Raw genomic sequence first — 56,104 nt, 5'->3', positions numbered from 1 at the left:
TTTATGTGTGCCGCTGTCACCACTCTGACTGTACGTACAACTCAATGTGGGGAACCTCGCAGGGCAGCATCTTTTCTACCTTGTGGCTATTTACTGGGCGATAATCGACGTAGCTTCTTCTGGAACTAGTGACCGCGACATGGCACTGACGGGGACAACGATGAGACAGGATGTCGTATGAGATGGATGATGCTGCCCTGGTTACTGATCAGCCTGAGTGTGTCGGCGCAGCCCGGATTAACCCTGCTGAGTCACGATTTACCCCCCTTTACCGAATACCGCGACGGCAAGCTCGACGGATTTGCCATTCGCCTGATCGATGAGGTGCAGGAGGAGCTTGGCACCCGTTATCCGGTGCGGATTTACCCGCTCAAGCGGGCGCTGGCGTTGGCACGGGTCGAGCCCGGCTATGGACTGTTCGTGGTACAGCGGCTCCCGGAGCGGGAGTCCCATTTCAAATGGGTTGGCCCGCTCTTTATCAATCGGGTCTTTATCTATCAGGCGCCAGATAGTCGCCACCCGCTGACCTCGCTGGCACAGTTGCGAGATCTGCCCAGAGTGGGGGTCGTGCTGGGCAATGCCGATGATGTGCGGCTGACCCATGAGGGCTACACCAATCTGGTGCGCTACAAGACGGTCGGGGAGGCGATAGAGCGGCTGATGCTGGGCAAGATCGATGCCTTGCCGATGGCGGAGCTGGTGATGGAGGCCACCCTCGACAAGATGGGGTTATCCCGGCGCAGCATCGTCAGCAGTGGCGTGCTGCTCCATCAGGCCGGTCTCTATATCGTCTTCTCCAAGGGAACGGATGATGCCGAGATCACCCGCTGGCAACATGCCCTGGAGGCCGTCAGAGCCGCCCAGGGGCGGGCCGATGAGCCCACCCGCGAAGAGTAACCGTCACACCAGACCGCGAATCAAGATCCCGCCGATCAGCAAGGGGGCAATCCAGCGCCAGCAGTTCATCAGCAAGTGATGCCAGTGGCTGGCAATCCCCTGCGGCAGCGCCTTGCGTCCCAGCTTCCAGCCCAGCAGCAGCGTCAGCATCAGGCCGAACAGCGGCATCATCAGGTTGGAGGTGACAAAGTCCAGCAACTCGAAAATGGTTTTGCCAAACAGGGTGGCGTGTTGCAGCGAACCAAACGACAGGCTGACCGGAACACCGCTAACTATGACGAATCCAGTGATGGCGCTGCAGGCCGTGCGGCGTGACCAGCCCCAGGTCTCGCACAGGAAGCACTGCAAATGCTCCAGCAGGGAGATGGCCGAGGAGAGCGCCGCAAAGACCAGCAGGGCGAAGAAGATCACCTCAAGCACCTGACCGAAGGGCAGCAGCTGAAACACCGCCGGCATGGTCATAAAGGTGAGGCCGGGGCCGGAGGCCGGGTCGATACCGGTCGAGGCCAGCACCGGGAAAATCATCAAACCCGCCAGTACCGCCACCATGCTGGCCAGCAGCACCACCCAGAGGCTGGAGCGACCAACCCCTTCGCTGGTCGGCAGATAGGCGCCGTAGGTGGTGTGAATGCCCAGACCGATGGAGAGGGAGAAGAAGGCCAGCCCCATGGCATCGAGCACGCCGGACATCCCCAGCTTGCTGAAGTCGGGCATCAGGAAGTGACGTACTCCCGCCATCGCATTGGGCAGGGTGAGGCCAAAGGCGACCAGCATCAGGATCATCAGGAACAGGGCCGGCATCATCCAGCGCAAGGTGCGCTCCACTCCTTTCTGAATGCCGCCTTGCACCACTATCCAGGTGAGGGCGGCAAACAGCAGGTGAGTGAGGATTGGCCAGACGTCGCCGCTGACATAGTCATTGAAGCGGGCGGTGAGAGCAGCCGCATCCCCATGGTTGAGCTGACCGGAGAGGGCCATGCCGGTATAACCGAGCGTCCAGCCGCCCACCACGCTGTAGAAGCAGTAGATGAGCAGGGTAGAGATCACTCCCATTACCCCAACCCAGCGCCACTGTTTGCCGAGCAGATCGGAGAAGGCTCCGACTACCCCGCGGCGACTCATGCTGCCGAGCAGGGTTTCCCCTATCAGTACCGCCACCCCCAGGGTGAAGCTGAACAGCAGAAAGACCAGCAGGAAGGCGCCGCCGCCGTTGACGGCGGTGACATAGGGGAATTTCCAGATTGCGCCGATACCGACCGCGGAACCCGCTGCGGCGAGGATGTAGCCGAGTCGGGATGACCATTGGGACTGCTTCATAAGAACTCCAATCGAGCGCCCCTTGGCAGGGGCAGAATGGCGCTCATGTTACGGAGGTCACTGCGCAATCACTACGACGGTTATCAGGTGTAAATGCGATTTCTTGGCATGATTGGCTAATTTAATTCTGTTTTTAGCCCAATCCTGCCACCAAATAAAAAACCGGAGCGAGATTGCTCCGGTTTGGTCTCTGACAACTGCTCGTCGGCGGACTAGATCACCCCCAGCTCCCGCAGCCGCTCCATCAGGTAGCTGTGGGCGGTATGACGCTCGGAGAGCACCACATCCGGGCGCGGATGGAGGAACAGCGGCAGGGAGATACGCGACTTGGCGGCGCTGCCACCGGTCGGGTTGATGACGCGGTGAGTGGTGGAAGGGTAGTAGCCGCGGGAGGCCTCCTGCAGCATGTCACCGATGTTGATGATGAGGGTGCCAAAGTCGCACGGCACGTCCATCCATTCGCCATCGGAGCCCTTCACCTGCAGCCCCGGCTCGTTGGCGGCGGGCAGAATGGTGAGCAGGTTGATATCCTCGTGGGCGGCGGCGCGGATGGCGCCCGGCTCCTCGGTGCCATCGAACGGCGGATAGTGCAGCACCCGCAGCAGGGTCTTCTGGCTCTCTTCGATCATCGAGGAGAGCGGGCAGCTGTAGTTGGCGGCAATATCGGCCGGGGTGTACTGCTCCACCCAGCTCAGCAGCTCTGCGGCCAGACCGTTGGCGAGGCGATAGTACTCCATCGCCTGCTCTTTCAGCTCTTGTGGCATCTGGCCCCAGGGGTAGATGTGGAAGTACTCCTTGATGTCTTTCTGGCTATGGCCCTTGGCCACCTCGGAGACCGACGGCGGGAAGTAGCCATCCTGAGTCTCGCGGTTGAACAGGAAATCCTGCTTCTGCTCACTCATGAAGAAGCGATACCAGTTGTCGTAGATGGACTGCACCAGCTCTTTCGGAATAGGGTGGTTGGTCAACACGCCAAAGCCGGTGGTTCGCAGGGATTCGGTGAAGCGTTGGGCCGCATCGGGTGAGCGGTAATCGACGGTCAGGACTTTCATTGTTTTTGTTGCGCGCCAGTTAAAAGATGGCGCAGTTTACCTTGCACCTGATAACAAGGAAAGCGGGTTGGCCGCCCCGTCCGGCACGGCGTTGAATAGTGATAAAAACATCAAATAAGCCGCGCCAGACCGCATGGGAGCGCATCCCTTGTTATGGCCTTTTATCCTCTCTAGAATGCCGCTCACTATCTTTTCCGGAGTCTGTCCATGTCCCTCAAAATCCTGTTGCTGACCCTGCCGGTATTGCTGGCGGGATGCAGTGCCCTGTCAGAAGATGAGTGCCGCACCATGAGTTGGTACAACCTGGGTTATCAGGATGGATCGGAAGGCAAAACCCGTCAGGCGACCCGCGACTACGTTTCTTCTTGCAGCGAATATGGCCTCAAAGTGGATGAGGCCGAGTGGAAACGGGGCTACGACAAGGGGCTGGAGCTCTACTGCATTCCCGAGCTGGCTTACAGCAAGGGCAAGGAGGGGCAGGCCTATCTGGGGGTATGCCCCAATGACGCCAGCTTCCTCAAGCAGTATCAGCGTGGCTACGAAGAGTACAAACTGGCTGCCCGCCTGCGGGAGATCAGCGACGAGCTGGAGCGTACCGAGCGGGATATCGATACGCTTGAACGCAGCATCCGCAACGAAACCAACACGGAACAGCGCGACTATTACCGCGCCAAGCGCGATCGGGCCATTCGCCACTACGAATCCCTGCGCCGGGAGTACAACCGTCTGCGTTATCCGGATCGGGTGATCCAGTTCTCCTTCGGCGGTTAATCCCTCTCTTCATGGCCAGCCCGCGTGCTGGCCATGTTGCATCTTGTCAGATCAGGGCAGTACCCAGCGCTGCAACGCCAGTGCGATGCCATCTTCGTTGTGGTCGGCCGTGACCCGATGGGCATGGCTCTGGAGCTGTGGGGCCGCATTGCCCATGGCCACCGCCAGCCCCACCTGCTCGAACATGCTGATGTCGTTGTTGTTGTCACCAAACGCCACCACCTGCTCCATCGCAATCCCTTCGCTGGCTGCCCACTGGGCAAGCCGGTTGCCCTTGCTGCAACCGGGCTGTACCAGCTCCACCGCATAGGGGGCCGCCCAGTCACGGGTAAAGGGCATCTGCTCGACCACCTCGCCCATAAAGGTGTGCAGGCGCGCCGGATCCTGATTGAACAGCTCCAGTTTCCAGACCGGGTTGTCGAGCCAGCCTGCCAGCTCCTCGACCGGGTGGAGGGCGATCTTGAGGTGGTCCGGCTGATTGGCCGACCAGTGGCGGATGCGAGTGACATGCTCTTCACAGCCGATGTAGCCAATGCCCTCGCTCAGGTGGAACAGGGCGCCCATCTGCTGCGCCTCGACCGCGGCCAGCAGCTCGGTAAGCGGGGCGACCGCCAGCGGGTCGCCGCTGAGGATACCGTTTTGCACCGGATCATAGAGATAGGCGCCGTTGCTGCAGATGAGGGGGGTATCGAGGGCCAGCTCGTGGTGGAAGGGACGCGCCGTCATGTAGTGGCGTCCCGTGACCAGCAGCACCTTGATACCGTGGGCGCGGGCCTGCGCCAGGGCTGCCCGGGTGGCCGACGAGATCTTGTGATCCCGGGTCAGCAGGGTGCCATCCATATCGAGCGCGATGGCCTTGTACTCACTCATAGCTCCTCCAGCATCGAACAAATCCGCAAAGAGCTTTACCGTCCCAGACCCGGTGCTCCGATGCAAGTCTTGCGCGTGGCCGAAGCGCCGAACTGTGATCCCTTCGTGGCTCAGGTGCAGCTGGCCAGCTGTTGACGACGGTCGGCACGGCGGCGCAGCAGATAGAAACCGGCAGCACTGGCAAGGGAGCAGAGGGTGGCGAGATAGAAGGGCCACTCGGTACCGGCCAGCAGCACCAGACTGCCGAGCAGCACCGCCAGGATCTCGCTGCCCACGGCGAGGGCGCGGTAGAGCCCCATCGCCTGCCCCTGTTGCTCCGGGTGACTGCGGTTGGAGATCGCCACCGAGGTGGCCAGCTCCCCCAGACTCATGCCGATGCCAGCGGGAACGAAGGTAAGCGCCAGTCCCCACCAGTGCACGGGTAGGATAAAGAGCAGCATGCCGCTCGCCATCACCAGATGGCCGACAATGCCGAGGGAGCTGCCGCGCCAGTGGCGGGCGATGCGAGAGCCGAGCCAGGAGCCCGCCATCATGGGCAGGCTCACCAGCACCGCCGCCTGCGCCAGCTGGGCCGGATCCCAGGCCAGCCTCTCCACCAGCCAGATATTGAAGTAGGTGAAATAGAGCTGCACGGCGCCATAGCTGATCAGGGTGAGTGCGAAGTAGGGGAGCAGGGCCGGTTGCAGCAACAGCTGGCGGCTGGAGAGGGTCGGGGCCTGCCGGGCGGCCGCCACCGGCGGACGATAGGGGATCAACCAGTAGACCAGCAGCAGGTTGAGCAGGGTCATTCCTACCGCCAGCCAGGCGGCCAGACTGTAATCCCCCGAGATCACCGCGGCGTAGCCCCCGATCATCGGCCCTACGACCCAGCCCAGATTCATACCGATGTTGATCCAGGCGAAGCTGCGGGTCTTGTGCTCCTTGCCGGCGAGATCCGCCGCCATCGCCTGCACGATGGCGATGTTGCCGTTGCACAGCCCCTCCACCACCCGGCTGAGCAGCAACAGGGGGAGGGAGCGCCAGGCGATACCGAGTGCCATCAGGGCATAGCCTGCCAGTACCCCCGCCAGCGAGAGCAACAGCAGTGGCTTGCGGCCATAGCGGTCGGAGAGGCGACCGAGCCAGGGACTGCCCACCAGCTGGAACAGGGGATAGAGCCCCATGATGACCCCCAGCCACACCTTGCGGCTCCAGTCGGAGGCATCCGGCGTCAGCATGCCGTGGGCCGGATCCAGCAGCAAGGGTGCCAACACCGGGGAGGGGAGACTGAAACCTGCAACTGCCAGCGTGACCGTCATGACCAGCACCCAGAGGGGATTTTTGTGCCCGTGTTTCTCCATGTCGCACCCATTAAGTAAAGTTATTGGTTTATTTATGCTGATTCATAGATGGGATTAAGTAAAGTGAATTGTTGATTTAATAAAGGGCGATCCCCATAATGAGACCATGAACGCAAGCACCGACAAGATCCTGTTTCTGCTCAAGAGCCATGGCCCGCAGAGCGCCGCCGCGCTGGGGGAGCAGTTACAGATGACCTCCATGGGCGCCCGCCAGCACCTGCTCACGCTCGAGCAGGAGGGGTGGGTCACATTCAGCGACGAGGCCCGCGGGCGCGGTCGTCCCGTGCGGCTGTGGCAGCTCACCGAGCAGGCCTGGCAGCGCTTCCCCGATAGCCATAGCGACCTGACCGTGCAGCTGATCGACAACGTGCGCGAGCTGTTTGGCGAGGAGGGGATGGAACGGCTGATCCAGCAGCGGGAGCAGCAGATGCTTGTTCGCTATCAGGAGGCGCTGGGGTCCCATGGCCTCTCTGGCCGGTTGGCGGCGCTCAAGGAGCTGCGTACTCGCGAGGGCTACATGGCGGAGATCCGCCGCGAAGAGGATGGCAGCTGGCTGCTGTGGGAGAGCCACTGCCCCATCTGTGCGGCGGCGCGCACCTGCCGCGGTTTCTGTCGCAGCGAACTGGCGCTGTTTCGCCAGCTGCTGGCGCCAGCAACGGTGGAGCGGGAGCAATATCTGCTGGAGGGGGCGCATCGCTGCCTCTATCGCATCACGCCGCCCGCGCTCTGATTTCGTCAAACGCCCAAAAACAACAAAGCAGGCGCCGGGATGCCTGCTTTGTTGCCTTCGGGGAGGGGGTTCTCTCGTTCCAGCCCGTCGTTTCCCGATAAGGTAAGACGGCTGATGGGGCTCTTGACCCGGTAAGGTCCTTCACCGCAGAGACCCGGTCAGGTATCTGCTTTGCCACCGGAAGATGTAACCATAGTATCCCTCCCGTGCCGGTGAGTGGTTGCAAAGTAACCACTTATTTCGGTTGTTTTTGCAATAGCTCACCCTTAATCTAGGAAAAGTGGATTAGTCATTGCAACGAGGAAGGGTAGATGCTGAAACTTGATCGCATAGACAGACATATTCTCGAGCTGATGCAGGAGAATGGCCGCATCAGCAATCTCGAACTGGCCGAGTTGGTCGGGCTCTCGCCGTCCCCCTGCTCCCGCCGGGTCAAGGCGCTGGAGGATGCCGGTCTCATCGACACCCACGTTACTCTGCTCAACGCCCGCCAGCTTGGTCTCACCCTCACCGCCTACATTCATATCTCCATGGACAGACACACGCCCGAGCGGTTCGAAAACTTCGATCGCGCCATCAGCGAACTGCCCGAAGTGCTGGAGTGTGATCTCATCACCGGTAATGATGCCGACTACCAGCTCAAGGTGGTGGTGCGCGACATGGAGCACTATCAGCACTTCCTGCTGGACAAGCTGACCCATATTCCGGGGGTGACCGGAGTGCGCTCCAGCTTCGTGCTGCGTCGCATCAAGCACAAGACGGCACTACCGCTCAACCATCTGGGGTGAGCCCGCGCAAGCCGCTTATATAAACAGAAAGAGGAGGCCACTGGCCTCCTCTTTTGCTATTCGCTCTTGGTTATTCGGTAGTGGTTATCGGGTCTGGATTAGCTGTCGCGGTGACGGGGCGACTGCCGCTGTCAGACGCTGACCTGGCTGATGTCTGCCACCTGCAGCAGCCAGCCGCTCTGCTCCTGCAGCGGTTCGCCGCTGACCCGCAGCCGCTCGCCGGTCGGCACCCATTGCCCCTCGGGCAGTGAGACCAGCAGGCTCTCGCTGCCGTTGTCGAACAGCCAGCGATCTTCGCCAAGCGATTCAATCAGATAACCTTCCATCTCCACTCTGGACTCGGCTTGCCAGGATGGCGCAACGGAATCACGGCTCTCGATGAAATCCCCCTGAACACCAAAACTGGCTAGCCCCCACAGAATGGAGAGCCCGACGATGGATGTTTGCATCTTGTCTCTCCTCTATTGGAACTGTAGGGCCAGTATGGGAACAGAAAACTGAGCGCACCATGAACAAGGTGGCAAAGTGCTGGCGAGATCGCGAAAAAATCCGGCCAATTGGCCGGCAGTGTCATTTTATGGTGTCTAGATCACACTATTTGGCGGCTTCTTCTGCCATCCGTTCCTCTCTTGGCTTATTCGTCCACATGGCTACCCCACGATGATCCCCACAGATCCCCTCTGCCACCACGGCGCGAACCCGGGTGCCATCTTTGCAAATGGCCTGCCAGGCGTCGGCATCATCGATGGCGAGCGAGTTGGGGGGCGGCGTGGTTTGGCAAGCCGTGAGCAGCAGGGCGCACAGGGGGAGCAATTTTTTCATGGCGGACTCCTCGGGGTAATGGGGGACTGAGAGGATGGGGATGACCTCTCCATCCGGGCTTCACTCCCCAGCATCAGTGATAACCGGTTAAGGGGCAAGGGGGGGGACCACTGACGGCCGCAGGTGCCGTGCAGCCGGGGCTTGCCCTGTGCCCTCCTTGGGCCTAAGGTGAGGCCGTTTTATTGCCTGATTGAAGGAGCGTTTTCATGTCCACTCTCTATCCCCGCGTCGGGGTCGGCGTCATCCTGACCAACGCCCAAGGCCAGGTGCTGCTTGGCAAACGCAAAGGGAGCCATGCCCCCTACTGGTCGATCCCGGGTGGTCATCTGGAGTTGGGGGAGAGCTTCGAGTCGGCGGCGATCCGCGAGGTGGCCGAGGAGACGGGACTTGAGATCCACGGGCCCGAGGTGGTGGCGGTGACCAACAATCTGGAGACATGGCGCGAGAGCGGGCTGCACTATATCTCGGTGACGCTGCACGCTAAGGCCGATGGTGAGCCGCAACTGCTGGAGCCGGAGAAGTGCGAAGGCTGGGTCTGGTGCGATCCGCGCGCGTTGCCCGAGCCCCATTTCGACGCCAGCCGTCAGTCCATCGCCTGCTGGCTGGCGGGACGCTGCTATTTGCCGGGTGATATGCCCATGGTGTCGGCCTAATCAGTCTGATTGTCATAAAACGATCATCGCGCTGTCATAATATCCCCTCTCCATCGGGAGAAGAGGGATGAGGGAGAAGAGCGTGGGACAGGTATTTATTCAGTTTTTATGGCTGGGCTGCATCAGCTTTGGTGGTCCGGCCGCTCATATCGGCTATTTCCAGCGCACCTTCGTCCAGCGGCTTGGCTGGCTGACACAGGCCGAATTTGCCCGCTTGCTGGCGCTGTGCCAACTGCTGCCGGGGCCCGCCTCCAGCCAGCTTGGTTTCGCCATCGGTCGTCATCGCGCCGGTCTGGGCGGGGCGCTCTCAGCTTTTCTTGGCTTCACGCTGCCCTCATTTCTGCTGCTACTGGCGGCCGCGATCGGCATCGGCCAGCTGGGCAGCAATCTGTGGCTCGATGCGGCTTTGCACGGCCTCAAGCTGCTGGCGCTTATCGTGGTGGCCGATGCGGTGTTCACCATGAGTCGTCAGTTCTGTGCCACTGGAATGACCCAAGGGATTATGGTGGTGACCGCTGCCGCACTCTGGTGGCAGCCCGGTCTGCTGACTCAACTGTTGATGCTGGCGGGAGCGGCGTTGATCTGCGCCCGCAGCCAGAGCGGGGCGGGTAGTGTGCCAGCCTCCGCCGAGCTACCTTCTGCCGCCAGCAGTCAGCCCCATTGGCCGACCCTGCTGCTGTTTGGCATCCTTTTTATCGGTCTGCCGCTGCTCAGCAGCCCGCTTGGCCAGCTGGTTGCCGACTTCTATCGCGCCGGTAGTCTGGTGTTTGGCGGTGGTCATGTGGTGCTGCCGCTACTGCAAGAGAGCGTGGGACACACTCTCAACGAGCAGCAGTTTCTGACCGGTTACAGCCTGGCGCAGTTGGTGCCGGGCCCCATGTTTACCCTTGCCACCTATCTTGGCGCCCAGTTGCAGCCAGAAATGCCGATGAGCGGGGCCCTGTTGGCGACCCTGGCGCTCTTTGCACCCGGCTTTCTGCTGCTCTGGGCGGTGGGCCCCTGCTGGCAACAGTGGCTGGCCCAGCCCCGTCTGGCGGGGGCCGTCACCGGCATCAATGCTGCCGTGGTGGGCTTGTTGCTGGCGGCGCTCTATCAGCCGGTGTGGCAGAGCGCGGTGCTGGCGCCGACCGATCTGGCGCTGGCGGCCATCGGCTTTTATCTGCTGCGTGTGTTGAAGCTGCCGATACCGGCCATTGCGGCCCTGCTGGTGATGGCTGCTATCCTGCTGGCGTGAAGCCGGTGAAATCCCGATAAAAACGACGCCTCCGTGATGGAGGCGCCGGTTTTATTGCAATGGGTCAGCCGCTTAAGCGTCGGGATCGAAATCCAGACTCAGGCTGTTGACGCAGTAGCGCTGGCCGGTCTCGGTCGGTCCGTCGGGGAAGACATGACCGAGATGAGAGCCGCACTGGCGGCAGGTGATCTCCACTCGCTTCATGCCGTGGCTGTTGTCCTCGGTGTACTCCACCGTCCCCTCGATGGCCTTGTCGAACGAGGGCCAGCCGCAGCCGGAATCAAACTTGGCTCCTGAGTGAAACAGCACGCTCTTGCAGCAGACACAGAGGTAGTCGCCGCTCTTGCGATTGTGGAGCAGGGCGCCGCTGTAGGGGCGCTCGGTGCCCTTCTCCCAGCAGACGTGAAACTGCTCGGCGGTCAGTTTGCTGCGCCACTGTTCCGGATTGTTACTGCTCATACCGACTCCTTGCCATCCATACCGGAGCCCAGCATAGCGGCTCCGTAAAGCTGACTCCAGCATGCCTCTTATGCTTTGCCTGTATCTGTGATCGAGGTGGCAACCATCTCCTCACCGGATGCAGGGAGAATTTCCTGCTGCGGTGGCTGGGCATCCTCCGCCGTGCTGGCCAGCGCCACCCGCTCCAGCAGTTTGAGGGAGTGGGCCCGGCCGACCGCTACCTGCCGTTTGATGTCATCGGGCAGGAAGGGCAGCCCATCGTTGGTGGCGGTGTCGATGGTCTGGATCCACTCCAGCCCTTCTCCCGGAGGCGGCAGGCGGAACTGGATGTCGTAATCGCTGGCGTTGAACAGCACGTACCAGCGCTCGCCGACACAGTTGATCATGCCGATATCCATGGCGAACGCCTGCCCCATGGGGGCGTGCCAATCCTGATCGGTGAGCTGGTGGCCGTCCGGGTGATACCAGTTGACCTGATGGCAGCTGGACGGGGTGCCATTCCAACTGTCGTCGCTCAGTTGCAGGTTGGAGAAGACGCTGGACTCCGCCCGCAGCGCCATCATCTGCTGGGTGAAGGCGAACAGCCGTTCATCCTCCGGTCGCCACTGCCAGTTGACCCAGCTGATCTGGTTGTCCTGACAGTAGGCGTTGTTGTTGCCAAGCTGGCTGCGTCCCATCTCGTCGCCGGCAAGGAAGTGCGGTGTCCCTTGCGACAGCAGCAGGGTGGCAATCAGATTGCGTTTCTGCTGCTGGCGCAGGCTGTTGACCCGCGGATCCAGGGTCGGCCCCTCTACCCCGTGGTTATAGGAGAGGTTGTTGCCGTGACCATCCCGATTGTCTTCACCGTTGGCCTGATTGTGGCGCTGGTTGTAGGAGACCAGATCCTCCAGGGTGAAACCGTCGTGATAGCAGAGGTAGTTGACGCTGGTGTGGGGCGATCGCCAGTTCTTCGGGAAGATATCCCGCGAGCCTACCAAGCGGGTGGCAAAGTCCCCCATCTTGCCCGCATCACCGCGCCAGAAGGCACGCACAGTATCGCGATAGCGGTCATTGATCTCCTGCCACTGGCTCGGGAATTGACCCAGCCGGTAGCCGAAGGGACCGATATCCCAGGGTTCGGCGATGAGCTTGACCTGTGACAGCACAGGGTCGGCCATCACGGCCTTGAAGAAGGCGCCCATGGGCTCGAACTCCCCTGCTTCCCGCGCCAGCGTCACCGCCAGATCGAAACGGAAGCCATCCACCTGCATCTCGGTGACCCAGTAGCGCAGGGCATCGAGCACCAGTCGCAGGGTGTTTGGGTGATCCAGATTGACGCTGTTGCCGCAGCCGGTCACGTTGGCATGACGGGTGTAGTCCGGGCCGTGGGGACCCGCTTCGAAGGCGTAGTAACCGGCGTTGTCAAAGCCCTTGAACGAGAGGGTGGGGCCGTCGAAGCCCGAGGCGGCAGTGTGGTTGTAGACCACATCCAGAATCACCTCGAGCCCGGCCCGGTGCAGCTCGCGCACCATGGTCTTGAACTCGGTCACCGCCTCGTCGGCCCTGGTGCTGTAGCGCGGCTCCGGGGCGAAGAAGGCGATGGGGTTGTAGCCCCAGTAGTTGGTCAGTCCCAGCTGTTCCAGTCGCGGTTCCGACATGAAGGCGGCCACCGGCATCAGCTGCACCGAGGTGATGCCGAGACTCTTCATGTGCTCGATGACCAGCGGGTGACAGATGCCAAGGTAGGTGCCCTGCAGCGCTTTGGGGATCCCTGGATGCTGCTTGGTAAAGCCCTTGACGTGGGTCTCGTAGATAATGGTGCGGGCTGGACTGATCCCGGGTTTGCCAACCCCTTGCCAGTCAAAGCTGTCATCCACTACCACCGACTTGGCAATCATACCGGCGCTGTCACCCTGATAGAGGGCTTCATCCCAGTAGGTGGGACGACTGAGCGCCTTGGCGTAGGGGTCGATGAGCAGTTTTTGCGGATCGAACAGCATCCCCTCCTGCGGGGTGCCATAGACCCGATAGCCGTAGCGCTGACCGGCCTTTACGCCGCGCACGTAGCCAAAGCGATACTGGCCACGGCGGCCGGGCAGCTCCAGCCGCATCAGCTCCTGCTCCTGCTCGTCGTACAGGCAGATCTCCACCTTGTCCGACTGGGGGGCCCAGACGCAGAAGTGGCAACCGTTCTCGTCAAGGCGGGCCCCCAGCGGGTGGCCCACCCCTTTTTCCATTACAAGCATCAAGACTCCTGTTTGATAAACAAGGTCGCCAGCGGCGGCAGATCCAGCACTATGCTGTGTGCCATCCCCTGCCAGGGGGTCGGCTCGGCAGCGAACACCAGACCTACATCATAGTTACTGCCCCAGTAATACTCGCTGTCGGTGTTGAGCACCACCCGATAGTGGCCCGCAGCTGGGACGCCGATCCGATATTCGAGACGGGGCACCGGGGTGAAGTTGCAAGCCACCACAATAGCCTGCTTGCCCTCTTTGTCCGCCCGCAGCCAGGCAAAGATGCTGTTGTCGGCATCGTTATGATCCAGCCAGCGGAAGCCGGTCTGCTCATAATCGGCCTGATACAAGGCAGGCTCATGACGGTAGAGGTGGTTGAGATCGTGGATCAGCCGCTGCTGACCGGCATGCTTGGGATATTGCAGCAGGTGCCACGGCAGCTGGGCATCGTGGTTCCACTCGTTGCTTTGGGCGATCTCGGTGCCCATGAAATTGAGCTTCTTGCCGGGATGGGCGTACATGAAGCCCATGTAGGCCCGCAGGTTGGCAGCCTGCTGCCACTCGTCACCGGGCATCTTGTAGAGCATGGAGTGCTTGCCGTGTACCACCTCGTCGTGGGAGAGCGACAGGATGAAGTTCTCGTCATAGTGGTAAACCATGGAGAAGGTCATGTCGTTGTGGTGGTAGCGGCGGTGGATCGGCTCTTTCTGCATGTAGGTGAGGGTGTCGTGCATCCAGCCCATATTCCACTTGAAGCCAAAGCCGAGGCCGCCGAGGAAGGTGGGGCGGGAGACACCGGCAAAGGCGGTGGACTCTTCGGCGATGGTCATGGCGTGGGGATACTTGCCGTAGACCTCCTCGTTGGTCCACTTGAGCAGACTGATCGCCTCGTAGTTGTGGTTGCCGCCATCGACGTTCGGTACCCACTCACCGGCGTTGCGGGAGTAGTCCAGATAGAGCATGGAGGCGACCGCATCCACCCGCAGGCCGTCGATGTGGAACTTGTCGAGCCAGAACAGGGCGCTCGCCACCAGGAACTGGCGCACTGTGTCGCGGCCAAAGTCGTAGATGTAGGAGTTCCAGTCCGGGTGCCAGCCACGGCGCGGATCTTCATATTCATAGAGCGGGGTACCGTCGAAACGGGCCAGGCCGTGGGCATCGGACGGGAAGTGGGCGGGTACCCAGTCCAGAATGATGCCGATCCCGGCCTGGTGGCACTGGTCGACGAAGTATTTGAAATCATCAGCGGTGCCGTAGCGGCTGGTGGGGGAGAACATACCCACCGGCTGGTAGCCCCAGGAGCCGCTGAAGGGGTGCTCGGAGACTGGCAGCAGCTCGATGTGGGTGTACTCCATCTCCTTGACGTAGGCGACCAGCTCCACTGCCAGTTCGCGCCAGCTCAGGCTGTCGCCGTTGGGGTGGCGTTTCCAGGAGCCGACATGCAGCTCATAGATGGAGAGCGGCTGCTCGCGTTTGTCGTTGTGCTGGCTGGCAATCCACTCGGCATCCTGCCACTGGTACTGGGCGTGGTCATAGACCACGGAGGCGAACGACGGATACTGCTCGCAGTAGAAGCCGACCGGATCGCTCTTGTGGGGCAGCCGGTTGCCCATGGGATCCTTGAGCTCGAACTTGTAGCGATCCCCGGCCTTGAGGCCCGGCACAAACAGCACCCAGTGACCGCAGAGGCTGCGCTGCATCGGGTGGCGGCGGCCATCCCAGAAGTTGAAATCGCCGATCAGGCTCACCGAGGTGGCGCTCGGCGCATAGACCGCAAAACGCACCCCTTCCACCTGCTGACCAAGGTGCTCCACGGTGCGCAGCTGGGCGCCAAGGGTGTGGTAGAGGTTTTCCGGCTGGGCGGTCAGTTCGGCAAGACCCGACCAAGCGGCATCCTGAAATTGATAGGGGTCGATGACCTCGGTGGTGGCATCTTGGTAGCTGGCGATCAGCTGATAGGGGAAGGAGTTTTTGCGGCGGGTGAAAACAGTTTCAAAAAGACCCGATTCATCGGTGGGCGCCAGGGTGGCAACGACTTTGCCCGACTTGAGATCCTTGACGCGGACTTCGAGGGCATCAGGCAACCAGGCGGTCAGTTTGAGGCCGGGCCCATCCGGATTGGCCTGCAGGCCTAAGTGAGAGAAGGGATCGGAACAGCGGGCAGCAACCAAACGTTCAACGAGCATCGAGATTTCCTTTCATGACAGAGCATCCACTCCGGCCGAAGCCGGAGTGGATTTAGGTGAGAGCGCTGTGGGAGACAGCGTCTCAACGACTGGCCTCATCACGGGCTTGGCTCATCTTGCCAGCCAGTGCCTTGAGTGCCTCATTGGCAAAAATATCTTCCAGATCAGCGGAAAGCTTGCGGCGCCAGTTGGGGTATTCGTAACTGGTGCCCGGTACGTTGACCGGCTTGTCCATCTCTAGCCAATCTTCCAGCTGGGTACTGAACAGGGCGCAGCTGCCGCGGGACATGTGGATCTGCAGACCGTGGTTGAGTTCGGTGTTCATGCCGACCCAGTTCACGTCATGACTGATGTTGTCAGAGATGACCTTGTGGGCATGCAAGCTGTCGAGGATCCGCTGTTTGGCCTGGTGGCGATCAGCATACAGAGTCTTCAAAACATCTTCATCCGGATACAGACCCAGTTGACGGCCGAGCGCCAGATCATCGCAGTGCCAGAAGCCCTTGAGGGTCGGCATGTCGTGGGTGGTCAGGGCCGACATCGCCTGCTCGGTGTAGTGCGCAGGAGAGATAAAGCCGCCATCTTCCTTGGAGCGCTCGAAGAAGAACACCTTGTAGGAGTGGACGCCGTTCTCTTTCAGGGTCACGTCGATCCCCTCCGGCACGGTGCCCAGATCCTCGCCGATCAGCAGGCACTGATTACGGTGGGATTCGAGGGCCAGAATGCCCAGCAGATCGTTGACCGGATAGTAGATGTAGGCGCCCTTGGCGGCGGACGCTCCGGGCGGTACCCACCACAGGCGCAGCAAGGCCATCACGTGGTCGATACGCAGTGCGCCACAGGAGCGCATGTTGGCACGGAACAAGTCCACCATCGGCTGATAGGCCGCTTCAAACAGCTTGTTCGGGTTCATCGGGGGCAGGCCCCAGTTCTGACCAAGCGGGCCGAGAATATCGGGCGGCGCACCGACCGAGGCTTTCGGGCAGTAGAGATCCTGGTTGGCCCAGATCTCGGTGGAGCCTTCGGAGACACCCACTGCCAGATCCCGGTAGATCCCCATCACCATGCCGGCAGCCTTGGCACGGGCATCGGCTTGCGCCAGCTGCTCGTCGGCCAGGAACTGCAGATAGAGGTAGAAGTTGACATCTTGCGGGTGCGCGGCCATCCAGGCGGCAACGGCAGGATTGTGGTAATCGCGCAGCTCCTGCGGCCATACCGGCCAGCCCCAGGCATTTTCGCCTTTGGCATAGAAGTGGGCCTGCAGGGCATCAAATGCTGCCTGCTGTTGCAGGCTGTCGCCACCGGCGGCCACGAAGGCATCAAAGGCGGCCTGACGCTCGGCGCTCAGGGTGGCTTCATCGAACACCTGACGCAGCATGCCGAGTTTGGTCTGGATCACGCCGGTGTAATCGACGTTCTCTTTGGCGCGCAGATCGGCCAGATGTTGCTGGAAGGCAGGGCTCGCCACTTCCGCTTTCAGGCGATCGCTCTGCTGGAATTCGGGCACCGCTTCCACATTGATATAGGCCACGTTGAGCCAGCGACGGGAAGAGGGGCTGTAGGGACTGGCGCTCTCCGGATTGGCCGGATAGAGGGCGTGGATAGGGTTGAGGCCGACGAAGTGGGCACCCCAGGCTGCGGCTTTCTCAACCAGCTGGCCCAGATCGCTGAAGTCACCGATACCCCAGTTATGGCGGCTGCGCAGGCAGTAAAGCTGCACGCTCGGACCCCATACCTTGCGGCCATCGGCAATCGGCGCCTGCTTGTAGCAGGCCTTGGGGGCAACGATGAGGCGCATGGTGGCCAGCGGCTCGTCATTGCCCTCTTCCAGCAACACCAGCTGGTGATAACCCAGCTCCGGGGCCATATCCAGCGTGACGCGATAGGCCTGGCACTCCATCTCTTCAAATTCGGCCACGCCGACCAGCTCACCCTCGATGGGGGTGAATTGACCGGACAGCACTGCACCCTGCTCCTGCTGGAGCTGCCAGGTGAGGGCGTCGTTGACGAATTCGATGGGGAGGCGAACCTCAAGGGTAACGGCGTCGCCGGTGCGAACCACCATCACAGGATCCAGCGCCCGCAGCCAGTGCTGGCGATGCTCCTCTTCCAGCTGCTGCACCAGTGCGGCCTCGTCATCGACGCGGTAGCCCATGGCGCCCAGCATGGCGGCCTTGCTCTCTTCTGATACCTGGGCCGGGTGGCCCCAGGCATCGACATACTCGCTGGCGATACCTTTTGCGGCAGCCAGCTGTTCAATCAGGGTGGTCATAGTTTGAGAATTCCCGCTGTGGATTCTATCTATACTATTTTGTTTGATTTTTATGGGGTGGTACTTGAACAGTGGCTCTTTGGCCATGCTAAACCGCGCACATTTTTACATATCTCTGTGAATGGTTGTGTGACCGAGTAGGCACTATTGTTGATATCTGCGCGATGCCACGATCTGGCACTTTTTTCGTCAAAACGTGGTAATCAGTTACATAAACAGAAAATTAATTTCACAGTTTTTCATGATATAGCGCAATTTCAGACAGAATGTTGGTTGACTCACCGGAGAGTTCTAGTAAATTTACAAGCGGAATTTTCTTTGACTACTGAACAGTTAGGTAACTAAATATGACTATCAAAGTAGGTATTAACGGTTTTGGCCGTATCGGTCGTTTCGTATTCCGTCTGGCTTGCGAGCGTGCAGACATCGAAGTTGTTGGTATCAACGACCTGATCGATGTTGACTACATGGCTTACATGCTGAAGTACGATTCAACTCACGGTCGTTTCAACGGTACCGTTGAAGTTAAAGACGGCAACCTGGTTGTAAACGGCAAAACCGTACGTGTTACCGCTGAGCGTGACCCGGCCAACCTGAAGTGGGGCGAAATCGGTGTTGACGTTGTTGCTGAAGCTACCGGTCTGTTCCTGACCGACGAGACTGCTCGTAAGCACATCGCTGCTGGTGCCAAGAAAGTTGTTCTGACTGGCCCGTCCAAAGACGCTACCCCGATGTTCGTAATGGGTGTTAACGACTCTACCTACGCTGGCCAGGACATCGTTTCCAACGCTTCCTGCACCACCAACTGCCTGGCACCGATCGCCAAGGTTCTGAACGATACCTTCGGTATCGAGTCTGGCCTGATGACCACCGTTCACGCTACCACTGCTACCCAGAAGACCGTTGATGGTCCGTCTGCCAAAGACTGGCGCGGTGGCCGCGGTGCGGCTCAGAACATCATCCCGTCCTCTACCGGTGCTGCCAAAGCTGTTGGCGTAGTTATCCCGGAACTGAAAGGCCTGCTGACCGGTATGGCTTTCCGTGTTCCGACTCCGGACGTGTCTGTTGTTGACCTGACCGTTAACCTGAAGAAAGCTGCCACCTACGCAGAAATCTGCGAAGCGATGAAAGCTGCTTCCGAAGGCGCTATGAAAGGCGTTCTGGGCTACACCGAAGACGAAGTTGTATCTACCGACTTCCTGGGTGAGCGTCAGACCTCCGTATTCGACGCCAAGGCTGGTATCCAGCTGAACGACAAATTCGTTAAAGTTGTATCCTGGTACGACAACGAAATGGGCTACTCCAGCAAAGTTCTGGACCTGATCGCTCACATCTCCAAGTAATTTGGGATGCGCAATCGCGTAGCTTGAAAAAGGCGGCCATTGGCCGCCTTTTTGTTTTTCGGTTTCCCCTGATGACAGGAGTCCACATGCAATCCATTCGTCCCCTGACAGCCAATTGCAAGCTTGCCAACAATGCGGCCGGTCTGCCGGTTCTCACCATCAACAACGACTATGCCAAGGCCGAGATCAGCCTGTTTGGCGCCCATGTGCTGAGCTATCAGCGTCATGGTGAGCCAGCCTCCATCTGGTTGAGCGACAAGGCGGTGCTGGATGGCAGCAAGCCTGTTCGCGGTGGTATCCCGATCTGCTGGCCCTGGTTTGGCCCGGCGCCCGCCCGCGTTGGTAGCGGCAAGCCCTCCCACGGTTTTGCACGCACCACCCTCTGGATGCTGGACGGGGTCTCAGATCACGCTGATGGCACGCTTGTTCATCTCTCCCTGCGTGACAGCGATGCGACCCGTGCCCTGTGGGATCACGCCTTCGAGCTGGAACTGGACGTGCTGGTGGGCAAAGAGCTTTCGCTGGTGCTGACCACTCGCAACACAGGTGCTCAGCCATTGACCTATAGCGGTGCGCTGCACACCTATTTGCAGATCAGCTCACCAGAGGTGGTAAGCGTCACCGGCCTGGGCGAGCCCTATGCCGACAAGCTGACCGGACAGGATGCCAAGCAGCAGGGTGCATTGACCCTGAGCGGGCCGCTGGATCGGGTCTACTGGCAGCCAGAGGCGCTGGTGAGCGTGCAGGATGGTGAGCGCAAGACCCGGGTTGTCAGTGGCAACCACGACAGCGTGGTGGTCTGGACCCCATGGCTGGAAGGGGCCACCGCCATGGCCGACATGAGCGACGATGGCTATCGCACCATGCTCTGCGTCGAAGCTGCCATCGCTGGCGAGGCGGGGGTGACCGTTGCGCCGGATGATGAGCACAGCCTCTCCACCGTGATCATCTGATCAGGATGAGGTTCAGATAAATAAAGAGGGCTCCCGCGGGAGCCCTCTTTGCATCTCGTGACGGCGGCAATCAGGCGTTGCCCTGGGTCTTGAGCTTGAGTTCGGCGGCGAAATTGAGCATGCGGTCGAGGGGGATCAAGGCTTTGACCCGCAGATCTTCGTCGACATGGATCTCGTGGCGCTCGGCACCGTCGGTGAGGGCCTCCTTGATCGCCACCAGACCATTCATCGCCATCCAGGGGCAGTGGGCGCAACTGCGGCAGGTAGCGCCATCGCCACCGGTCGGTGCTTCCACCATCTCTTTCTCCGGACAAGCTTGCTGCATCTTGTAGAAGATGCCCCGATCGGTCGCCACGATCAGCTTCTGCTGGGGCAGCTCTTTGGCCGCCTTGATCAGCTGACTGGTGGAGCCCACCGCATCGGCCAGCTCGATCACCGAGGCGGGGGATTCCGGATGAACCAGCACGGCGGCGTCAGGATTCTGCTCTTTCAGCTCGCGTAGGGCGCGGGCCTTGAACTCATCGTGGACGATGCAGTGGCCCTGCCAGCGCAGCATCTGCGCCCCGGTCTTCTTCTCAATATAGGCACCCAGATGGCGATCCGGGCCCCAGATGATCTTGTGACCCAGACTGTCGAGGTGTTCGACGATCTCCAGCGCGATGCTGGAGGTCACCACCCAGTCAGCCCGTGCTTTGACCGCAGCCGAGGTATTGGCGTAGACCACCACGGTATGATCCGGGTTGGCATCGCAGAAGGCGGAAAACTGCTCGATGGGGCAGCCCAGATCGAGGGAGCATTCGGCCTCCAGAGTCGGCATCAGCACCCGTTTGTGGGGGCTCAGGATCTTGGAGGTCTCCCCCATGAAGCGCACCCCGGCGACGATCAGGGTCTGCGCCTCGTGATCGCGGCCAAAGCGGGCCATCTCCAGCGAGTCACCGACGAAACCGCCGGTGGCTTCGGCTAGCGCCTGGATCTCGGGATCCGTGTAGTAGTGGGCGACCAGTACCGCTTTGCGCTCCTTGAGTAGCGCCTTGATTTCTGTGGTCAAGGTCGTTCTCTGCTCGGCACTCAGGGGAAGAGGTTTGGCCGGAAAGGGGTAGTCCATCGCGACTACCGGCGGGACACTGCTCAGTGCATTGCTCATTGCGACTGTTCCATCAACGCTCGGGAAGGCCAAAATTATAACCAGAAGCCGGTGACAAACCCATCACAAATCCGGTGTGCTGCAAGTGGACGAATATACTCAACTTATTCGTTGTCATATTGCCATAAGGAGTTGTCGTATGAAGCAACGTTCCCTCAAGTTCAAGTTGTTGTCTCTGACCATGGGGCTGTTTCTGTTGACCGGGCTGGCCATGACCCTGTTGCAATCGGCTTCTTTCAGTTCCCTTCGCAATATGGTGATGACCCAGACCAGCGATGCACTGGAAGAGGAGGTCTCCCGCAGTCTGCAGTATCAGGCAGAGCGCTATGCCATCCAGATTGCTTCGCTGATGCAGAACTCCTACCAAATCCCCCTGACCGTGACCGCCCAGATTGAAGCAGCCATGGCCAAACCGGAACTGCGCTTGTCGCGGCCTCAAGTGGAGTCGTTGCTCGGCAGCAGCCTGCAGCAGGCGAGCGGGATCAGCTCCATCTATGCCCAGTTTGAACCGAACGGCTACGATGGCGAGGATGCCAACTGGGTTGCCGGAGCCAGCCACTCGGTGGCGGGCAAGGGGAGTCTGGAGGTCTATTTCACCAAGGATCAGGGAGGGGCCGTCGCCCAGCAAGCGGTGGACGCCGCCGCCAGCGAGGCCAAGTTTGATACCTCCCTCAACGAGTTCGGCATTCGCAACAGCGAGTGGTATCTCTGTGGTCGCGATACCCGTCAGCCCTGCCTGATGGAGCCTTACCTTTACGAAATCAGTCCGGGAAACAAGATGCTGATGACCAGTCTCACGGTGCCCGTGCTGCGTGACGGCAAGTTTGTCGGGCTGGCCGGGGTGGATATGAACCTGCCCATCTTCCAGCAACTGGCTGAAAACCTTGGCAAGAGCCTCTATGACAACAAGGCGGATGTGACCCTGGTCAGCAAGATGGGGCTGATTGTGGGCAGCAACCGCTATGCCGACAAGCTGGGCCGTCCACTCAAGGAGGTGGGCCTGACCCTGCCTGACGGTCGGCCGGTCAGCAGCGACAGTGACTTCATTCTTCATCAGCTCATTCGGGTTGAAGCAGCCAATACCCAGTGGTGGTTGATGATCAAGGTGCCCAAGGCGCTGGCGCTCGGCAAGGCGCACGCCATCAGCAATGAACTGGGCGCCCTGCTGGTGGATGGCCAGCGGCAGCAGATCATCGCCATGGGCGGGATTACCCTGCTGGTGCTGGGGCTGCTGGTCTGGTTTATCCAGACCATTACTGCGCCACTTTCTCTTATCAGCCGCCATGTGGGTCATCTCTCCAGCAACGAGGGTGACCTGACCCAGCAGATGGAGATCGACACCCATCAGGAGCTGATCGATCTGGGTTCTCAGCTCAATGCCTTCCTCGGCAAGCTGCGGGGCATGGTGCAAATGAGCAAGGGGATTGGCCAGCAGGTCTACCAGCAGGCGCGGGAGATGAAACATACCGCCGACACCATGCGCAACAGTCTGGACGAGCAGAATCTGGAGCTGGAGAGCGTGGTAAGCGCCATGCATCAGATGAGCACCACGGCAGTCAGCGTGGCGGGTTATGCCGAGCAGGCGGCGCAGGAGTCGGAAGCGGCGACCCACCACATCAATACCGCCCAGCAGACCCTCAGCAATGCCCGCAACGAGATCCATACTCTGGTCGGCGATATGCATGAGGCGGACAAGGCGGTGGCGCTGGTGGCCCAGCGCAGCACCAATATCAGCCGGATCCTCGATGTGATCCGCGCCATTGCCGAGCAGACCAATCTGCTGGCCCTCAACGCCGCCATCGAGGCAGCACGGGCAGGGGACATGGGCCGCGGCTTTGCAGTGGTGGCAGACGAGGTGCGGGCGCTGGCCAACAAGACCCGTGAATCGACCGACGAGATTGGCCAGCTGATTGGTAGCCTGCAAACAGAGGTGAGCAGCAGTCAACGTCTGATGAATACCGGCATCGAGCGCTCCACCACCACGGTGCAGGGCACCGAGCAGGCGTTCGAGGCGCTCAATCGGGTGGTGGCCCAGATCCAGCAGATCCACGACCACATCAGTCAGGTGGCCACCGCCGCCGAGCAGCAGAGCGCCGTCAGTGATGATATAAACAAGAATTTGATGCGGATTGGTGATACCGCCAACGTGATTGGGCAGGAGGCCAGCTCCAGCCATCAACTGAGCGAGGCGCTGGAGCAAGCGGCCACGGCGCTCGCCAGTCAGCTCGATCGGCTGCGTACCTGAGTCGTTGCCAGAGAGACAAAAGCCCGCGAGCGATCGCGGGCTTTTTTATGATTCGATGGCAGAGTTGCGTCATTTGCGGGGTTCAACCAGCAGGATGTGGGAGTCGGCCCCCACCACCCTGACCTTGCTGCCTGCAGGCAGCGACTCGTCGCAGCGCACCGTCCAGACCGTGTCGTCCAGATGTACCCGGCTGGTGCCTTGGGCGACATCATCCAGCAGGGTCAGCTCGCGGCCCATATAGCTCTGCATCCGCTCGTTGATGGTGCTGGCGGCATCCTGACCCGAGTTGTCGCGCTGGTGCTGCCAGCGCCACCAGGCCCAGGTGGTGAGCAGGGATTGCACCGCAAACAGCAGCAGCTGCGCCTGCCAGCCAAAGGGCCAGATCAGCAGCAGCAGGCCCACTTCCAGCGCGGCGATGCCGGTCCAGAGCAAAAAGCCCACCGAGCCGAGCACCTCGATGGCCAGCAGAATGAAGCCGAGCCCCAGCCAGTGCCAGTGGGTCAGCCCCTCTAACAGGGCAGTCATGACTTGCTGCCCTTGCCATCTTTGTTGAACAGCTCGGCCATGCCAGCCACAGAGCCAATCAGGCTGCCCGCTTCCAGCGGCATCATGATGATCTTGCTGTTGGTGCCTTCACCGATGCGGGCCAGTGCCTCGGTATATTTCTGAGCCACGAAGTAGTTGATGGCCTGCAGGTCTCCTTCCGCAATTGCCTGGGAAACCATATGGGTCGCCTTTGCTTCCGCCTCGGCAGCACGCTCCCGCGCTTCGGCGGCGAGGAAGGCGGCCTGACGCTCACCTTCGGCTTTGAGGATCTGGGACTGCTTCTCCCCTTCCGCTTTCAGGATCTTGGACTGGCGCACCCCTTCGGCCTCCAGTACCTCGGCCCGTTTCTGGCGCTCGGCCTTCATCTGGGCGTTCATCGCCTCGACCAGTGCCAGCGGCGGGCGCACATCTTTAATTTCGATGCGGGTCACCTTGATGCCCCAGGGGGCGGTGGCGGCATCCATGGTGCGCAGCAGTTTCTCGTTGATGGTGTCGCGCTGGGAGAGCATCTCGTCCAGCTCCATGGCGCCGAGCACAGTCCGCATATTGGTCATGGTGAGATTGCGGATGGCGCTGGTGAGATCGTTGACCTCGTAGCCCGCTTTGCGGGCATCCACCACCTGCACAAAGCTGATGGCGTCGATGGTGACGTTGGCGTTGTCGCGGGAGATCACCTCTTGTGCCGGGATGTCCAGCACCTGCTCCATCATGATGATCTTGTGGCCGACCCTATCCACATAGGGGATCAACAGGTTGAGGCCCGGGGTCAGGGTGCGGGTGTAGCGGCCGAAGCGCTCTACCGTCCAGTTGTAGCCCTGGGGCACTATCTTGATGCCCGCGCTCAGTGTGGCGAGCACCAGGAACACGAAAATCCCTAGCACAATCAATGATTCATTCATCATTTAGCTCCTTATGAAACACAGTCCCTAGCCTATGGTCTGGCGTCAGGTACCACAAGTGACTTTGTACGCCTTTGTCATGAATCGGCTTTGCTAATTACCAAAACGCATTAAAAAGCATTTTTTATTATTTTGAGGGATAAGCTGCCCTGCCTATAGTCGCCCCATATTAGTCGTGTTCCGAGGGATGGGCCGAAATGGATTATTTACCTATGTTTGCCAAGTTGGAAGGCCGCCCGGTACTGCTGGTGGGTGGGGGCGAGGTTGCCCTCCGCAAGGCGCGCCTGCTGCTGGCGGCCGGTGCCCGGCTGACCCTGGTCTCCCCGGAGCTTGAACCGGAATTTGCGGAATTCACCGGTCGTTTCACCCATCTGGCGGAGCGCTTCACCCCGGCCCATCTGGCTGGTCAGATTTTGGTGGTGGCGGCGACCGACAACCTCGAAGTCAACGCACTGGTTTATCAAAGTGCCAATCAGCTGGGTCTGTTCGTCAACGTGGTGGATGACCCCAAGCGCTCCAGCTTTATCTTTCCCTCGATCATTGATCGCTCGCCGCTGATGGTGGCGGTCTCCAGCGGCGGCAAGGCGCCGGTGCTGGTGCGCCTGTTGCGCGAGCGGCTGGAGAGCCTGCTGCCGCGCCATCTTGGCGGGCTGACCGAGCTCTCAGGCCGGGTGCGTGACAAGGCCAAGCGGGTGCTCTCCTCGATTTCCGATCGCCGCCGCTTCTGGGAGCGCGCTTTTGCCTCCAACACCCTGGCCAGCCTGATTGAAAAAGAGGATTGGCAAGGGGCCGAGCAGTGGCTGAGCGATGGCCTCGATCAGGCGAAAAGCGAAGTGGGCGAGGTGGTGCTGGTGGGGGCGGGCCCCGGTGACCCGGGCCTGCTGACCCTCAAGGCGCTGCAACAGATTCAACAGGCTGAAGTGGTGCTCTACGACCAGCTGGTCTCGCCTGAGATCCTCGATCTGGTGCGCCGCGATGCCACCCTGGTGTCGGTCGGCAAGAAGGCGGGCGCCCACAGCGTGCCGCAGGAGGAGACCAATCGCCTGCTGGTGGAATACGCCAAGGCGGGCAACCGTGTGGTGCGGCTGAAAGGGGGCGATCCCTTTATGTTTGGTCGTGGCGGCGAAGAGCTGGAAGTGCTGGCCGATGAAGGCATCCCCTTCTCGGTGGTGCCCGGCATCACGGCCGCCGCCGGGGCCACCGCCTATGCCGGTATTCCGCTGACTCACCGTGATTACGCCCAGAGCGCCGTCTTTATTACCGGCCATTGCCAGAAAGAGGGCAAGGAGCCCGACTGGCAGCAGCTCGCCGCCACCAGTCAGACCCTGGTCATCTACATGGGGCTGATGCGCTCCGAGCATATCCAGCAGCAATTGGTGGATCACGGCCGAAGCCAAGCCACCCCCATCGCCATCATCGAGCGCGGCACCACATCCCGCCAGCGGGTGCTGACCGGCACGCTGGCCGATTTGGCGGAGCTGGCCAAACAGGCGGTGAGCCCGTCGCTTATCGTCATCGGCGAAGTGGTCGCTCTGCGCGAGCGGCTCGCCTGGTTTGGAGAAAAAAGCGGCGAGCAGCAGCGCGCTAACCCGGATCTCGATGGCTGCGACCTCAAGCTGGTGCAGCTGGCCTGACCGAGAAAGAGATATTTGATGCGGCTGCCGGTGCGGCCGCGCACTGAACCACCCAGCGCCCCGAGCAGGCGCATAAGCAATGACCCGAGGACCAACATGGACCGTGAAAGATTGACGCACTTGCAGCAGCTGGAAGCCGAGAGCATCCATATCATCCGCGAGGTGGCTGCCGAATTTGAAAACCCGGTGATGATGTACTCCATCGGCAAGGACTCCTCCGTCATGCTGCACCTGGCCCGCAAGGCCTTCTATCCGGGCAAGATCCCGTTCCCCTTGCTCCACGTCGACACCGACTGGAAGTTCAAGGAGATGATCAAGTTCCGCGATGAGACCGCCAAAAAGTACGGGCTGGATCTCATCGTCCACAAGAACCCGGAAGGGCTCGCCATGGGCATCAACCCCTTCGTCCACGGCAGCGGCAAGCACACCGACATCATGAAGACCGAGGGGCTCAAGCAGGCGCTCAACAAATACGGCTTCGACGCCGCCTTCGGTGGCGCGCGCCGCGACGAGGAGAAGTCCCGCGCCAAGGAGCGGGTCTACTCCTTCCGTGACAAGTCCCACCGCTGGGATCCGAAGAACCAGCGCCCGGAGCTGTGGCGGGTTTACAACAGCCAGGTCAACAAGGGGGAGAGCATCCGGGTGTTCCCGCTCTCCAACTGGACCGAGCTGGATATCTGGCAATACATCTATCTGGAAAAGATCGACATAGTGCCGCTCTACTTCGCCGCTTACCGTCCGGTGGTGGAGCGCAACGGCATCAAGATCATGGTGGATGACGAGCGTATGCCCATCGGCCCGGAAGACGAAGTGAAGCAGGAGCTGGTGCGCTTCCGCACCCTCGGCTGCTACCCGCTGACCGGGGCCATCGAATCCGATGCCACCACCTTGCCGGAAATTATTGAAGAGATGCTGCTCACCACTTCGAGCGAGCGGCAAGGGCGGCTGATTGACCACGATCAGGCCGGCTCCATGGAGCAGAAGAAGCGTCAGGGATATTTCTAAGGAGTCGTCAGCATGAACAGCCATATTCAGACCGCCATCACCGAACAGGGCATCGAAGCCTACCTGCACGCCCAGCAGCACAAGAGTCTGCTGCGTTTTCTCACCTGCGGCAGCGTGGATGACGGCAAGAGCACCCTTATCGGTCGCCTGCTGCACGACTCCCAGCAGATTTATGAAGATCAGCTCAAAGCGCTGGAGTCCGACAGCCAGAAGCTCGGCACCACAGGCGAGAAGCTGGACTTGGCGCTGCTGGTTGACGGCCTGCAAGCAGAGCGCGAGCAGGGCATCACCATCGACGTGGCCTACCGCTATTTCTCCACCGCCAAGCGCAAATTTATCATCTCGGATACCCCGGGCCATGAGCAGTACACCCGCAACATGGCGACCGGCGCCTCCACCTGTGATCTGGCCATCATTCTGATCGACGCCCGCAAAGGCGTGCTGGATCAGACCCGTCGTCACAGCTTTATTGCGAGCCTGCTCGGCATCAAGCAGTTCGTGGTGGCGGTCAACAAGATGGATCTGGTGGAGTTCAGTCAGGAGGTGTTCGAGCGCATCAGTGCTGATTATCGCGAGTTCGCCAAGAAGCTCAGCGTCGACACCATTCATATCGTGCCGGTCTCGGCGCTGGACGGTGACAACGTGGTCAACCCAAGCGACAAGCTGGCCTGGTATCAGGGCGAAACCCTGCTCTCCCTGCTGGAATCCGCCGAGGTAGAGCGCGAGCTGGAGCGCCATCCGGTGCGCCTGCCGGTGCAGTATGTGAACCGCCCCAATCTCGATTTTCGCGGCTTCGCAGGCACGCTCGCCTCCGGCATCCTGCGGGTGGGCGACAAGCTGGCGGTGCTGCCGTCGGGCAAGGAGAGCACAGTGACCCGCATCGTCACCTTCGACGGCGATCTGGAGTACGCCCTGCCGGGTCAGGCCATCACGGTCACCTTCGCCGACGAGATCGACATCAGCCGCGGCGACCTGCTGGTGGATGCCGCCAAGCAGCCGCAAGTGACCCAGAATCTGCTGGCCCATATCGTCTGGATGGGGGAGGAGTCCCTGCAACCGGGTCGGGTCTACGACGTCAAACTGGCCACCAAGAAGAGTCGCGGTCAGGTGGAGGCCATCCGCCACCGCATCGAGATCAACAAGCTGGATGAGTTGGACGCAAGCGAGCTCAAGCTCAACGAGATCGGCCTGTGCGAGCTGAGCCTCACCGACCCGGTGGCGTTCGACCCGTATCAGGAGATCCGTGATACCGGCAGCTTTATCCTGATCGACCGGCTGACCAACGTCACCGTCGGCGCCGGCATGATAGTGGAAGGCTTGGCGGCCAAAGCGGTAAAAGGGCACTACAGCGAGTTTGAAATCGAGCTCAATGCGCTGGTGCGCAAGCACTTCCCGCACTGGCAAGCCCTTGCCATCGGTAACGACACAAGCAAGGAGTAAGCCCATGACCTGGCAACAATTCCTGGTGCTGGGTCTGCTGGCTGCTCTCGTGGCCCTGCTGATCCAGGGCAAACTCCGCCCGGCGCTGCTCTTCTCGGGCGCCGTGCTCATCACCTACCTGAGCGGGTTGGCGGATATCAACGCCGTGGCGGCGGGCTACACCAACAGTGCCCTGCTGACGCTGGTGCTGTTGCTGCTGGTGTCGCTGGCGGTGGAGAAGACCCGCATCATGAGCTGGTTCGCCAATCTGGTGGGCACGGGTTCATTCAACAAGGTGCTGGTGAAGGTGTGGTTCTCCACCGCCTTCCTGTCTGCCTTCGTCAATAACACCGCCGTGGTGGCCTCCATGCTGGGAGCGGTCAAACGCAACCCCAACCATGCGCCGTCGCGACTGCTGCTGCCCATGTGCTTCGCGGCCACCTTTGGCGGGGTGCTGACCCTGATCGGCACCTCCACCAACCTTATCGTCAACAGCTTCCTCATCAAGATGGGGGCGCCGCCGCTCGGCATGTTCGACTTCTTTATGGTGGGGGCGGGCACTTTGCTGACCGGTCTGGTGGCCGTGCTGCTGTTTGCCCGTCACCTGCCGGTGCAGGATACCGAGATGAGCCGCGAATCCGGCTACTTTCTCGAAGCCAAGGTGGGCGCCGGTTCACCGCTGGCGGGGCGCAGCGTCAAGGAGAACGGCCTGCGCAGCCTGAAAAGCCTCTATCTGGCGGAAATCATTCGCGGCGATCAGGTGATCTGCCCGGTGCAGCCGGAACACGAGCTGCACGAAGGGGATGTGCTGCTGTTTTGCGGCGATGTGGAGAGCGTCGGCGTGTTGCAGGAGATGAAGGGGCTGGATCTCTACGGTCAGCACCGCCTCAACGGCCAGCATCTGGTGGAGGTGATCGTCAGCCACAGCTCGCGGCTGGTGGGTCAGACCATCAAGGATGCCGAATTTCGCACCCACTTCGATGCGGTGGTGCTGGCGGTGCGCCGCGGCGAAACCCAGCTCACCGGTGGCCTCGGCCAGATTGAACTGCACGCCGGCGATACCCTGCTGCTGGCCCCCGGCCCCCAGTTTGCCCGCAACAAGTCGCTGGGGCGGGAGTTTGTGGTGGTGAGCGGGCTGGAAGCCTCTACCCGCCTCGATGGCAAGCGCAGCGCCGCCGTGGTGCTGGGGTTTCTCGGGGTGTTGGCGCTCTCGGTATTCGATCTGGTGCCGCTGTTCAAGGGGTTGCTGCTGATGCTGGTGGCGCTGCTGCTCACCCGCATTCTGACCCTGGACGAGATCCGCCGCCGCTTCCCGCTCGATATTTGGCTGGTGGTGGGTGGGGCGCTGGCCATCGCCGATCAGCTGGAAAAGAGCGGGCTGGCCAAGCTTATCGCCGACTGGCTGATGGGGGAGTTCAACGGTGCCAGCCCCATCATCGCCTTTATCGGTATCTATGTGTTTACGCTGGTGCTGACCGAGCTGATGAGCAACAACGCAGCGGCCGCGCTGGCCTTCCCCATGGGTTACCAGCTGGCGCTCAGCATGGATGTCTCGACCATGCCGTTTATTCTGGCGGTGCTGTTCGGGGCGAGCTCCAGCTTTATCCTGCCCTACGGCTACCAGACCAACCTGATGGTCTATGCCGCGGGCAACTACAAGATGCCGGACTACCTCAAGCTGGCCCTGCCGGTCTCGCTGGCCTATAGCCTCGGGGTGATTGTGATGGTGCCCCTGCTGTTTCCGTTTTAAGGCGTGAGCGCCAATCAAGGCATGTTGGGATGAGTAATGTCATGGCACCAGCACGTTGTCGGCTGATAGTCCGAGGTGGCTCCCCGTGGTGCCGGACAGTTTAAGTTTTGAGGCGCGAGAGCCAATCAAGGAGTGTTGGATGAGCAATGCCATGGCACCAGCACGTTGTCGGCGGATAGTCCGAGGCGGCTCCCCGTGGTTCCGGACAGTTTAAGTTTTGAGGCGTGAGCGCCAATCAAGGAGTGTTGGATGAGTAATATCGTGTGGCACAAGCATGCCGTGGACAAACAGAGCCGGGCCGAATTGAAAGGGCAAAAACCGCTGGTGATCTGGTTTACCGGGCTGTCGGGGGCGGGCAAATCGACCCTGGCGGGGGCGCTGGAGCAGGCGCTGGCGGCACAAGGCAAGCACACCTATCTGCTGGATGGGGACAATGTGCGCCACGGCCTCTGCGGCGATCTCGGTTTCGATGATGCCGCGCGGCAGGAGAATATCCGCCGGGTCGGCGAGGTGGCAAAGCTGATGGTGGATGCGGGCCTGATCGTGCTCACCGCCTTTATCTCGCCGTTCCGAGCCGAACGGGCGCTGGTGCGCAGCCTCTTGGGTGAAGGGGAGTTTGTCGAAGTCTTTGTCGATGCGCCGCTCGCCATCTGTGAAGAGCGCGACCCCAAGGGGCTCTATAAGAAGGCACGGGCGGGGGAGATCACGAATTTTACCGGTATCGACTCCGCCTACGAGGCACCGGAGCAGCCGGAAATCCATCTGCTGAACGCCGGCAAGCCGGTGGAAGCGCTGGTGGATGAGCTGCTGACCGCCCTGCGGCAGGGGAACTATCTGTAATTGGATCGGAAGAACCTATAACAAGCGCCCGGCAGCCGGCCAGTTGGCTACCACGGGCGCTTATGGGCTGCCTAAAGGCTGCCGATAGCAACCCCGCAAGGGGATCTTCCGATCCTTGCTTATATCGCGGCGGGGTTATTCGCGATTGTCCGAATACGCTGCGCTATTCGAACCTACTGGCTACCTATACCATTCAGCCTTTATTGCTGCGATGTCCATATCCTTCCATTCTTCCTTCCAAAGTTCCCAGTACGGAATATCCTTCGACGAAGGCGCTGGGTCACATCGATCGACTTGAACGATTGAAGGTAGCACAACTGATTCGCCAACAAGCAGAGCTTCGCCTTGACGGAGGGAGGTCATTTTTTCGACCAGTGTTCCGAGAGAATCAGGTAACAGTTTCTTGACGTAACTCTGATCGACCGGATTTGTCAGACGCATCGCAATGAAATTGTTGCACTGTGAGAAGATCGTCTCTGAAATTTCGGATGGGCGTTGACTTGCGAGGAGTAAGGTTACCCCATATTTACGGCCTTCTTTTGCAATACGCTCAATGGATGTTTTCGAAGAGCGATATTTCGAGAGTTCGCTGTTTGGTACATATTTGTGTGCTTCTTCATAGACTAGTAGGATCGGTACATCATTGTTGATCTTTTCATTCGAATTTTTAGCGCATCGTAAACGCTTATATATGTAGCCATATTCAAAGATAAGGCGAGAAATAAGCGAGACTGTTATGCTGAGAACTTCAAAAGGCACACCGCTAAGGTCGATAACCGTGACATTTGATTTGCTGGCAGTTGAGTAGCCGAGCAAAATCTCGAGTGTCTGCTCAAATGTAATTGACTTCGACCGTGATCCCAAAAAGAAATCTAGACGACGGTCGTTGATTTTACTCTCCAACCGATTGACAAAGTTGGTTAGTTTACCAAATAAGCTACCTTGTGTCAGTTTCGCTTGCCCCTTCTTTGCACCACTCACATACGTTTCACCAGTGTCAATCATCTCCTCATTTTTATTTTAGCTGTATCTAGTACCGCCTGAATATCGAAAAAAAGTGGAGAGTCTAGATGAATTCTCTGCTTTTCGGTTTCTGGCCCCTGAAATTTTTTCTTCCGGTCTTCTATTATTGCCCTCTTGAAGATGTTGCGCTGATTATGGTCATTGGCTTCTGTATCAAGGAAGAATTCCTCTAGTTCTTCGCTATTTAGCATCCAGTAGGGTAAGGTGAGGCTTGAGACATCAATAAAATTAGCACTGGGAAACGCGGATCTGTATTCTGAATGAATATCAAAGATAATTGTGTGGGAGTTGTTGAGTGTGTAGTCACCAGTTTTCTCGGAGACTGCCTTTTGAATTATTGTCGCGAGTGTATGAGATTTTCCTGAACCGGTTGATCCAACGATGGCGATGTGCTTATTGAAGAACTTATTGCCATTGACCGGCACTCGAACGTCAGGATTCGATGCAAGGCTTGAGAAACTGAAGCTTTGTGCTTTCGTGACCGAATCTGAGTAAATGCGTCGAATATCATCAATTGTTGCTGGCTCTACATTCTTCGGTGGTATTGCAAGAGAATCGCCACCACGTTCGAACTTTCCATCACGTAGCACGCCAAGAGGGAATGCTTCTATAATATGATTTCGAGTTCCATCATCTCTGGCCACAATTTGGAAGTTTTCGATAATGGCGATTAGAATAGCATTTTCATTGTCAGCGATTCGCACATATGATCCAACACGGAGTGATTCCTCTGCTATTTTGAAATCTTCCAATTTATCTACGACAATGCGGACTTTATCTGGGAAAACTGCGACTACTTGGGCATTAAGATTATCTTCTGTAGTTTCTACGGCCATTTTTTCTCCGACTCGGTTAAATAATTGACTTAATATCTGTGAACTTTTTTAGTTGGATTTGAACATGTTTGACGGCTTTGTTATTTAGATCAAAGTAACTACTTCCCAAGTGAAACTGGTAGACCTCTCTGGTTTTAGTTATCCCGCCTACAGTCGCCTCAAGATCAGTGATTGAGTTCAGAATTTTCAGTTTTATCCCATTCTCATGTGTGGCGCGTTTCGCAATCGACTTAATACTGAAGTCTGCACCTTGAAAATCGTATCCGTCAACGAAGCCAAACTCTTCGAGTGCCAGTTCCTTTTTTAGCAAAATTAACTCTTGATTTGGTAGCTGATGAATGTAAACGTAAGGGCAGAACGATGTGTTTCCATCGCGTTTGCTTGTCTTCGACCACTTCTTTGATAGCAGATAAAGTACGTCTTTCAGGTCACTCCGGACAAAATTTTCGGGGTCTAATTCAATGAGGAAAAAACGCTCAAATGGGGATGTATTAAAGCCAGAAAAATAAGCCTTTCTCAATGCTGAAAAGTGAGCAGCCTCGCCCTTTTTTCGCACGAACCATTCGTTAAAAAGCACTCCAGATGTGTCTGTTTTCTCTATGAACGCCTTTTTAGTAATGATGCGGTTGGTAGGCAATGACTGGATCGATAGCTCTCTAGTCAAAGCAAGGGCGTTATTGTAATAGAAGTATTCTGCCTCGAATGGTGTGCAGCTGTAAGCGGTCTGCAGCTCCCGAATAACTTCGGCAAATTGATTTTCGAAGCTTGCTGCATTGATATCGATATTAAGAACCGACAGAAACTCAGCGAGATCAGCATCACTCAGGTTTAGTTCTTCGTGATGACGACGCTCCACTTTTTTTCGCTGTAAGTTAAAAAGTGCTGCTTCAAAAATGTAACATCTAGAGGTAACACCAGTTTGTGCTGGCCAGAGTTGTAGTGTCCGCGGAGTGAGTATTTTATTAGCGGCTTCCCATCATCTCTGATTTTCTTGAAATGAGTCAGCATAAACATAATTGCAGGTTTAATCACCGAGTGGTTGTAATCCGTACCTGCGTAGTACTTACACTGAACCGCTGTAACCTCCGTTGCTGTACAAATGTCGACATCTTCGATGCACTCGAGGGCAATCGAGTCGCAGTGATTGGACAATTGGAGCACTTTCAGTATTGAGTAGTCGAACTGATAGAAGTACCCGCGGATCGTGTCTACGGCGCTACGTTCAGCCATGCATTTATCCTCAAAAATTCTCTGACAGCTATGAAAAGCACCTGCACAAAGCCACTACCCTCCTGAATTCCAGCCCGCAGCTTTTTACCTGCGAGCTGGCACTGGCGTGGCTCATGGCTGACTCCTGCGAGAGGTTGCCAAGCGGCTATGTTACCGAACGGGGCTTGGGTGAAAAGCGCTAGCGGGCCATTTCCTGAGCAAGATCAACAAATTAATCAATTACGGGTGGCGATGCGTTCGTACCAGAACCGCCGCCCATCAGTGCAGGGGAAAATCGGACAGTGAAGCGAGGATGTCGTCCTCTTGTTGGCGGACACTAAAAAACCCTATGGGCCCAAAGGCCCATAGGGTTTTTCTGCGGTGATTGTTTGGGTCGTGGTTATCTGGCTTGGCGTACCGGCACGGCGCGGGTGGTGGCCACTTCGTAGCGGCTCTGGCTTGCCGGAGCGCCCTTCTGGAACTGGCGTACCAGCCGGTCGAGATCGCTTAACTGGTTTACCAGCTGGGTGATGCCGTGCACCGCGTGCTGGCTGCCAACGCTGGAGTCATCGGCCAGGGTCTTGATGCTGAGCACGTTGCGGTTGATCTCGGCGGTAACGTGGGACTGCTCCTGCACCGCCTGGGCAATCTGGCTGCTGCCGGAGGCGACCTGCTGCAACATATTGTTGATCTGCTGGAGTATGGTGCCGGTCGCGGTGGCCTTCTGCTGGCAACTGTCGGCAAGCTGGCAGCCCTTCTCCATCGCTTGCTCAGCCTCGCCAGAGCTGTTTTGCAGCTCGGTGATCATCTTCTGGATCTCGCTGGTCGAGGATTGGGTCTTGATGGCGAGGGTGCGGATCTCGTCGGCCACTACCGAGAAGCCGCGACCCGCTTCGCCAGCCCGGGCCGCTTCGATGGCGGCGTTGAGGGCCAGCAGGTTGGTCTGGTTGGCGATGTTGTTGATCACATCGAGGATGCCGTCGATATCGCGGCAGTGGCCGACCAGCGCACTGATCACGCTCTTGGAGGTGATAAGTTCGCTGTTCATGCCCGCCACGGCAGCCACGGTTTCGGCCACGCTACTGTTGCCGCTCTTGAACAGCACGGCCGTTTCATCCAGCAGGCTGGAGGAGTCAGTCGAGCTTTGTGACACCTCGCGAATGGATTCCGACATTTCGGTCACGGCAGTGGCTACCTGATTGGTTTCGGCCTGCTGCTGTTGCAGGTTGTCGGTGATGGATTCGGCGTTGCGCAGATCCCCCTCGGCGGCCTGCAGGATCTTGCTGCAAGTCTGTTGGGTGCGGGCCAGCACGGCGTTGAACTCGGCCTGATTCATTACCATCGAGAGCTCGATGGCGGCGATGTTGTCCACCTTGTTGGTGTAGAGCAGCTGCATCAGCGGATTGTCAAAGCGGCTGCGAGCCATCTTGTTGAGCTTGCCGAGGCGACGGGAGAGAGCATTCAGGGTGATGGCCGCTATCGCCAGCGGCAGGGCGGCCAGCGCCAGTTGCCAGTTCATGTCGTGGCTGTAGCCCAGCGCAAACATGGCGAGCAGGCTCAGCAGCAGACAGAGGTTGATGGCCAGGGTATGGGAGAAGGTGGGCAACTTGAGCGCCAGCGGCAGCTTGTTGTTGCGAAGGTCGGCATAGACCTTCTCGGCCCGCTGTTTGATCTCCTCGCTCGGGGCGGTGCGCACCGACTGATACTCCACCACCCGGCCACTGGCATCCTTGATGGGGGTGACAAAGGCGCTGACCCAGTAGTGATCGCCACTCTTGCAGCGATTTTTCACCGGCCCCATCCAGCTCTTGCCTTCGCGGATATGGTTCCACAGATCGGCAAAGGCCTGTTTCGGCATATCTGGGTGGCGCACCAGATTGTGGTGTTCCCCCTTCAGCTCGTCGAGCGAGAAGCCTGCAATATCGCAGAACTCATCGTTGGCGTAGGTGATGCGGCTCTCCAGATCCGTGGTGGAGATCAGGCTCTGGTGGTCTGGATAGAGACGTTCTCTTTGGGTAACCGGTTGATTGATTCTCATGGCCTTGCTCCCGAGCTGTGGTGGTTAAATTTTGATCTGCATCAAGACATGTGCAAAGGACGGGCCAGCTGGCAAAAACTAATGATTGATGTGTTATTAGCGAGGTTTGGAGAGGAAAAACGCGCGGTTGTTTGCAATATGCAACGGAGCTGACGGGGTGTGCCTCTGCGGCATCTGCAATTTGCAACCTATTCTGGACAAGCCCATAAGCTTGGAGTCAGCAGCTGGATGCGAAGGATCCATGAACCGACGGGGCATCCGCTGCCCCGCCAGAGATCAGGGGAGAGGGTCGGGAGCGGGTGCGGAGGGGGGGCTGACGAGCTGCATCACTTCAATCTGGATACCCTGCACCAGCACGGTTTTCAGATCCTGCAGATACTCCTCCAGCGGCGACTCTTGCAGCAGCTGGGCGAGCTCGTTGCCCACCGGGGTGAGGCGGTAGTAGAGCAGGGTGATGTTGTTCTGCTTGCACTGCAGCCGCCAGCGCTGGTTGCCAAACTCCAGCTCGACCCCATCGGCGGGCAGCGGGCCTGACTCCAGCTCCGCGCGATGCAGCAGCCCGAGCTCAAACAGTTGCAGCAGGGCGTTGTAGGGCAGTCGGTATTTGCCAAGGCCGAGGCGCGTTGCTTTGGCGCGACTCAGCAGGGTGGCCCCCTTGTGCAGCCCCAGCAGCAGTCGTTGCTCGTCGCTGCCGGTGTAGTGGCAGGTCAGCGAGCAGATGCGCTGGAACAGCTGGGCCTCGCGCTGGGTCATCTCTTTGAGGGTGGCGAGGGCCCGGATGGAGAAGCGGCCCGGGGTGGCGACTTCCAGCGCGAAGATCCGCCCCCACAGCTGCTGCATCGGCACCATGCTGATATCTTCCGCCAGTTGCAGGAAGCGGGTCAGCCAGTCGCTGTCCATCTCGCCGCCGGCGGCCGTCTCTTCGCAGTGGCGGGAGGCCATCACCATGATGGCTTCCAGATTGCGCTGGCGAGCGGCCTGATCCGCCAGATGGCGAAAGGTGGCGCGCTGTTCGAAGGTGCTGTCGGTATTGCGGATGAGCATGCCGTCGATGCCGCGACTGCGGGCCAGACGCAGGGTCTGCTCCTGGCTGCTCAGGATCGAACTCTCTTTTTTCGGGGGGGGGAGGTCTGCCATGCTGACTCCATTCGCACAGGTTCTGGAGCTGAATGTTACTCCAACCGGGATGCCAAGATAACAAAGCGGCCTCCGTGGAGGCCGCTTTTTTTGCAACGGGAGAATTACTCCTCGTAGACACTCACCTCGACCGCTTCCATCGAATAGGAGGCGGTGGCCATCTCGTGGCTGGAGCTGACCGTGCGCATCTTGCCCTTCACCCAGATGGCATCCCACAGATCATCCACCGGTGCACCCTTGGGGTAGCTCACATAGATCACCTGATTGGTGGGGGGCGGCGGCACATGGATGCAGGCGCCGAAGTAGGGCACCAGCAGGAAGGCGGTGATCTTCTTGGCATCCCCTTCCAGCGGCACCACGAAGCCCGGAATGCGCACATCCTGGTTGTCCAGCTTCTTGTTTACCCCGCCCACCGGTTGCGGCACCGACATGGGATCTTCGTGATTGACCTGGGGCGGTGGCAGCAGTTTTTCCCCTTCCGGGATGAGCACATCCCAGTCGATGGTCTTGTAATCGGCGGCCAGGGCGGGCAGCACCAGCAGGCTGGCGAGCAGCGCCACAATTTTCCACTTCATCATCTGTCCTTCTGTTTCGATTTTGGGCGTCTCGCTAGACGCGAATGCTCATGCCATCGCTCAAGCTGTAGCGGTAAGCGCGTGCAGCAGGGAGCAGGCCAATCACCATGCCTGCCAGCCAGACTACCCCCAGCAACTGCCACTCGTAGGCGCTCGGAAGCCCCAGACTCAGTTGCAGGCCATAGTGGCTGAGCAGCCAGGGCGAGGCAAGCCCCTGCCCCAGATAGAGCACGGCGACCCCGAGGGCGATGCCGACCGTGGTCAGCGCCATGGCCTCCAGCGCCAGCAGCAGGAACAGGTGGGCAGGGCCCGCGCCGAGGGATCGCAATATGGCGAGCTCCCGGCGTCGCTCGTTAAGCCCCGCCAGCAGGGTAGTCAGCATGCCGATAAGGCCCGCTACCACCACGAAACCGGCGATGACCGACAGCGCGGTTTCCGCCACGCTCATCAGGCTCCACAGCTCCTGCAGGGCGGCCCCCGGCAGGATCGCCATCAGCGGCTCTTTGGGATAGGTGTTGACGCTGCGCTGCAGCTGGAACGCCAGAATGCGGTTGCTCAGCCCCACCATAAAGGCGGTGATGGTTTTCGGGGTGAGATCCTGCGCCAGCGCCTGCTCCGGTGTCACGTTCTTGCTGTGGCGGCCGGTGTCCCAACCGAGATGGATCGCCTCGATCCCCGCCAGCGGTACATGGATGGTGCGATCGATGGGCGTACCGGTCGGCGCCAGAATACCCACCACCTTGAACGGCAGATTGTCGTGCTGGCTGAACGAGGTGTTGCCAGCGCCGTGGGCGATGACGATGGATTGGTCGAGGTGATAGCCGAGCTTCTCGGCCACCTGAGCGCCGAGCACAGCTTCAAACGGCGTGTCGAACGGCCGACCTTCCCGCAGTTGCAGCGACTGTTGCTGACCGTACTTCAGGTGGGTGAAGTAGTCGCCATTGGTGCCGAGCACCCGAAATCCCTTGTGGGAGTCACCAAGGGAAAGCGGGATGGTCCAGGCGACGCCCGGTTTCTGTTTGATGGCCTGATAGGAGTCCCACCCCACGTTGTTGGTGGGGTTGCCGATGCGAAACACCGAGTAGAGCAGCAGGTTCACCTGACCGGAGCGGGCGCCAACGATGAGATCGGTGCCCGAGACGGTGTTGGAGAAGCTTTCACGGGCCTGGGTGCGCACCCGCTCCACCCCGAGTAGCAGGGTGACGCTGATGGCGACGGCCAGCAGGGTGAGCCCGGCGGTGAGTCGGCGGGCCCAGAGACTTTGTAGGGCTAGCTTTAGCATGATGCCTTCCGGTTGAGCTGTTGCAGGTTTTCGACCCGCGGGAACAGGGGTTCGAGATAAGGGTCGTGACTGACGAAGATCAGGGTCGAGCCCTGCTTGTCGCACTCCTCGAACAACAGCTTGATAAAGGCCGCCCGGTTGTCGGTGTCGAGGGCCGAGGTGGGCTCGTCGGCGATCACCAGTGGCGGCGAGCCGATCAGCGCCCGTGCGGCAGCAACCCGCTGCTGCTGGCCGATGCTGAGGGCATGGACGGGGCGATGCAGTGCGTCATCCGGCAGTTGCAGCTCCGCCAGCAGACGGCGCGCCTCCTGCTCCGGACTCCCTTGCAGGCGAGCCCGTTTGGCGGGCGAAAAGGTGAGGGCAGCGGTCACGTTGTCCTGCACCGAGAGAAAGGGCAGCAGATTGAACTGCTGGAAGATATAACCCAGATTGGCCGCCCGGAAGTGGTCACGGGCACGGCCAGAGAGCCGGGCCAATGGTTGGCCCAGCACCTCCAGGGTGCCGTGGTTGGCGGTCTGGATCCCGGCCAGCAACCCGAGCAGGGTCGATTTGCCGGAGCCCGATGGGCCCTTGATAAAGACCCGCTCACCCTCGCGGATGGTGAGGGCGGGCAGATCGAGTACAGCGTCGCCACCTGGCCAGGCAAAGGCCAGATCGCGGATCTCAACCACGGCTTTTTTCATGGCGTTACCAGCTCAGCTTGTTGGCGGACGGGGTCAGCTCGCCTGCGGTCTGGCCGGTGGGCAGGATCCCCTGCACGCTCAGCTTCTCAAGGCTCGGATAGACGCTGAACAGGGTCGCCTCAAGGTCGGTCAGTTTGGCCGGGGTGGCACAGGTGTAGGTGTACATTGCGCCCATGTCGGCGTGACCCGCTTCGTCATGATCATGGTGGTCTTCATGTTTGTCGCTGGCAGCCTTGTCATGGTCATGGTCATGGTCGTGATCATGCTCTTCTTTGGCGGCTTGCAACTCCTGCTGGGTCAGTTTGCAGCCAGCGGCCGGGTCGAAGCGGAACAGGGCGTCAGGCTGCTGGAGGCGGGCGACCGCCTTGGCATACTGTGCCTTCTCTTCATCGCTCTTGGCGGCGTGCTCGAAGCCCACCAGATCGGCAGCAGGGGCCTGCAGTTCGATCATCAGCTGGTCGCCATCGACCACCAGATTGAGGTGGCCGTGGCCATGCTCGTGGGCGCCGTGGCTGTGGCTCTCGTGTTCGTCGTGATTGGCGTGAGCGCCAAAGGCCGCAGCGGCCAGCAACAGAGTAACTGCTTTCATCTTTAATCCTTTTTCAAAACAAATAGCTAAATTAAACAAAGGGATAGAGAAAAACAGAGGCGGGCGGCGCACGGATGGCATAGCTGTGAAGCGTGGCGGTATCTGCCGAGCGCTGCATGGTTGCAACTGCGGGCAGAACAGAGGTCGAACCGGGGAAGCAATAGGGGGTGGCGGTGATGACCTGCTTGCCATCCAGATGGAGGGCGCAAACCAGGCAGTGATGGTCGTCGTGGCCGGGCAGGGCAGATTCAAACTGGTGCCGGGCAAGGGCAGGCTGCAGCCATAACCAGCCCAGCAGCAAGATCCAGATTTTCAGCTTGATACGACCCATAGACCCTTATGGAAAGGGCGCCATCAGCGCCCTTTCTCTCTGACTTAGAGATGGGACTTGATGAGCCCCATCACGGTAGCAATGTTGTTGGCGTCGAGCTGGCCATCTTTGGCAAACAGCACCTTGCCCTCTTTATCCAGCAGAATGATCGCCGAGCTTTCCGGCGTCAGATCCCAGGCGTTGCGCGCCATGCCCTTGGCATCCAGCACCATGGCGGACCAGGGGAACTCTTTCTTGCTGTCCTCGGCACTGCTCTTCACGAAGCCGGAGGTGCCCCAGATGGCGTCATTGCTGTTGATGACGGTAACGGTCTGGTACTTGTCTTGCGGCAGCTTGGCGGCCTTGATCGCCTCGATCATCGGGGCGTTCAGCTCCTTGGCACTGGAGCGACCGGCAATATGCTGGATCAGGAACACCTTGCCGGTGAGCGAGGTGCTCTGCCACGGCTGGTAGCCGATATCCTTGCCATTCAGTACCAGCTCCCCCTTGTCGCTGACATTGACCAGCGGCACCGGGTTGCCATCCTTGAAGTTGTGAGCAAAGACCAGAGATGGCAGCAGCGCCAAAGTAAGTACGAGATGTTTCATCCTGATGACACTCCATTTGTTATGTTATAACGAGTTTCGGATTGAGGGAATGGGCGAGCTTCATCCTAAACTGATCGGATCTGTTTAAAAAGTGTTAAATAAGATCGCAATTCAGAAGCGTCGGCGCCCCGCCAGTCAGGTGGTTGGCTGGCAAGGGCGGCTAGGATGGCATGACATCGATAAAAATCAATGAATTGGCTGCTGGTCTGAGCTGTCTGCGTCAGTAGAGCGACTCGCTGATGAGGGGGATCTTGGCCATGGTCATCTGCTGGGCCAGCAGGGACGAGCCGGTCAGCAGCACATGGCGCTGATTGTTGATCACCACCACATCACCGGGTACGCCACTGTCTGCCGTAATGGCCAGCCAGGCAGGGGAGACGCTGCCGATGCTGATATCCGGATAGATGATGCTGAGCACATATTGCGGGGCCAGCTCTGCCAGCAGGCTGGCCATCAGCAGAGCCTTCTCATCGCTGTCGGCCTTGTTATCTTGCAGTGCCTGCAGCGGCGGCGCGAAGTGATCCAGCTGCTCCGGCTGGGTGGGGATGGCGTTTAGCCACTCTTGCATCAGGCTGACGCTGGTGGCGAGATCCTTGGCGGCAAACTGCTGCGCCAGTGGCTTGAGGTGCCCTTTGAAGTGGTAGAAGAGCTGGGAGTAATCGGGGCGTACGCAAGGCAGTTTGCGATTGGCAGGATGGACGCAGGGTATCACCCTCATCTGGTAGAAGGCATCCTCCTGATACTGTTGGTAGGCTTGCCAGAATAGCAGCGACTCCATGCTGTCGTCCCGCAGGGTGAAGGCCTGCTCCAGATTGCGAAACTTGGTAGCTGTCTCGGGGCTGCTCTGATTGATCAGGTTGATGCTGTTGTAGAGCCGTGGGCTGATATAGGCGTAAAGGGTCTCCAGCGGATTGGTGAGAGAGGCCTTCAGCAGGCTCATCTCGTGGCGACTGGCGGCCATCACCTGATCGTCGGTGGTCAGCTGGAAGTGCTTGCGCTGGCCATCGGTGGATTGCCACTGCCAGCTCATGTTGATCTCGCTGGCGTTGCTTGTGGCGCCAAGGGTGGTGTAGAGAGTGAGGCTGAGCAACAGCGCGGGGGTCAGCTTCATGGTGGTGCTTCCTGCCGTGGACGATAATTAACAACTAGGTGAGCCGGCACCACTTTGGTGATGTTTCGTTTTGTGATCTGGATAACAGATTGATGTGACTTTTAATTTAATTGTGAAATTAAGTCACTCTGGAGGGGTTATGAAGCCTTGGATCATAGTGCTGTTTGGGCTGCTCAGCCTGCCAGCCATGGCGGGTCAGGTGATCGTCAACAAGGGGATGTCCGTTGCGGATACCTTTGCCCTGCGTGACCAGCTGGCGCGCGAACACGAATGGCAGGAGTGGCTGCGCTACCAGCAGGCCATCAAGTGGCTGGAGGTGTTGCCGGTCAACTGCGAGCTGATGAGCCAGCCGGGCGGCGGCTATCGCTGTGGCGGTGATTACTATCGTCCCTACCAGAAAGATGGCCGTGAAATATACATTCAGGGCAATCCTGCCGAAGAGGCGGCCGGTCTGCTGCCGCAAACACCGACAAAAAAGGCGCCATAAGGCGCCTTTTTTACAAACCGAGTGATGCTTACTTGGCAGCGTAACGCTCGGCAGAGGTTTTGATCTCGGCTTCGGCAGCGGCCTTGTCGCCCCAACCTTCCACCTTGACCCATTTGCCCGCTTCCAGCTCTTTGTAGCGCTCGAAGAAGTGCTGGATCTGGGCTTTCAGCAGTTCCGGCAGATCGTTCACATCCTGGATGTGGTCGTACTGCTTGGTCAGCTTGGAGTGCGGCACGGCAACGATCTTGGCATCTTCGCCAGATTCGTCGGTCATCTTCAGCACGCCAACCGGGCGGCAGCGAATGACGGAGCCGGCCAGCAGCGGGTAGGGGGTCGGAACCAGTACGTCGACGGGGTCACCATCCAGAGAGAGGGTCGCGTTCACGTAGCCGTAGTTGCACGGATAGAACATCGGGGTAGACATGAAGCGATCAACGAAAATAGCACCGCTGTCCTTGTCGACTTCGTATTTGATCGGGTCGGCATTCTGCGGGATTTCGATGATGACATAGATATCGTCGGGCAGGCTCTTGCCAGCCGGTACCAGGTTCAGGCTCATGATAATTCCTTCGTTGTTAGTATCAGGTTTGCAGGCCGATATTATAGCGATGTGATGTTAAATGACCATATTTCAGCGGTTATCGTTAACAAAGAAGGGGGATGTTTCCGCTTTGCGGCACTTTGATGTGTGCGGGATGCAACAAAACGGCTGTTTTGATGCTCTGCCGGTGAGCAAGGTCACCGGCAGAGCATGTGGAGTTGCGAGTAAAGAGGGTCAGAGCGAGTAGGGGAGTCTCGACTCGTTGACCAGTCGCGACAGGGCTGTCACTACATGAGGGTCAAACTGGGTACCGGAGCGGGACTGGATATACTCCATGGTCTGCGTCAGCGTCCAGGGCTCCTTGTAGGGGCGCTTGCTGAGCAGGGCATCGAACACATCGACTACCGCCACAATCCGCGCCGACAGCGGGATCTGCTGGCCAGCCAGCTGCTGCGGGTAGCCCTTGCCATCGAAGTGCTCATGGTGGCCCCGGGCGATCTCTGCCCCCAGCGAGAGGTAGCTGGTTCCCTCCACCATTTCGCCCGCCTTGTGCAGGATATTGGCGCCGATACCGGCGTGCTGCTCCATGATGGCCCGCTCTTCCGGGTCGAAACGGCCGGGCTTGTGCAGGATATGGTCCGGGGTGCCCACCTTGCCCACATCGTGCAGGATGGAAGCCATACCGATCATTTCGACAAACTCCGGAGTCAGTTGCTCCGGGTAGACCGCCATCTGCTTCAATTCGGCCACGATGGCATCCGAGAGCTTCTGCACCCGCAAGACATGCTCGCCGGTATCGGAATCACGAAACTCCGCCAGCGCCGCCAGCGCCACCACGGTGGCCTCCTGGGCACGAAGCAGCTGGTTGTAGAGATAGAGATTGTCGTAGGCCGCCGAGATGCGCTGGCAGAAGACATCCAGCAGGTCGCACTCGAGAGGATCCAGAGGCTGGGTCGGGGTGAAGCTCAACACGAACTCGCGGCCATTCTGGGCTGCAATATAGAGAGAGTCCTGCGGGTGTTCAAAGCGGTTGCAGCGCTCGTTTAACGCCTTCATGACCGACTCTTTCAGGGCAGAAAATTCATCAAGGCTCTTCTCCTCCAGCAGCGCCTCGTAGTCTCCGGTTGCCGCCAGGATCTCAAGCCCATGTTCGCCTGGACGGCGTTCGGCACAGATGGCCCCTTCGGTGCCCACATCGAGAATGGCGCTGATCTGTTTGAGCACGCCGGAAGCAAACTCCTTGAGTGAATGGAGATGGTAGAGATCGCCCGCGCCCTCCAGAATTTTGCCGAGTCCCTGTCGGCTCTTGTCGATGGCGCTGAGGGTTTCGTAGGAGCGAAGGGAGGCGATGACGGTGGTGAAGAGTTTTTGTACCGTCAACTCGGTCTTGGTCTTGTAGTCGTTGATGTCGTAATCGAGGATCACCCTTTGTTCCGGTGCCTGACCGGGTTGGCCGGTACGCAGCACGATCCGCACCAGCGAGTTGCGCATCTCGTTGCGGATCCGGTGCACCAGCCGCAAACCGGCATCTTCGGTCTCCATCACCACATCCAGCAGGATCAGGGCAATCCTGGGATTGGCCTCCAGCATGGTGGCGGCTTCTGCACCACTATAGGCGTTGAGCAGCTCGAGCGGGCGAGATTTGTATTGAATATTGGAGAGGGCAAGCCGGGTGGCGTGATGAATATCCGGCTCATCATCCACGATCAGCACTTGCCAGGGATTGAGTGCCTTGGGGACCACGACCTCTTCATCATCGAGTTCGATGATGTCGTCATCCAGCCAGATATCGTCCTTGTCTTGGGCACTGCTCATATCGGTTACGCCTCCGGCGCTCAATGAGTATGTGAAGAGTATGCACGATCACCTCTGTCAGGATCATCAGGATAAGCAGATATCGTGAGCTGGCACCGCCTCTTTCATCTTTACTCGAAAGGCTCAAGATAACTCTGGATCGATTTTTTCAACCAGGCCAATACTTTGCCGTGATAGGCATTTTCTGCCAGATAGACGCCATAGTCTCGCCACTGCAGGCTGAACTTGTGCTTCAGGGTCAGCAGGGTGCCTTGTCGCAGCTGGCTCTGGATAAGTGGCGAGGGGAGCACCGCCCAGCCCAGCCCATCGAGGACCGCGTTACGCATCAACTCGAAGCTGGAGAGACCTATATGCTGGCCTCCCACAGGTAGCAGGCTTTTTACAGAAAATTCATCTACATACGAGAGAGTTACCTGGGTGTGATCGGTCAGATCCTGCTGTTTGACCCGCTTCAGTCCGGCCAGCGGATGGCTGGGCGCCACCACCATCAGGGTGCGGATCGGGTTGAGCAGATCGATGTTGAGGCCGCTGCGCTCCTGATCCTCGGTAATAAGGCCAAATGCGGCATCGACGAACCCCTCTTCAACCAGCGCTGGCAGTTCAGGCGGAGAGGCAAGCACCAGCGAGATACTGGTGCCGGGAAACTGGTTGTGCAGGCTGGCCAGCATCTCGCGCCACACTTGCTCGGGGATGGCGTCATCGCGGGCAACCCGCAGCGCCACTTCGGCACCCGAGGCGTAATGTTTGCACTTCTGCTGCAAGCTGTTGGCCGCCTGTAGCAGGCGAGTGCAATCATCAAGTACCAGGTCGCCGATTTCGGTCAGGCGACTCTGATTGGCTCCTCGTTCGAAAAGTTCGACGCCAAGCTCAACTTCCAGTGCTGCGATGGAGGTGCTGACAGCGCTGCGGCTTTTGCCGAGACGACGGGCGGTGTTGGCTATAGAGCCGCTATTGGCTGACTCTACAAAGAGTTCTATCTGATATAGCTTCATGTTTTACAGACCATGGCGGAGTTTTTCACCATCACCTTAGCGTGCCGAACCAAGGCAAGGCAAACCTGTGGCGTCGGAATAATCGACGCTGAGCGATTGTCGCGAGTTGCTTCTCCCCGTTTACCATCTCTCCCGTCGAAGCAACAAAGGCATCCTATATGTTATTAAGTCGTATGTTTCTGGCCCGGCTGTTTTTGACCGGCGCCATCGTGACCGAGGTCGCCGGTACCTCCAGCATGGCCATGATCCCCGAGCAGGGAGCTGGCTGGATGAATTACATCCCGATGTGGCTGTTGATCGGCTTCTCGTACTGGTTGCTGGCGAAAGCCGCCAAAACAATCTCCATTGGTATTGCGTTTGCGCTCTGGGAGGGGCTCGGGATCACCCTGATCACCATAGTGTCGGTCATGTTCCTTGGTTACGATGTGACCGTTCAGGAGCTGATTGGCCTGGCTCTCGCGATAGTGGGGATTGTTATGGTGACCATGGGGGAGACCCATGATGAGCCTGCAGACAAGTCAGTAGAAGCGGAGGCCACTGCATGAGTCCGTTTGTGATTGTACTGGGCGCCGCACTGATCGATATCGGCGCCAACATGGCCATCAACCGCTCCAAGGGGTTTCGTTACAAGGGGTGGGGATTCCTGGGGATCATGCTGGTACTCGGCGCCTTTACCCTGCTCTCGGAAGCGGTAAGTGGCGGCCAGATTGACCTGGCTGTTGCCTACGCCACCTGGGGGGCTATCGGCATCGTCGGTACGGCGCTGGGTGGTTTGCTCTTCTTCGGTGAGCGGCTCAAGCCCATCGGCTGGGCTGGCATGATGGTGATGGCGCTGGCTGTCGTTATGCTGACTACCGCCTGATAACCTGGAGCAATAAGAAAAGCCGCCCAGTTGCAACCGGGCGGCTTTTGTTTGGCTGATTGCTTGGTCGATGCAGGCTCAGCGCGGCGCTTCGTAGAGCTCCAGCGGCAGGCCGTCGGGGTCGGCGAAGAAGGTAAAGCGCTTGCCGGTCAGCTCGTCCACCCGCACCGGCTCTACCTCGACCCGATGGGCCAGCAGGTGGGCGATGACCCGGTCAAGATCGCTGACCCGAAAGGCGAGATGGCGCAGGCCGCACGCCTCGGGGCGGGAGGGGCGCTTGGGAGGCGAGGGGAAGCTGAACAGCTCCAGCTGGCTGCCGTCCGGCAGGGCCAGATCCAGTTTCCACGACTGGCGCGCCTCGCGCAGGGTCTCGGCGATGATGGGAAGCCCCAGCACCTCGTGGTAGAAGTGGCGCGAGCGTGGGTAATCGCTGGCGATGATGGCCACATGGTGGATGGCGTCAAACAGCGGAAAGGTCATGGTGTTTCCTTGTCAGCAGCATAGTGAACGGGCAGCCTGCGCTGCCCGTGTCGTCGATCTAGTTGAAGAAACCGCCGAACCAGTCATCCAGCGCACTGCGCGGCGATGCACTGCTGGCGCAACCGGCCGGGGAGCCCATGGTGGATGCCTTGGCCGGCACCTGCAGGCTGCCCGGGCAGTCGCTGGCGACGCGGGTGCCGCTGGCGCGGGAGAAGTTGGCCCAGGTGACCCCTTCCGGCATCTTCAGTCCCAGACTGTTGACGCCGCGCTGGCTCATGTAGCCGCTAAAGAGCTGCAGAGCACCACTGGCACCGGTCAAGCCCGCCGGGGTGTTGTCGTCGCGACCGACCCAGATACTGACCAGTTCGTTGTTGTCCATCCCGGCAAACCAGGAGTCGCGCAGCTCGTTGGTGGTGCCTGTCTTGGCCGCCATTGTGGCGCCCGGGAACTTGGCACTGAGCGCGCGGGCCGTGCCCTGACTCACCGTCTTGGTCATTGCGAACAGGGTCAGCCAGCTTGCTTGCTGGTCGGTGACCCGCTTGGCGGTCTGATCATGCTGATAGAGCAGGCTGCCATCCCCGTTCACCACGGCGCGAATGGCCGACAGCGGCTGGGTCAGTCCCTGATTGGCGATGGGCAGATACATCTGGTTCACTTCCAGCGGGGAGAGGGCAACCGCCCCCAGCACCAGCGACGGATAGGGCTGGATCTCCTGCTGAACTCCCAGCTTGTGCAGGGTGTCGACAACCTTCTCCAGCCCCACTTGCAGCCCCAGATTGACGGTTGGCACGTTGAGGGAGCTGGCCAATGCATCCATCAGCGGCACGCTCTGGCGGAACTTGCGATCGTAGTTTTGCGGCGTCCAGACCTGACCATCCTGACCGCGAATACGGATCGGCTGATCTTTGAGCGGGGTCGCCAGGGTCAGGCCGTTGGAGAGACCGGTCAGGTAGACCGCCGGTTTCACCAGCGAGCCGATCTGGCGGCGGGCATCCAGCGCCCGGTTGAACCCGGCGTAGCGGGGATCCCGGCCACCCACCAGCGCCACCACTTCGCCCTTATGCCAGTCGGAGACCACCATGGCCGCCTCCAGCTTCTTCTTGCCGCGCAGTTTCTCGATATCGGCGAGGCCCGATTCGACCGCCCGCTCGGCCGCGTGCTGGGCGATGGGGTCGAGGCTGGTGAAGATCTTGAGGCCGGACTGCTTGAGCAGATCGGCGCCGAAGCGGCTCTGGATCTCCCGCTTGAGCAGCCCCATAAAGGCCGGGGTGCGACCATAGCTCATCTGGCCGCGAGCGATGATGCCGAGGGGCTGGCGGCTGGCCAGCTCATATTCGGCCTGGGTCAGGCTGCCGTGATCCATCAGCAGCTTCAGCACCAGATCACGGCGGGTCTTGGCCCGCTCCGGGAAGCGCCAGGGATCGTAATAGGAGGGGCCTTTCACCAGACCGACCAGCAGGGCGACCTGATCGATATCCAGCTCGTTGACCGGAATGCCGAAGTAGAAGTAGGAGGCGAGGCCAAAACCGTAGACCCCTTGCGAGAAGTTCTGCCCCAGATAGACCTCGTTGAGGTAAGACTCCAGGATCTCGTCCTTGCTGTAGCGATAGTCGATCAGCACCGCCATATAGGCTTCCTGCAGTTTTCGCCACAGGCTGCGTTCACGGGTCAGGAAGAAGTTCTTGGCCAGCTGCTGGGTCAGGGTGCTGCCCCCCTGCACGGTGCGACCTGCGATCAGGTTGGCGAACATGGCGCGCATGATGGCCACCGGCGAGACGCCGCCATGCTGGTAGAAGTCGCGATCTTCGGTGGTGAGCAGGGTCACCAGCAGGCTGTCGGGCACTTCGGCGATACGCACCAGCAGGCGATCTTCCCGATCTTCGGTATTGAGGCGATCGAGCAGCACCGGGTCCATCTGGGCGTAACCGAGCTGGCGCTGGTTCTCCAGCGACTGGATCCCCTCAAGGCGCGGGCCGTTGAAGGTGAGGCGTAGGCCACGGGCTCCATCGGCGCCATCATAGAACTCGAACGGACGGCGAATAAGCTCGATGCGGTTGCCATTGATGGTGTATTCACCCGGCGTGTGAGGCTGGCGCACCTGCTTGTAGCTCAGCATGTTGAGCTCGCGCAGCATCTGGTCCCGTGACAGGCGCTGGCTGGGGTAGAGCTCCAGCGGGCGGCTGTAGACCATCACCGGCAGCTGCCACTTCTCGCCATCGAAGCGCTCGCGCACCTTGGTATCGAGGTAGATGCCAAACACCACCATAAAGGCCGCCACCACCAGGGAGAGCTTGAAGCCAAGCCAGAACAGCTTGCGCCAGATGGTGCGTTTGGGCGCTGCCTTCTTGGGGGCACGCTTGCGTCGTTGGGTTGCCATAAATCCTCTTTGCTTTCCTTTCTACTTGTTATGTCGCATTCGCGAACGTCCGATCGGGCCTGGCCAATCGAACCTAGATACCCATCTTCTTCTTGGTGACCCTGGTCGGCATCGCCTCCAGCGGATTATCCGGCCAGTAGTGGCGGGGATAGCGTCCCTTCATCTCTTTCTTCACCTGTTCGTAGGATCCAGCCCAGAAAGCAGCCAGATCGGCGGTGATCTGCAGCGGTCGCTGGGCAGGGGAGAGCAGCTCCACTACCAGCGGCACCCGGCCATCGGCCACGCAGGGGGTCGAGCCTTGCCCGAACATCTCCTGAATCCGCACCGGGATCACCGGTGCCTGCCCTGGCTGATAGCGGATCCGCACCCGGCTGCCGGTCGGTGCCGCAAAGTGGCTCGGCAGCGCCTCGTCCAGCCGTTTGGGCAACAGCCAGGGCAGGGATTGGCGCAGGATGTCGCTCATATTGAGCCTCTTCAGCTGCTCCAGCCGGGTCATACCGCTCACCGCTGGCAGCAGCCACTGTTCCAACGTGGCCAGCAGGCTCTCGTCATCCATCGCGGGCCACCCCTCATCGGGCAGCCAGTCGCGGGCACAGCGCAGACGGGCCAGCAGCCCTTCGCTGCTCTCGTCCCAAGGCAGCACATGCAGCCCCTTGCGGCGAATGCCTTGCAGCAGGCAGCGCCCTTTCTGCTCGTCAGAGAGTTCGGTCAGCGGCCGCTGGCTCAACACCAGTTCGCCGATCACCTGCTGGCGTTCGGCGCGCACCCGCTCCTCGCGCTCGTCCCAGTCGAACCACTGCCGTTCGCTGACCAGTTCCGGCAGCAGGCGTACCAGCTCGTCCAGATCGACCGGTTCGGCGATAAAGATGCGGCTGCCGCGATCGTTCTGCCCCATCTCGATAGCGATAAGGGCGGCTTGTCCCTGACAGGGATGACCTTCTACCAGATCGCAGCTCACCCCACCACTGAGTTGATAGCGACTGCCGCTGCGCAGTTTGCCGATGCGATCCGGCCAGGCGAGGGCACAGAGTAGCCCCAGCCACTGACCCTGTGCATTGGCAGGGCGGGCGCCAAGCCGTTCAAACCAGCGGGCAGCGTTTTGGCGCAGGGCGTTTTGACGGCGGTGGAACAGCACCGAGAGGCGCTCCGATCCTCGCAGATCTTCTTCCTGCAACGCCACCAGATAAGCGGCATCGGCGACAATCCCTGTCAGACCCTCTGACTCCAGCTCGCGGGCGCGCAGCAGCATGCGAGCGAGGCGAGGGTGAGTACCGAAGGCGGCCATGGCGCGGCCAGCGGGAGTGAGTTGTTGCTCACCCTCCGGCTTCATGGCGCCAAGGGCCACCAGCAGCCGCTGGGCGCTGGCCACCGCGGCGGCGGGAGGCATATCGAGAAGCGGCAGATCTTCCACCTTTGCCCCCCACTGGGCGGCGTCCAGCAACAGGCTGGTCAACTCCTGAGTGAGGATGTCTGGCGGGCTCTGCTCGGCGAGCCGTTCCTGCACTTCGTTGCTCCAGAGCCGGTAGCAGAAACCGGGGCCGAGACGGCCAGCGCGACCGGCCCGCTGGGTGGCGGAGGATTTGGCTATCTGGCGGGTTTCCAGCCGGGTGACACCGCTTTTCAGATCAAAGGAAGCCCGTCGCTCCAGCCCGCTGTCGATCACCACCGAAATCCCTTCGATGGTGAGGGAGGTCTCCGCCACATTGGTGGTGAGCACCAGCTTACGGCGGCCGGCAGGCGCTGGTTCGATGGCTGCCTGCTGCGCCGCCATGTCGAGGCGGCCGTAGAGGGGGGCGAGGGTCACGTCGTCCGGCAGTTTGTCTGCCAACCATTGCACCAGTCGCTCGATCTCACCCTGTCCCGGCAGAAAGACCAGCAGGCTGCCATCTTGCTCGGCCAGCGCTTCGAGCACCACGGCACCGACCTGCGGCTCCAGCCATTGCTGGCGATTGGCGGGGCGGTAGTGGTAGTCGATGGGAAAACCGCGCCCTTCCGAGCGAACCACAGGGGCATCCGGCAACAAGGTCTCGAGTGCCATGCCATCCAGGGTGGCGGACATCACCAAGAGCTTTAGGTCATCGCGCAGCCCTTGCTGGCTCTCGATGGCGAAGGCCAGCGCGGTATCGGCGTGCAGACTGCGTTCGTGGAACTCATCGAAGATGACCAGCGAGACGCCAGTCAGCTCAGGGTCTTGCTGCAACATCCGGGTCAGCACCCCTTCGGTGACGATCTCGAGCCGGGTCGCTGAGCTGGTGCGGCTCTCGCCACGCACCCTCAGGCCGATGCGCTCGCCCACCTTCTCCCCCAGCTGACGGGCCAGAAAAGTGGCGATATTGCGCGCAGCCAGGCGCCTTGGCTCCAGCATGATGATGCGGCCGGGCAGCCGGTTCTGACGCACCAGCTCCAGCGGCAGCAGGGTCGATTTGCCCGCGCCGGGCGGCGCCTGCAGGATCACGCTGGTGTGGCTGTCGAGGGCGGCAAAGAGTTCGGGCAATACCGAAACGATGGGGAGCTGGGACAAAGCGATGAGCACCTTTTGTAGCAACCGGTAAAACGGCGCCTATTCTGCCACAGCCACCCGCGCCACCGTGAGTGGATGTGCGCAGATGGCTACTCGTGCGGGAGGCTGGCGAGACATGGCCGAATGGCTGCCATAGAATGGGTCCATCCAATGAGCGTGAAAAAGGCATTATCACCACATGGCCAAACTCTTCTTTGCCCTGCCCGTCAAGGAGCTCGCCCCCGAGCTCATCGCCTGGCGCGATCAGCTGCCCTGGCCCGGTCAGCCGGTGCTGCAAGCCAACCTCCACCTGACCCTGGCATTTCTGGGTGAGGCTGACGAGTTGACCACCCGCCGCCTGATCGCCGCCGTGGAGCGTCAGCACTGTCCGCCGCTCTCCATCAGGCTGGATGAGACCGGCTGGTTCAGCCGGGCCAAGGCCGCCTGGATTGGCCCGAAGGAGTGGCCCAACGAGCTGACCGTGCTGGCGAAGGCGCTGCGCCGCCACGGTGAGAAGTTGCGTCTTGGCAATGGCGAGCAGGGTTATCGCCCCCATGTCACCCTGTCGCGCAAGGCGGTCGAGGCCCCTGCCATCCTGCCTGCCCCAAATTTTCTGCTGCAGGCCGATGAGTTCTGCCTCTATCAATCCATCTCGACTCCGGACGGGGTGCGCTACGAGCCGCTTGCCTGCTGGCCGCTGCAGGCCCGGGTAAAAGAAGACGCGCGGAGGGCTAACCCGTGATCTTTGATCCCCCCTTGCAATCGGGCCAGCTGGTGGCCCGCTACAAGCGCTTTCTGACCGATGTGCAACTCGATAACGGCGAGGTCATCACTATCCACTGCGCCAATACCGGTGCCATGACCGGTTGTGCCGATCCGGGCACCCGGGTCTGGTACTCCACCTCCGACAACCCCAAGCGCAAGCTGCTCAACAGCTGGGAGATCGCCGAGAGCACGGCGGGCCACTTTATCTGCGTCAACACGGCGCGCGCCAACCAGATTGCCCGGGAGCTGATCGAGCAGGAGGCCATCGCTCCGCTGGCGGGGTACAGCCGGTTGCGCACCGAGGTGAAGTATGGCGAAGAGAACAGTCGCATCGATCTGTTGCTGGAAGATGACGAAAAGGGCAATTGTTACATCGAGGTAAAATCGGTCACCCTGCTCGACGAGCGGGAGGAGGCTGGCATGGGCTACTTCCCCGATGCGGTCACTGCCCGTGGAGCCAAGCATTTGCGCGAGTTGATGGCGATGAAAGCGGCGGGCCACAGGGCCGTGCTGCTCTTTATGGTGCTGCACTCCGGAATAAGCCGGATGCGCCCTGCAACCCATATAGATCCGCACTATAGTCTGCTAATTGAGCAGGCAATCGCGGCGGGGGTTGAAATTTTATGCTATCGGCCCCATGTTGGGGTGCAAGGCATGGTGGCTCAAGGGTTTGTCCCGTTTGAATCTGGTCACCTGTTACCCGAGGGGAGTGCATAAATATTGGAGTGGGTAACATTATTGGTACGGCTCGTTTGCTTACCCGTTACCCTTCTGCTATAGATGTCGCCCTCAATTTATGGATGGCACGGGTAGCGTGCTGAATTAGGAGACAGGGCATGCCAACAGGCGAAAACAGGAAATCTCTGGGCCCCCTGGCCATTGCGGGTGTCGCGCCTTACCAGGAAAAGCCGGGTGAGGAGTACATGAATGACCAACAAAAGGCGCATTTTCGCAAGATCCTGGGTGCCTGGCGCAACCAACTGATGCAGGAAGTTGATCGTACCGTCGACCATATGAAAGACGAGGCTGCCAACTTCCCGGATCCCGTGGATCGTGCCGCGCAAGAAGAAGAGTTCGCTCTTGAACTGCGTACCCGCGACCGTGAACGCAAGCTGATCAAGAAGATCGAGAAGACCTTGCAGCTGCTTGAAGACGATGATTTCGGTTACTGCGAACACTGCGGTATCGAGATCGGTATCCGTCGTCTGGAAGCCCGTCCGACTGCCGACCTCTGTGTCGATTGCAAGACGCTGGCCGAGATCAAGGAAAAACAGATGGCCGGTTGATCCCGACCCTCTGGTATATGAAAAAGGGAGCTCGCGGGCTCCCTTTTTTATTGAGCTTTTGGCGGTCGCGCCCCAGAATGCAGCCTCAATGAATTGCTTACCCGAACAGTCATGCCAGTGAATCCCCCGTCCTCACCCCTTGCACGTCCCTATGTCGGCCGCTTTGCACCTTCACCCTCAGGCCCGCTCCACTTCGGTTCGCTGATTGCGGCCCTCGGCAGCTTTTTGCAGGCCAGAGCGCAGCAGGGGCGCTGGCTGGTGCGCATCGAGGATATCGACCCGCCGCGGGAAATGGCAGGGGCTGCGACCCTGATCCTCAAGACTCTTGAAGCATATGGTCTCGAGTGGGATGGGGAGGTGATGTTCCAGAGCGCACGCCACGGCCGTTATGACGAGATCATCGACCAGCTCTATCGGGCGGGGGACCTCTACTGGTGCCGCTGCACCCGGCGCGAAATCATGGCTGCGGGCGGTCTCTACAGTGGTCACTGCCGTACCCTCGGGCTTGCGGCCGAAGGTTGCGCGGCCCGGCTGCGGCAGCACCATCCGGTCTACCACTTCGACGATCGTTTGCAGGGCCATATCGCGGTCCCTGCGGCGCTTGCCGAGGAGGATTTTATTATCCGCCGTCGCGACGGGCTTTACGCCTACAACCTGGCAGTGGTGGTGGATGATATGGACAGCGGCATCACCGAGATAGTGCGCGGCGCCGATCTGCTCGAACCCACGGTGCGCCAGATTGCCCTCTACCAGACCCTGGGTGCAGCGTTGCCCGACTGGGTGCATCTACCGCTGGCGGTGCTGGCAGATGGCAACAAGCTCTCCAAGCAGAACCATGCGCCGGCCCTGGCGCTCGATGAGGTGCGACCGGCCCTGTGGCAGGCGCTGCACTTCCTCGGCCAGTGCCCGCCCCCCGAGCTGATGGCGAGCCGGATCGACGAGATCATCGAATGGGGCATCGCCAACTGGCAGCTCGAACGGGTGCCAGCCAGCGAGAAGATCCCGCTGGACATAGAGTAAAGAGAGCCGGTTTTCGTGTAATAGGACGTGAGCTGGGCGCTGATAGACCGCTATTTTCGCTGGCAGACGGTTTCATGCGGGATCAATTTTCAGCACGGTTTTTCATTTGGTCAGGTGTGAGCTATGTGCAGATTGACCGCTATTTTCGCTGGCGGACGGTTTCATGCGGGATCAATTGTCAGCACGGTTTTTC

53 protein-coding genes are annotated in these 56,104 nt (G+C 59.8%); 21 read left to right on the top strand and 32 right to left on the bottom strand.

Going from position 1 to position 56,104, the window contains the following annotated elements; translation table 11 throughout:
* The first annotated feature begins 177 nt into the window (after positions 1-177).
* Positions 178-897, top strand: coding sequence for a substrate-binding periplasmic protein (locus G5168_RS19250; protein WP_069529694.1), 720 nt, complete (start codon positions 178-180; stop codon positions 895-897).
* A 3-nt stretch (positions 898-900) separates the two neighbouring features.
* On the opposite strand, the gene G5168_RS19245 is transcribed toward G5168_RS19250, so the two are convergent.
* On the bottom strand, positions 901-2,214 hold the full coding sequence (locus tag G5168_RS19245; protein WP_421252592.1) for a sodium-dependent transporter: 1,314 nt from the start codon (positions 2,212-2,214) through the stop codon (positions 901-903).
* A 212-nt stretch (positions 2,215-2,426) separates the two neighbouring features.
* Entirely contained in the window at positions 2,427-3,266 is an 840-nt protein-coding gene (locus G5168_RS19240) for an isopenicillin N synthase family dioxygenase (protein ID WP_421209596.1), read from the bottom strand.
* A 207-nt stretch (positions 3,267-3,473) separates the two neighbouring features.
* On the opposite strand from G5168_RS19240, the gene G5168_RS19235 reads away from it, so the two are divergent.
* Complete coding sequence (locus tag G5168_RS19235) at positions 3,474-4,037, top strand: DUF2799 domain-containing protein (protein ID WP_201958289.1); 564 nt, start codon at positions 3,474-3,476, stop codon at positions 4,035-4,037.
* 51 nt (positions 4,038-4,088) lie between these two features.
* Here the strand turns inward: G5168_RS19235 and G5168_RS19230 are convergent, their stop codons facing one another.
* Positions 4,089-4,907, bottom strand: a complete 819-nt coding sequence (locus tag G5168_RS19230; protein WP_042052421.1) for a Cof-type HAD-IIB family hydrolase — start codon at positions 4,905-4,907, stop codon at positions 4,089-4,091.
* Positions 4,908-5,017: 110 nt separating this feature from the next.
* Positions 5,018-6,247 carry an MFS transporter gene (locus G5168_RS19225; protein WP_216952053.1) on the bottom strand — a complete coding sequence of 410 codons (1,230 nt, stop codon included), beginning with the start codon at positions 6,245-6,247 and terminating at the stop codon, positions 5,018-5,020.
* A gap of 106 nt (positions 6,248-6,353) precedes the next feature.
* Between G5168_RS19225 and G5168_RS19220 the strand changes: the two genes are divergently transcribed.
* Positions 6,354-6,977 (top strand): helix-turn-helix transcriptional regulator, encoded by a 624-nt coding sequence (locus G5168_RS19220; protein WP_201902512.1) that lies wholly within the window; start codon positions 6,354-6,356, stop codon positions 6,975-6,977.
* A 311-nt stretch (positions 6,978-7,288) separates the two neighbouring features.
* Positions 7,289-7,765, top strand: a complete 477-nt coding sequence (locus G5168_RS19215; RefSeq protein ID WP_005304871.1) for an Lrp/AsnC family transcriptional regulator — start codon at positions 7,289-7,291, stop codon at positions 7,763-7,765.
* 131 nt (positions 7,766-7,896) lie between these two features.
* Here G5168_RS19215 and G5168_RS19210 read toward each other — a convergent pair whose 3' ends face one another.
* A complete protein-coding gene (locus G5168_RS19210; RefSeq protein WP_202005344.1) occupies positions 7,897-8,214 on the bottom strand; it encodes a hypothetical protein in 318 nt (105 codons plus the stop codon).
* Between the two features lie 145 nt (positions 8,215-8,359).
* The gene (locus G5168_RS19205) at positions 8,360-8,587 is read right to left on the bottom strand and encodes a hypothetical protein (protein WP_216952052.1); all 228 of its coding nucleotides are present in this window, start codon (positions 8,585-8,587) and stop codon (positions 8,360-8,362) included.
* Positions 8,588-8,793: 206 nt separating this feature from the next.
* Between G5168_RS19205 and G5168_RS19200 the strand changes: the two genes are divergently transcribed.
* Together G5168_RS19200 and chrA are read left to right on the top strand one after the other, a co-directional pair.
* Entirely contained in the window at positions 8,794-9,240 is a 447-nt protein-coding gene (locus tag G5168_RS19200) for a nucleotide triphosphate diphosphatase NUDT15 (RefSeq protein ID WP_064339420.1), read from the top strand.
* An 82-nt stretch (positions 9,241-9,322) separates the two neighbouring features.
* Positions 9,323-10,474, top strand: a complete 1,152-nt coding sequence (chrA, locus tag G5168_RS19195; protein ID WP_408082998.1) for a chromate efflux transporter — start codon at positions 9,323-9,325, stop codon at positions 10,472-10,474.
* A 72-nt stretch (positions 10,475-10,546) separates the two neighbouring features.
* Here chrA and msrB read toward each other — a convergent pair whose 3' ends face one another.
* The 4 genes from msrB to malQ form a co-directional block, all read right to left on the bottom strand.
* Entirely contained in the window at positions 10,547-10,933 is a 387-nt protein-coding gene (msrB, locus tag G5168_RS19190; RefSeq protein ID WP_040068248.1) for a peptide-methionine (R)-S-oxide reductase MsrB, read from the bottom strand.
* A 68-nt stretch (positions 10,934-11,001) separates the two neighbouring features.
* Complete coding sequence (glgX, locus tag G5168_RS19185; RefSeq protein ID WP_416035250.1) at positions 11,002-13,158, bottom strand: glycogen debranching protein GlgX; 2,157 nt, start codon at positions 13,156-13,158, stop codon at positions 11,002-11,004.
* Positions 13,158-15,335: a 1,4-alpha-glucan branching protein GlgB gene (gene glgB / locus G5168_RS19180; protein ID WP_421252591.1), complete on the bottom strand. Its 2,178-nt coding sequence runs from the start codon at positions 15,333-15,335 to the stop codon at positions 13,158-13,160. Before glgB ends, glgX begins: the two co-directional genes overlap by 1 nt.
* 82 nt (positions 15,336-15,417) lie before the next feature.
* Positions 15,418-17,607: a 4-alpha-glucanotransferase gene (gene malQ / locus G5168_RS19175; RefSeq protein WP_040068254.1), complete on the bottom strand. Its 2,190-nt coding sequence runs from the start codon at positions 17,605-17,607 to the stop codon at positions 15,418-15,420.
* 347 nt (positions 17,608-17,954) lie between these two features.
* On the opposite strand from malQ, the gene gap reads away from it, so the two are divergent.
* Together gap and G5168_RS19165 are read left to right on the top strand one after the other, a co-directional pair.
* Positions 17,955-18,950, top strand: coding sequence for a type I glyceraldehyde-3-phosphate dehydrogenase (gene gap, locus G5168_RS19170; protein WP_005335708.1), 996 nt, complete (start codon positions 17,955-17,957; stop codon positions 18,948-18,950).
* A gap of 86 nt (positions 18,951-19,036) precedes the next feature.
* On the top strand, positions 19,037-19,903 hold the full coding sequence (locus G5168_RS19165) for a D-hexose-6-phosphate mutarotase (RefSeq protein WP_202005331.1): 867 nt from the start codon (positions 19,037-19,039) through the stop codon (positions 19,901-19,903).
* A 70-nt stretch (positions 19,904-19,973) separates the two neighbouring features.
* On the opposite strand, the gene nadA is transcribed toward G5168_RS19165, so the two are convergent.
* Entirely contained in the window at positions 19,974-21,047 is a 1,074-nt protein-coding gene (gene nadA / locus G5168_RS19160; protein ID WP_005335706.1) for a quinolinate synthase NadA, read from the bottom strand.
* 139 nt (positions 21,048-21,186) lie between these two features.
* Here nadA and G5168_RS19155 point away from each other — a divergent pair, with 139 nt between their 5' ends.
* A complete protein-coding gene (locus tag G5168_RS19155) occupies positions 21,187-23,292 on the top strand; it encodes a methyl-accepting chemotaxis protein (RefSeq protein ID WP_421252590.1) in 2,106 nt (701 codons plus the stop codon).
* Between the two features lie 69 nt (positions 23,293-23,361).
* Here G5168_RS19155 and G5168_RS19150 read toward each other — a convergent pair whose 3' ends face one another.
* Together G5168_RS19150 and G5168_RS19145 are read right to left on the bottom strand one after the other, a co-directional pair.
* Positions 23,362-23,817, bottom strand: coding sequence for an NfeD family protein (locus G5168_RS19150; RefSeq protein WP_227341397.1), 456 nt, complete (start codon positions 23,815-23,817; stop codon positions 23,362-23,364).
* Positions 23,814-24,737, bottom strand: coding sequence for an SPFH domain-containing protein (locus tag G5168_RS19145; RefSeq protein WP_227343102.1), 924 nt, complete (start codon positions 24,735-24,737; stop codon positions 23,814-23,816). Before G5168_RS19145 ends, G5168_RS19150 begins: the two co-directional genes overlap by 4 nt.
* Positions 24,738-24,934: 197 nt before the next feature.
* On the opposite strand from G5168_RS19145, the gene cysG reads away from it, so the two are divergent.
* The 5 genes from cysG to cysC all read left to right on the top strand — a co-directional run bounded on the left by cysG (position 24,935) and on the right by cysC (position 31,385).
* Positions 24,935-26,371 (top strand): siroheme synthase CysG, encoded by a 1,437-nt coding sequence (gene cysG / locus G5168_RS19140; protein WP_069529720.1) that lies wholly within the window; start codon positions 24,935-24,937, stop codon positions 26,369-26,371.
* A gap of 72 nt (positions 26,372-26,443) precedes the next feature.
* A complete protein-coding gene (cysD, locus tag G5168_RS19135; protein ID WP_421252594.1) occupies positions 26,444-27,376 on the top strand; it encodes a sulfate adenylyltransferase subunit CysD in 933 nt (310 codons plus the stop codon).
* A 12-nt stretch (positions 27,377-27,388) separates the two neighbouring features.
* Positions 27,389-28,816, top strand: coding sequence for a sulfate adenylyltransferase subunit CysN (gene cysN / locus G5168_RS19130; RefSeq protein ID WP_421252589.1), 1,428 nt, complete (start codon positions 27,389-27,391; stop codon positions 28,814-28,816).
* Between the two features lie 4 nt (positions 28,817-28,820).
* Positions 28,821-30,545, top strand: a complete 1,725-nt coding sequence (locus G5168_RS19125; protein WP_139474078.1) for an SLC13 family permease — start codon at positions 28,821-28,823, stop codon at positions 30,543-30,545.
* Between the two features lie 249 nt (positions 30,546-30,794).
* Positions 30,795-31,385: an adenylyl-sulfate kinase gene (gene cysC, locus G5168_RS19120; RefSeq protein ID WP_421252588.1), complete on the top strand. Its 591-nt coding sequence runs from the start codon at positions 30,795-30,797 to the stop codon at positions 31,383-31,385.
* 180 nt (positions 31,386-31,565) lie between these two features.
* On the opposite strand, the gene G5168_RS19115 is transcribed toward cysC, so the two are convergent.
* From G5168_RS19115 to G5168_RS19055, 13 genes are all read right to left on the bottom strand, one after another.
* A complete protein-coding gene (locus G5168_RS19115) occupies positions 31,566-32,390 on the bottom strand; it encodes an ATP-binding protein (protein ID WP_421252587.1) in 825 nt (274 codons plus the stop codon).
* Positions 32,387-33,244 (bottom strand): ATP-binding protein, encoded by an 858-nt coding sequence (locus tag G5168_RS19110; RefSeq protein ID WP_421252586.1) that lies wholly within the window; start codon positions 33,242-33,244, stop codon positions 32,387-32,389. Before G5168_RS19110 ends, G5168_RS19115 begins: the two co-directional genes overlap by 4 nt.
* Positions 33,245-33,260: 16 nt before the next feature.
* A complete protein-coding gene (locus G5168_RS19105) occupies positions 33,261-34,100 on the bottom strand; it encodes a DUF4297 family anti-phage-associated protein (RefSeq protein ID WP_421252585.1) in 840 nt (279 codons plus the stop codon).
* Entirely contained in the window at positions 34,073-34,474 is a 402-nt protein-coding gene (locus G5168_RS19100; RefSeq protein WP_421252584.1) for a hypothetical protein, read from the bottom strand. The genes G5168_RS19105 and G5168_RS19100 overlap by 28 nt, the downstream gene beginning before the upstream one ends.
* 379 nt (positions 34,475-34,853) lie before the next feature.
* On the bottom strand, positions 34,854-36,491 hold the full coding sequence (locus G5168_RS19095; RefSeq protein ID WP_421252583.1) for a PAS domain-containing methyl-accepting chemotaxis protein: 1,638 nt from the start codon (positions 36,489-36,491) through the stop codon (positions 34,854-34,856).
* 276 nt (positions 36,492-36,767) lie between these two features.
* Positions 36,768-37,628: a TIGR03899 family protein gene (locus G5168_RS19090; RefSeq protein ID WP_335862439.1), complete on the bottom strand. Its 861-nt coding sequence runs from the start codon at positions 37,626-37,628 to the stop codon at positions 36,768-36,770.
* A 104-nt stretch (positions 37,629-37,732) separates the two neighbouring features.
* A complete protein-coding gene (locus G5168_RS19085; protein WP_026034852.1) occupies positions 37,733-38,206 on the bottom strand; it encodes a DUF3299 domain-containing protein in 474 nt (157 codons plus the stop codon).
* Between the two features lie 31 nt (positions 38,207-38,237).
* On the bottom strand, positions 38,238-39,485 hold the full coding sequence (locus tag G5168_RS19080) for an ABC transporter permease (protein ID WP_042052401.1): 1,248 nt from the start codon (positions 39,483-39,485) through the stop codon (positions 38,238-38,240).
* Positions 39,479-40,168, bottom strand: coding sequence for an ABC transporter ATP-binding protein (locus G5168_RS19075; protein ID WP_115521732.1), 690 nt, complete (start codon positions 40,166-40,168; stop codon positions 39,479-39,481). Before G5168_RS19075 ends, G5168_RS19080 begins: the two co-directional genes overlap by 7 nt.
* A gap of 4 nt (positions 40,169-40,172) precedes the next feature.
* Complete coding sequence (locus G5168_RS19070) at positions 40,173-40,757, bottom strand: DUF2796 domain-containing protein (RefSeq protein WP_421252582.1); 585 nt, start codon at positions 40,755-40,757, stop codon at positions 40,173-40,175.
* 31 nt (positions 40,758-40,788) lie between these two features.
* Complete coding sequence (locus G5168_RS19065) at positions 40,789-41,088, bottom strand: DUF2607 family protein (protein ID WP_201986256.1); 300 nt, start codon at positions 41,086-41,088, stop codon at positions 40,789-40,791.
* 44 nt (positions 41,089-41,132) lie between these two features.
* The gene (locus G5168_RS19060; protein ID WP_005343253.1) at positions 41,133-41,675 is read right to left on the bottom strand and encodes a YtfJ family protein; all 543 of its coding nucleotides are present in this window, start codon (positions 41,673-41,675) and stop codon (positions 41,133-41,135) included.
* A gap of 220 nt (positions 41,676-41,895) precedes the next feature.
* Positions 41,896-42,786 carry a hypothetical protein gene (locus G5168_RS19055; protein WP_167557564.1) on the bottom strand — a complete coding sequence of 297 codons (891 nt, stop codon included), beginning with the start codon at positions 42,784-42,786 and terminating at the stop codon, positions 41,896-41,898.
* A gap of 139 nt (positions 42,787-42,925) precedes the next feature.
* On the opposite strand from G5168_RS19055, the gene G5168_RS19050 reads away from it, so the two are divergent.
* Positions 42,926-43,273 carry a hypothetical protein gene (locus tag G5168_RS19050; RefSeq protein ID WP_167557563.1) on the top strand — a complete coding sequence of 116 codons (348 nt, stop codon included), beginning with the start codon at positions 42,926-42,928 and terminating at the stop codon, positions 43,271-43,273.
* 28 nt (positions 43,274-43,301) lie between these two features.
* On the opposite strand, the gene ppa is transcribed toward G5168_RS19050, so the two are convergent.
* The 3 genes from ppa to G5168_RS19035 form a co-directional block, all read right to left on the bottom strand.
* On the bottom strand, positions 43,302-43,832 hold the full coding sequence (gene ppa, locus G5168_RS19045) for an inorganic diphosphatase (RefSeq protein WP_005335667.1): 531 nt from the start codon (positions 43,830-43,832) through the stop codon (positions 43,302-43,304).
* A 216-nt stretch (positions 43,833-44,048) separates the two neighbouring features.
* On the bottom strand, positions 44,049-45,629 hold the full coding sequence (locus tag G5168_RS19040; protein ID WP_216952039.1) for a DUF3369 domain-containing protein: 1,581 nt from the start codon (positions 45,627-45,629) through the stop codon (positions 44,049-44,051).
* Between the two features lie 110 nt (positions 45,630-45,739).
* A complete protein-coding gene (locus G5168_RS19035; protein ID WP_421252581.1) occupies positions 45,740-46,621 on the bottom strand; it encodes a LysR family transcriptional regulator in 882 nt (293 codons plus the stop codon).
* 158 nt (positions 46,622-46,779) lie between these two features.
* Here G5168_RS19035 and G5168_RS19030 point away from each other — a divergent pair, with 158 nt between their 5' ends.
* Both G5168_RS19030 and G5168_RS19025 read left to right on the top strand, forming a co-directional pair.
* Positions 46,780-47,166 (top strand): DMT family transporter, encoded by a 387-nt coding sequence (locus G5168_RS19030; RefSeq protein ID WP_005335660.1) that lies wholly within the window; start codon positions 46,780-46,782, stop codon positions 47,164-47,166.
* A complete protein-coding gene (locus G5168_RS19025) occupies positions 47,163-47,483 on the top strand; it encodes an SMR family transporter (protein WP_005335659.1) in 321 nt (106 codons plus the stop codon). Before G5168_RS19030 ends, G5168_RS19025 begins: the two co-directional genes overlap by 4 nt.
* 78 nt (positions 47,484-47,561) lie before the next feature.
* On the opposite strand, the gene G5168_RS19020 is transcribed toward G5168_RS19025, so the two are convergent.
* The 3 genes from G5168_RS19020 to hrpB all read right to left on the bottom strand — a co-directional run bounded on the left by G5168_RS19020 (position 47,562) and on the right by hrpB (position 52,861).
* The gene (locus G5168_RS19020; RefSeq protein ID WP_064335476.1) at positions 47,562-47,963 is read right to left on the bottom strand and encodes a VOC family protein; all 402 of its coding nucleotides are present in this window, start codon (positions 47,961-47,963) and stop codon (positions 47,562-47,564) included.
* A gap of 58 nt (positions 47,964-48,021) precedes the next feature.
* Complete coding sequence (gene mrcB / locus G5168_RS19015) at positions 48,022-50,340, bottom strand: penicillin-binding protein 1B (protein WP_021229558.1); 2,319 nt, start codon at positions 50,338-50,340, stop codon at positions 48,022-48,024.
* 73 nt (positions 50,341-50,413) lie between these two features.
* Entirely contained in the window at positions 50,414-52,861 is a 2,448-nt protein-coding gene (gene hrpB, locus G5168_RS19010) for an ATP-dependent helicase HrpB (protein WP_227341385.1), read from the bottom strand.
* Positions 52,862-53,039: 178 nt separating this feature from the next.
* Between hrpB and thpR the strand changes: the two genes are divergently transcribed.
* The 4 genes from thpR to gluQRS all read left to right on the top strand — a co-directional run bounded on the left by thpR (position 53,040) and on the right by gluQRS (position 55,911).
* Positions 53,040-53,582 carry an RNA 2',3'-cyclic phosphodiesterase gene (gene thpR / locus G5168_RS19005; protein WP_421252580.1) on the top strand — a complete coding sequence of 181 codons (543 nt, stop codon included), beginning with the start codon at positions 53,040-53,042 and terminating at the stop codon, positions 53,580-53,582.
* Positions 53,579-54,322, top strand: coding sequence for a DNA/RNA nuclease SfsA (sfsA, locus tag G5168_RS19000; RefSeq protein WP_201939152.1), 744 nt, complete (start codon positions 53,579-53,581; stop codon positions 54,320-54,322). Before thpR ends, sfsA begins: the two co-directional genes overlap by 4 nt.
* Before the next feature lie 119 nt (positions 54,323-54,441).
* On the top strand, positions 54,442-54,891 hold the full coding sequence (gene dksA / locus G5168_RS18995) for an RNA polymerase-binding protein DksA (RefSeq protein ID WP_005335644.1): 450 nt from the start codon (positions 54,442-54,444) through the stop codon (positions 54,889-54,891).
* Between the two features lie 111 nt (positions 54,892-55,002).
* Entirely contained in the window at positions 55,003-55,911 is a 909-nt protein-coding gene (gene gluQRS, locus G5168_RS18990) for a tRNA glutamyl-Q(34) synthetase GluQRS (protein WP_421172731.1), read from the top strand.
* Positions 55,912-56,104 lie beyond the last annotated feature (193 nt).

The sequence above is a fragment of the Aeromonas sp. 600724 genome (assembly GCF_049175135.1).
Lineage (GTDB): Bacteria > Pseudomonadota > Gammaproteobacteria > Enterobacterales > Aeromonadaceae > Aeromonas > Aeromonas veronii_A.
Note: the sequence above shows the minus strand (reverse complement) of the source record. Positions and strands in the feature narration are given on the sequence as shown.

Excerpts from the sequence above, each read along its gene's own strand:
- G5168_RS19250 (WP_069529694.1), top strand. The coding sequence starts at position 178 with ATGAGATGGATGATGCTGCCCTGGTTACTGATCAGCCTGAGTGTGTCG.
- G5168_RS19245 (WP_421252592.1), bottom strand. The coding sequence starts at position 2,214 with ATGAAGCAGTCCCAATGGTCATCCCGACTCGGCTACATCCTCGCCGCA.
- G5168_RS19240 (WP_421209596.1), bottom strand. The coding sequence starts at position 3,266 with ATGAAAGTCCTGACCGTCGATTACCGCTCACCCGATGCGGCCCAACGC.
- G5168_RS19235 (WP_201958289.1), top strand. The coding sequence starts at position 3,474 with ATGTCCCTCAAAATCCTGTTGCTGACCCTGCCGGTATTGCTGGCGGGA.
- G5168_RS19230 (WP_042052421.1), bottom strand. The coding sequence starts at position 4,907 with ATGAGTGAGTACAAGGCCATCGCGCTCGATATGGATGGCACCCTGCTG.
- G5168_RS19225 (WP_216952053.1), bottom strand. The coding sequence starts at position 6,247 with ATGGAGAAACACGGGCACAAAAATCCCCTCTGGGTGCTGGTCATGACG.
- G5168_RS19220 (WP_201902512.1), top strand. The coding sequence starts at position 6,354 with ATGAACGCAAGCACCGACAAGATCCTGTTTCTGCTCAAGAGCCATGGC.
- G5168_RS19215 (WP_005304871.1), top strand. The coding sequence starts at position 7,289 with ATGCTGAAACTTGATCGCATAGACAGACATATTCTCGAGCTGATGCAG.
- G5168_RS19210 (WP_202005344.1), bottom strand. The coding sequence starts at position 8,214 with ATGCAAACATCCATCGTCGGGCTCTCCATTCTGTGGGGGCTAGCCAGT.
- G5168_RS19205 (WP_216952052.1), bottom strand. The coding sequence starts at position 8,587 with ATGAAAAAATTGCTCCCCCTGTGCGCCCTGCTGCTCACGGCTTGCCAA.
- G5168_RS19200 (WP_064339420.1), top strand. The coding sequence starts at position 8,794 with ATGTCCACTCTCTATCCCCGCGTCGGGGTCGGCGTCATCCTGACCAAC.
- msrB (WP_040068248.1), bottom strand. The coding sequence starts at position 10,933 with ATGAGCAGTAACAATCCGGAACAGTGGCGCAGCAAACTGACCGCCGAG.
- glgX (WP_416035250.1), bottom strand. The coding sequence starts at position 13,158 with ATGCTTGTAATGGAAAAAGGGGTGGGCCACCCGCTGGGGGCCCGCCTT.
- glgB (WP_421252591.1), bottom strand. The coding sequence starts at position 15,335 with ATGCTCGTTGAACGTTTGGTTGCTGCCCGCTGTTCCGATCCCTTCTCT.
- malQ (WP_040068254.1), bottom strand. The coding sequence starts at position 17,607 with ATGACCACCCTGATTGAACAGCTGGCTGCCGCAAAAGGTATCGCCAGC.
- gap (WP_005335708.1), top strand. The coding sequence starts at position 17,955 with ATGACTATCAAAGTAGGTATTAACGGTTTTGGCCGTATCGGTCGTTTC.
- G5168_RS19165 (WP_202005331.1), top strand. The coding sequence starts at position 19,037 with ATGCAATCCATTCGTCCCCTGACAGCCAATTGCAAGCTTGCCAACAAT.
- nadA (WP_005335706.1), bottom strand. The coding sequence starts at position 21,047 with ATGAGCAATGCACTGAGCAGTGTCCCGCCGGTAGTCGCGATGGACTAC.
- G5168_RS19155 (WP_421252590.1), top strand. The coding sequence starts at position 21,187 with ATGAAGCAACGTTCCCTCAAGTTCAAGTTGTTGTCTCTGACCATGGGG.
- G5168_RS19150 (WP_227341397.1), bottom strand. The coding sequence starts at position 23,817 with ATGACTGCCCTGTTAGAGGGGCTGACCCACTGGCACTGGCTGGGGCTC.
- G5168_RS19145 (WP_227343102.1), bottom strand. The coding sequence starts at position 24,737 with ATGAATGAATCATTGATTGTGCTAGGGATTTTCGTGTTCCTGGTGCTC.
- cysG (WP_069529720.1), top strand. The coding sequence starts at position 24,935 with ATGGATTATTTACCTATGTTTGCCAAGTTGGAAGGCCGCCCGGTACTG.
- cysN (WP_421252589.1), top strand. The coding sequence starts at position 27,389 with ATGAACAGCCATATTCAGACCGCCATCACCGAACAGGGCATCGAAGCC.
- G5168_RS19125 (WP_139474078.1), top strand. The coding sequence starts at position 28,821 with ATGACCTGGCAACAATTCCTGGTGCTGGGTCTGCTGGCTGCTCTCGTG.
- cysC (WP_421252588.1), top strand. The coding sequence starts at position 30,795 with ATGAGTAATATCGTGTGGCACAAGCATGCCGTGGACAAACAGAGCCGG.
- G5168_RS19115 (WP_421252587.1), bottom strand. The coding sequence starts at position 32,390 with ATGATTGACACTGGTGAAACGTATGTGAGTGGTGCAAAGAAGGGGCAA.
- G5168_RS19110 (WP_421252586.1), bottom strand. The coding sequence starts at position 33,244 with ATGGCCGTAGAAACTACAGAAGATAATCTTAATGCCCAAGTAGTCGCA.
- G5168_RS19100 (WP_421252584.1), bottom strand. The coding sequence starts at position 34,474 with ATGGCTGAACGTAGCGCCGTAGACACGATCCGCGGGTACTTCTATCAG.
- G5168_RS19095 (WP_421252583.1), bottom strand. The coding sequence starts at position 36,491 with ATGAGAATCAATCAACCGGTTACCCAAAGAGAACGTCTCTATCCAGAC.
- G5168_RS19090 (WP_335862439.1), bottom strand. The coding sequence starts at position 37,628 with ATGGCAGACCTCCCCCCCCCGAAAAAAGAGAGTTCGATCCTGAGCAGC.
- G5168_RS19085 (WP_026034852.1), bottom strand. The coding sequence starts at position 38,206 with ATGATGAAGTGGAAAATTGTGGCGCTGCTCGCCAGCCTGCTGGTGCTG.
- G5168_RS19080 (WP_042052401.1), bottom strand. The coding sequence starts at position 39,485 with ATGCTAAAGCTAGCCCTACAAAGTCTCTGGGCCCGCCGACTCACCGCC.
- G5168_RS19075 (WP_115521732.1), bottom strand. The coding sequence starts at position 40,168 with ATGAAAAAAGCCGTGGTTGAGATCCGCGATCTGGCCTTTGCCTGGCCA.
- G5168_RS19070 (WP_421252582.1), bottom strand. The coding sequence starts at position 40,757 with ATGAAAGCAGTTACTCTGTTGCTGGCCGCTGCGGCCTTTGGCGCTCAC.
- G5168_RS19065 (WP_201986256.1), bottom strand. The coding sequence starts at position 41,088 with ATGGGTCGTATCAAGCTGAAAATCTGGATCTTGCTGCTGGGCTGGTTA.
- G5168_RS19060 (WP_005343253.1), bottom strand. The coding sequence starts at position 41,675 with ATGAAACATCTCGTACTTACTTTGGCGCTGCTGCCATCTCTGGTCTTT.
- G5168_RS19055 (WP_167557564.1), bottom strand. The coding sequence starts at position 42,786 with ATGAAGCTGACCCCCGCGCTGTTGCTCAGCCTCACTCTCTACACCACC.
- G5168_RS19050 (WP_167557563.1), top strand. The coding sequence starts at position 42,926 with ATGAAGCCTTGGATCATAGTGCTGTTTGGGCTGCTCAGCCTGCCAGCC.
- ppa (WP_005335667.1), bottom strand. The coding sequence starts at position 43,832 with ATGAGCCTGAACCTGGTACCGGCTGGCAAGAGCCTGCCCGACGATATC.
- G5168_RS19040 (WP_216952039.1), bottom strand. The coding sequence starts at position 45,629 with ATGAGCAGTGCCCAAGACAAGGACGATATCTGGCTGGATGACGACATC.
- G5168_RS19035 (WP_421252581.1), bottom strand. The coding sequence starts at position 46,621 with ATGAAGCTATATCAGATAGAACTCTTTGTAGAGTCAGCCAATAGCGGC.
- G5168_RS19030 (WP_005335660.1), top strand. The coding sequence starts at position 46,780 with ATGTTATTAAGTCGTATGTTTCTGGCCCGGCTGTTTTTGACCGGCGCC.
- G5168_RS19025 (WP_005335659.1), top strand. The coding sequence starts at position 47,163 with ATGAGTCCGTTTGTGATTGTACTGGGCGCCGCACTGATCGATATCGGC.
- G5168_RS19020 (WP_064335476.1), bottom strand. The coding sequence starts at position 47,963 with ATGACCTTTCCGCTGTTTGACGCCATCCACCATGTGGCCATCATCGCC.
- mrcB (WP_021229558.1), bottom strand. The coding sequence starts at position 50,340 with ATGGCAACCCAACGACGCAAGCGTGCCCCCAAGAAGGCAGCGCCCAAA.
- thpR (WP_421252580.1), top strand. The coding sequence starts at position 53,040 with ATGGCCAAACTCTTCTTTGCCCTGCCCGTCAAGGAGCTCGCCCCCGAG.
- dksA (WP_005335644.1), top strand. The coding sequence starts at position 54,442 with ATGCCAACAGGCGAAAACAGGAAATCTCTGGGCCCCCTGGCCATTGCG.
- gluQRS (WP_421172731.1), top strand. The coding sequence starts at position 55,003 with ATGCCAGTGAATCCCCCGTCCTCACCCCTTGCACGTCCCTATGTCGGC.